At 69.4% G+C, this 46205-nt stretch carries 40 protein-coding genes and 1 pseudogene; 14 read left to right on the forward strand and 27 right to left on the reverse strand.

Features of this window, described 5'->3' with window-relative positions; all coding sequences use genetic code 11:
• Positions 1-180: 180 nt before the first annotated feature.
• From A5696_RS24190 to A5696_RS24205, 4 genes are all read left to right on the forward strand, one after another.
• A complete protein-coding gene (locus A5696_RS24190; protein ID WP_082956521.1) occupies positions 181-654 on the forward strand; it encodes an STAS domain-containing protein in 474 nt (157 codons plus the stop codon).
• A gap of 276 nt (positions 655-930) precedes the next feature.
• On the forward strand, positions 931-1329 hold the full coding sequence (locus A5696_RS24195; protein WP_067883507.1) for a heme-binding protein: 399 nt from the start codon (positions 931-933) through the stop codon (positions 1327-1329).
• Positions 1330-1427: 98 nt separating this feature from the next.
• Positions 1428-2483, forward strand: coding sequence for a DNA topoisomerase IB (locus tag A5696_RS24200; protein ID WP_067883560.1), 1056 nt, complete (start codon positions 1428-1430; stop codon positions 2481-2483).
• Between the two features lie 267 nt (positions 2484-2750).
• Positions 2751-4544 carry a thiamine pyrophosphate-requiring protein gene (locus A5696_RS24205; protein WP_067883508.1) on the forward strand — a complete coding sequence of 598 codons (1794 nt, stop codon included), beginning with the start codon at positions 2751-2753 and terminating at the stop codon, positions 4542-4544.
• Positions 4545-4563: 19 nt separating this feature from the next.
• On the opposite strand, the gene A5696_RS24210 is transcribed toward A5696_RS24205, so the two are convergent.
• Both A5696_RS24210 and A5696_RS24215 read right to left on the reverse strand, forming a co-directional pair.
• Positions 4564-5226, reverse strand: coding sequence for a UdgX family uracil-DNA binding protein (locus tag A5696_RS24210; RefSeq protein WP_067883509.1), 663 nt, complete (start codon positions 5224-5226; stop codon positions 4564-4566).
• A gap of 31 nt (positions 5227-5257) precedes the next feature.
• The gene (locus A5696_RS24215) at positions 5258-5818 is read right to left on the reverse strand and encodes a hemerythrin domain-containing protein (protein WP_067883510.1); all 561 of its coding nucleotides are present in this window, start codon (positions 5816-5818) and stop codon (positions 5258-5260) included.
• A gap of 134 nt (positions 5819-5952) precedes the next feature.
• On the opposite strand from A5696_RS24215, the gene A5696_RS24220 reads away from it, so the two are divergent.
• Together A5696_RS24220 and A5696_RS24225 are read left to right on the forward strand one after the other, a co-directional pair.
• Positions 5953-6990: a hypothetical protein gene (locus tag A5696_RS24220; RefSeq protein ID WP_067883511.1), complete on the forward strand. Its 1038-nt coding sequence runs from the start codon at positions 5953-5955 to the stop codon at positions 6988-6990.
• 26 nt (positions 6991-7016) lie between these two features.
• Entirely contained in the window at positions 7017-7376 is a 360-nt protein-coding gene (locus tag A5696_RS24225) for a hypothetical protein (RefSeq protein WP_067883512.1), read from the forward strand.
• Here A5696_RS24225 and A5696_RS24230 read toward each other — a convergent pair.
• From A5696_RS24230 to A5696_RS24240, 3 genes are read right to left on the reverse strand one after another with little or no spacing between them, the layout of a single operon-like run.
• The gene (locus A5696_RS24230) at positions 7327-7638 is read right to left on the reverse strand and encodes a hypothetical protein (protein ID WP_067883513.1); all 312 of its coding nucleotides are present in this window, start codon (positions 7636-7638) and stop codon (positions 7327-7329) included. The genes A5696_RS24225 and A5696_RS24230 overlap by 50 nt on opposite strands.
• 1 nt (position 7639) lies before the next feature.
• On the reverse strand, positions 7640-9136 hold the full coding sequence (locus tag A5696_RS24235) for a molybdopterin-dependent oxidoreductase (RefSeq protein ID WP_067883514.1): 1497 nt from the start codon (positions 9134-9136) through the stop codon (positions 7640-7642).
• A 13-nt stretch (positions 9137-9149) separates the two neighbouring features.
• A complete protein-coding gene (locus A5696_RS24240) occupies positions 9150-9656 on the reverse strand; it encodes an oxidoreductase (RefSeq protein ID WP_067883515.1) in 507 nt (168 codons plus the stop codon).
• Between the two features lie 131 nt (positions 9657-9787).
• Here A5696_RS24240 and A5696_RS24245 point away from each other — a divergent pair, with 131 nt between their 5' ends.
• Together A5696_RS24245 and A5696_RS24250 are read left to right on the forward strand one after the other, a co-directional pair.
• Positions 9788-10732: a sensor domain-containing protein gene (locus tag A5696_RS24245; protein ID WP_067883516.1), complete on the forward strand. Its 945-nt coding sequence runs from the start codon at positions 9788-9790 to the stop codon at positions 10730-10732.
• A gap of 23 nt (positions 10733-10755) precedes the next feature.
• A complete protein-coding gene (locus A5696_RS24250; protein ID WP_067883517.1) occupies positions 10756-11724 on the forward strand; it encodes an aldo/keto reductase in 969 nt (322 codons plus the stop codon).
• Between the two features lie 6 nt (positions 11725-11730).
• On the opposite strand, the gene A5696_RS24255 is transcribed toward A5696_RS24250, so the two are convergent.
• From A5696_RS24255 to A5696_RS24275, 5 genes are all read right to left on the reverse strand, one after another.
• A complete protein-coding gene (locus tag A5696_RS24255) occupies positions 11731-12498 on the reverse strand; it encodes an SDR family oxidoreductase (RefSeq protein WP_082956643.1) in 768 nt (255 codons plus the stop codon).
• A gap of 91 nt (positions 12499-12589) precedes the next feature.
• Complete coding sequence (locus A5696_RS24260; RefSeq protein ID WP_067883519.1) at positions 12590-14344, reverse strand: sensor domain-containing diguanylate cyclase; 1755 nt, start codon at positions 14342-14344, stop codon at positions 12590-12592.
• A gap of 129 nt (positions 14345-14473) precedes the next feature.
• Entirely contained in the window at positions 14474-16624 is a 2151-nt protein-coding gene (gene glgX, locus A5696_RS24265; RefSeq protein WP_067883520.1) for a glycogen debranching protein GlgX, read from the reverse strand.
• A gap of 69 nt (positions 16625-16693) precedes the next feature.
• Positions 16694-17875 (reverse strand): zinc-dependent alcohol dehydrogenase, encoded by a 1182-nt coding sequence (locus A5696_RS24270; RefSeq protein WP_067883521.1) that lies wholly within the window; start codon positions 17873-17875, stop codon positions 16694-16696.
• Positions 17876-17935: 60 nt separating this feature from the next.
• A complete protein-coding gene (locus tag A5696_RS24275) occupies positions 17936-18658 on the reverse strand; it encodes a GAF and ANTAR domain-containing protein (protein WP_067883522.1) in 723 nt (240 codons plus the stop codon).
• 338 nt (positions 18659-18996) lie between these two features.
• Here A5696_RS24275 and A5696_RS24280 point away from each other — a divergent pair, with 338 nt between their 5' ends.
• Positions 18997-20313, forward strand: coding sequence for an NAD(P)/FAD-dependent oxidoreductase (locus A5696_RS24280; RefSeq protein WP_067883523.1), 1317 nt, complete (start codon positions 18997-18999; stop codon positions 20311-20313).
• Here A5696_RS24280 and A5696_RS24285 read toward each other — a convergent pair.
• Positions 20310-20675: a helix-turn-helix transcriptional regulator gene (locus A5696_RS24285; RefSeq protein WP_067883524.1), complete on the reverse strand. Its 366-nt coding sequence runs from the start codon at positions 20673-20675 to the stop codon at positions 20310-20312. The two genes, A5696_RS24280 and A5696_RS24285, sit on opposite strands and share 4 nt — an antisense overlap.
• Before the next feature lie 143 nt (positions 20676-20818).
• Between A5696_RS24285 and A5696_RS24290 the strand changes: the two genes are divergently transcribed.
• Positions 20819-21277 (forward strand): Hsp20/alpha crystallin family protein, encoded by a 459-nt coding sequence (locus A5696_RS24290; RefSeq protein WP_067883561.1) that lies wholly within the window; start codon positions 20819-20821, stop codon positions 21275-21277.
• A gap of 80 nt (positions 21278-21357) precedes the next feature.
• Positions 21358-22050 (forward strand): PAS and ANTAR domain-containing protein, encoded by a 693-nt coding sequence (locus A5696_RS24295; protein ID WP_067883525.1) that lies wholly within the window; start codon positions 21358-21360, stop codon positions 22048-22050.
• On the opposite strand, the gene A5696_RS24300 is transcribed toward A5696_RS24295, so the two are convergent.
• Positions 22040-23425 (reverse strand): wax ester/triacylglycerol synthase family O-acyltransferase, encoded by a 1386-nt coding sequence (locus tag A5696_RS24300; protein WP_067883526.1) that lies wholly within the window; start codon positions 23423-23425, stop codon positions 22040-22042. The genes A5696_RS24295 and A5696_RS24300 overlap by 11 nt on opposite strands.
• A gap of 110 nt (positions 23426-23535) precedes the next feature.
• Between A5696_RS24300 and ppsA the strand changes: the two genes are divergently transcribed.
• Positions 23536-25932, forward strand: coding sequence for a phosphoenolpyruvate synthase (gene ppsA, locus A5696_RS24305; protein ID WP_067883527.1), 2397 nt, complete (start codon positions 23536-23538; stop codon positions 25930-25932).
• Between the two features lie 257 nt (positions 25933-26189).
• Here the strand turns inward: ppsA and A5696_RS24310 are convergent, their stop codons facing one another.
• The 5 genes from A5696_RS24310 to A5696_RS24330 all read right to left on the reverse strand — a co-directional run bounded on the left by A5696_RS24310 (position 26190) and on the right by A5696_RS24330 (position 31664).
• The gene (locus tag A5696_RS24310; RefSeq protein ID WP_067883528.1) at positions 26190-27068 is read right to left on the reverse strand and encodes a 3-oxoacyl-[acyl-carrier-protein] synthase III C-terminal domain-containing protein; all 879 of its coding nucleotides are present in this window, start codon (positions 27066-27068) and stop codon (positions 26190-26192) included.
• Entirely contained in the window at positions 27052-28155 is a 1104-nt protein-coding gene (locus tag A5696_RS24315; protein ID WP_067883529.1) for a 3-oxoacyl-ACP synthase III family protein, read from the reverse strand. The genes A5696_RS24310 and A5696_RS24315 overlap by 17 nt, the downstream gene beginning before the upstream one ends.
• 34 nt (positions 28156-28189) lie before the next feature.
• Entirely contained in the window at positions 28190-29179 is a 990-nt protein-coding gene (locus tag A5696_RS24320) for an NAD(P)H nitroreductase (RefSeq protein WP_067883530.1), read from the reverse strand.
• 67 nt (positions 29180-29246) lie between these two features.
• The gene (locus A5696_RS24325; RefSeq protein ID WP_067883562.1) at positions 29247-30686 is read right to left on the reverse strand and encodes a bifunctional aminoglycoside phosphotransferase/ATP-binding protein; all 1440 of its coding nucleotides are present in this window, start codon (positions 30684-30686) and stop codon (positions 29247-29249) included.
• A 90-nt stretch (positions 30687-30776) separates the two neighbouring features.
• A complete protein-coding gene (locus tag A5696_RS24330; protein WP_067883531.1) occupies positions 30777-31664 on the reverse strand; it encodes a universal stress protein in 888 nt (295 codons plus the stop codon).
• 126 nt (positions 31665-31790) lie between these two features.
• Between A5696_RS24330 and otsB the strand changes: the two genes are divergently transcribed.
• Together otsB and A5696_RS24340 are read left to right on the forward strand one after the other, a co-directional pair.
• On the forward strand, positions 31791-35459 hold the full coding sequence (otsB, locus tag A5696_RS24335; RefSeq protein WP_067883532.1) for a trehalose-phosphatase: 3669 nt from the start codon (positions 31791-31793) through the stop codon (positions 35457-35459).
• A 139-nt stretch (positions 35460-35598) separates the two neighbouring features.
• Positions 35599-36408, forward strand: coding sequence for a universal stress protein (locus A5696_RS24340; protein WP_067883533.1), 810 nt, complete (start codon positions 35599-35601; stop codon positions 36406-36408).
• Between the two features lie 128 nt (positions 36409-36536).
• Here A5696_RS24340 and A5696_RS24345 read toward each other — a convergent pair whose 3' ends face one another.
• The 10 genes and pseudogenes from A5696_RS24345 to A5696_RS27840 form a co-directional block, all read right to left on the reverse strand.
• Complete coding sequence (locus A5696_RS24345) at positions 36537-36905, reverse strand: STAS/SEC14 domain-containing protein (RefSeq protein ID WP_067883534.1); 369 nt, start codon at positions 36903-36905, stop codon at positions 36537-36539.
• 8 nt (positions 36906-36913) lie between these two features.
• Positions 36914-37792, reverse strand: coding sequence for a universal stress protein (locus A5696_RS24350; protein ID WP_067883535.1), 879 nt, complete (start codon positions 37790-37792; stop codon positions 36914-36916).
• Positions 37780-38328, reverse strand: coding sequence for a GNAT family N-acetyltransferase (locus A5696_RS24355; protein ID WP_067883563.1), 549 nt, complete (start codon positions 38326-38328; stop codon positions 37780-37782). The genes A5696_RS24350 and A5696_RS24355 overlap by 13 nt, the downstream gene beginning before the upstream one ends.
• Positions 38329-38416: 88 nt before the next feature.
• Positions 38417-40069 carry a GAF domain-containing protein gene (locus A5696_RS24360; RefSeq protein ID WP_197517068.1) on the reverse strand — a complete coding sequence of 551 codons (1653 nt, stop codon included), beginning with the start codon at positions 40067-40069 and terminating at the stop codon, positions 38417-38419.
• A gap of 272 nt (positions 40070-40341) precedes the next feature.
• On the reverse strand, positions 40342-41004 hold the full coding sequence (locus A5696_RS24365; protein WP_067883564.1) for a response regulator transcription factor: 663 nt from the start codon (positions 41002-41004) through the stop codon (positions 40342-40344).
• Between the two features lie 100 nt (positions 41005-41104).
• A complete protein-coding gene (locus tag A5696_RS24370; protein ID WP_067883537.1) occupies positions 41105-41914 on the reverse strand; it encodes a universal stress protein in 810 nt (269 codons plus the stop codon).
• A 16-nt stretch (positions 41915-41930) separates the two neighbouring features.
• Positions 41931-42701: a universal stress protein gene (locus A5696_RS24375; protein ID WP_067883538.1), complete on the reverse strand. Its 771-nt coding sequence runs from the start codon at positions 42699-42701 to the stop codon at positions 41931-41933.
• 74 nt (positions 42702-42775) lie between these two features.
• Entirely contained in the window at positions 42776-43759 is a 984-nt protein-coding gene (locus tag A5696_RS24380) for a 1-phosphofructokinase family hexose kinase (RefSeq protein ID WP_255382913.1), read from the reverse strand.
• Positions 43760-43782: 23 nt separating this feature from the next.
• Positions 43783-45822 carry an erythromycin esterase family protein gene (locus tag A5696_RS24385; protein ID WP_067883539.1) on the reverse strand — a complete coding sequence of 680 codons (2040 nt, stop codon included), beginning with the start codon at positions 45820-45822 and terminating at the stop codon, positions 43783-43785.
• Positions 45819-45926, reverse strand: a pseudogene (locus tag A5696_RS27840) (Hsp20/alpha crystallin family protein); the annotation flags it as partial. The gene A5696_RS24385 and the pseudogene A5696_RS27840, both read right to left, overlap by 4 nt.
• Between the last annotated feature and the right edge of the window lie 279 nt (positions 45927-46205).

A 46205-nucleotide genomic window follows, 5' to 3' on the forward strand; every position in this document is an offset into this window, starting at 1 on the left:
GCGGCCAGACCGGGAAGATTTGGCGGTGGCGACGCCTGCCGTATTCGTGTTCGCCATGCCGGCGGCTGCCGGGGCGGCTAGGCTCGTGCTCAGTTGAATCCACAGCTGCCGCAATCACGAGCGGCGTGTAGGACAGCGCAGTCGCTCGCCCTGCTCACCAAATTTGAGGGGCGCTATCAGATGACTTCTTCACCGGAACCCAAACCCCACTGCTGCGGGGAACCGCGCAATCGCTACGTGATCGATTGCGCGGGGGCGCGGGTGCACGTGCACGCGCGCAGCGTGGCCACCGTCCTGCGCATCGACGGCGAGATCGACGCCGCCAACGCCGACCTCGTCGCCGAGGTGGTGCGCCGCTTCGCGCGGCTCAACGCGCCGCTGGTCCTCGATCTCAGTGGGCTGGATTTCCTGGGCAGCGCCGGCCTGCGGGCGCTGCTCCTCCTCAACGAGGAGCACCGGGCAGCCCAACTGCACAACAACGTCGTCCGCGGTGCGGCCCTGGGCCGGCTGACCCGCGTGGTCACCGACCACGGCTTGCCGGTGGTCGATTCGGTTCCCGAGGCCCTGCAGAACACCCACGACTTCATCCGCGCGCGCCGTCGGTTCCTCGCCGGCCTGGCCCGCCAGGGGGAACCACAGCGCAAGGCGCCGTAGCCGCCCGCTTCGACCGCAATCAAGGTCACGGTTTCGTCACGATCCGGATCACGATTGCTTAAGAGCCGGTGCCGTTCTTTAAGAATTCTCAGCATTGGCGCCCGAATGTGGTTGTCCGCTTAGCAAAAACCCCGCCCGGTGGCCGCATTCGGCGGTGCGGGGCGCGGGCTTGCCGTTTGGGCCGACAAAGCCACTGTTCGCCTCCGCTACTTTGGATTTCGAGGATCGGGAGCCTCTCTGGAATCAATTGATCAATTTCGAAGGACAACACTGATCATGAAAATCAGCAGTATCGTCGCGCGCCGGCGCAGCGCCGGCGTCAGCGCGGGCTTCCTGCTCGGGGGACTGACCATGGGCATCGTCGGCGCACCGTCGGCCGCCGCAGCACCCGACTGCAGCCCGGGCGGTGTGAACTCCACCGTCTCCTCGGCGCAGGGCGCGGCGCAGCAATACCTGGCCGCCCATCCGGACGCCAACCAGGCGGTCACGGCCGCGCTGGGCCAGCCCCGGCCCGAGGCCGCGTCCAGCCTGCGCGGCTACTTCACCGCGCACCCGCAGCAGTACTACGACCTGCGCGGCATCCTGGCGCCGATCGGCGACACCGAACGGCAGTGCAACGTCACGGCCCTGCCGCCGACGCTGGAGTCGGCCTACCAGGAGTTCATGGCCGGCTGATCGCGCCGGGAACGGCCCGCCACACCGCCGTGGCGGGCCGTTTCGCGCTGGCCGGCCGCGGGTAATTGTCCAGTCAGCCAATGGGTATGGAGGCAACCATGCGGCTGCGTCGCAGCGATCTCGGCAAGCCGGGGATCACCCGCAAACGCCGGGGCAAGGGCTTCGCCTACTACGACCCCGCGGGCAACCGGGTGTCCGACCCCGACACCCTGGCGCGCATCAAGGATCTCGTCATTCCGCCCGCGTGGAAAAGGGTGTGGATCTCGCCGCAGCCCAACGGCCACATCCAGGCGGTCGGCACCGACGCGGCGGGACGCCGCCAGTATCTCTACCACAGCGCATGGCAGCAGGAGCGCGCCGAGGAGAAATTCGACCGCGTCCTTCAGTTGTCGGTGCAGTTGCCGCTGTGGCGGGCGCGCATCGCAAAAGACCTGTCGCGGCGCGGCTTGACCCGCGAACGCGTGCTCGCGGTCGCGCTGCGCCTGCTCGACCGCGGCTACTTTCGCGCCGGCGGCGAGCAGTACGCCGAGGAAAACGAGTCTTACGGGCTGGCCACGTTGCTGTGCAGCCACGTGACGGTGCGCCGCCGCGCGGTCGCGTTCGACTTCCCGGCCAAGAGCGGGGTTCGGCGCACCGTGGAGATCGAGGACGCCGAAATCGTCCGGGCGGTGCGGGCGTTGATGCGGCGCCCGCAGCGCACCGACCGCCTGCTGGTGTGCCGCAATGACTCCGGCTGGGTCGACATCCGCTCCGACGACCTCAACGCCCGGTTCAAGGAGATGGTCGGCGCCGAGTACACGGTGAAGGATTTGCGGACCTGGCACGGCACCGTGCTGGCCGCCGCGGCGTTCGCCGACGCGGACCCGCCCGTCTCGCAGCGGGTGATCAAGCGGGTCGAGTCCGCCGTCATGAAGGAGGTCGCCGAGGAACTCGGCAACACGCCGGCGGTGGCCCGGGGCTCGTACGTGGACCCGCGCGTCGTCGCCGGTTACGAGCAGGGCCTGACCATCGAAGCGGCGGCGCGTCGGGCCGAACGCGCCCGTCGACCCGACGCCGCGCAGGAAATCCTGGAGAAGGCGACCCGCATGCTGATTCGCCGAGTGGCCAAGGGCCACAACGCATCCAGCTTGTCCGCGCTGCCCAGGAGCGCGTGAGTCAAGTGGTGTGATGGGCCGAGCCCGACGATCGGCTCGGCGTTGTCGTGGCGGGACGACCAAACTTGGCGCGCGTCGCAGGAATAACGATCACGAATGCGGGTATGCGGGAACTTGTGCGCCGAGGCACGCGCCACAGCGCTGCTCGGATGCTGCCCGGAAAGTCGAACCCATGGCGATCCGGGGTCTGGTTGGGCGCGGCGAATACGCCAATGCCGTCGAGATCCTGCGCGCCCGGCGACACCCCAATGACTAGGAGGGCAATCAATGTCGAAACAAGAGGTCTCGGACTACCTGCTCGAGCGGTTGCGGGCGTGGGGAGTCGAGCACGTGTTCGCGTTCCCCGGCGACGGCATCAACGGGATCCTCGCCGCCTTCGGGCGCGCCGACAACAAGCCCATGTTCATCCAGTCGCGGCACGAGGAGATGAGCGCCTTCGAGGCGGTGGGCTACGCCAAGTTCACCAACCGCGTCGGGGTCTGCATGGCCACGTCCGGCCCCGGCGCCATCCACCTGCTCAACGGGCTCTACGATGCCAAGCTCGACCACGTCCCGGTGGTGGCGATCGTCGGGCAGACCAACCGCAGCGCCATGGGCGGCTCGTACCAGCAAGAGGTCGACCTGCTGAGCCTGTTCAAGGACGTCGCCAGCGACTACGTCCAAATGGTCACTGTCCCAGAGCAATTGCCCAACGTGCTGGACCGCGCGATTCGGGTGGCCCTGGCCCAGCGCGCACCCACGGCGATCATCATCCCCTCCGACGTGCAGGAGCTGGAGTACTCGCCGCCCACGCACGCGTTCAAGATGGTGCCGTCGAGCCTGGGCATCGAGTGGCCGGCCGTCTCCCCCGACGACGCGGCGATCCGGCGCGCGGCCGACGTGCTCAACGCGGGCAAGAAGGTCGCGATGCTGGTCGGCAACGGCGCGGCCGGAGCTTCCGAGGAGCTGAGCGAGGTCGCCGACCTGCTCGGCGCCGGGGCGGCCAAGGCGCTGCTGGGCAAGGACGTGCTGAGCGACGAATTGCCCTGGGTCACCGGCTCGATCGGGCTGCTGGGCACCCGGCCCAGCTACGAGCTGATGCGCGACTGCGACACCCTGCTCACGGTCGGGTCCAGCTTCCCCTACACCCAGTTCCTGCCGGGCTTCGATCAGTGCCGCTCCGTGCAGATCGACATCGACGGCCGCTTCATCGGCATGCGGTACCCGTACGAGGTGAACCTGGTCGCCGACGCGAAGGCCGCGCTGCGGGCCCTGATCCCGCACCTGCGCCGCAAGGAGGACCGCGGTTGGCGCGACACCGTCGAGGCCAATGTGGCGCGCTGGTGGGAAACCATGGACATGGAGGCGAAGGTCAGCGCCGACCCGATCAACCCCATGCGGCCGTTCTCCGAACTGTCCCCGCTGCTGCCCGACGACGCCATCGTCACCGCCGATTCGGGGTCGTCGGCCAACTGGTACGCGCGCCAACTGAAGTTCCGCGGCAACATGCGGGGCTCGCTGTCGGGCACGCTGGCGACCATGGGGCCCGGCGTCCCCTACGCGATCGGCGCCAAGTTCGGCCACCCGCGCCGGCCGGTCATCGCGTTCGTCGGCGACGGCGCGATGCAGATGAACGGCATGGCCGAGCTGATCACGATCAAGCACTACTGGCGCGAGTGGGGTGACCCCCGGCTGATCGTGGCGATCCTGCACAACAACGACCTGAACCAGGTCACCTGGGAGATGCGCGCGATGGCCGGCTCGCCGAAATTCGCGGAGTCGCAGAACCTTCCCGACGTCGACTTCGCCGGGTTCGCGGCCAGCCTCGGCCTGGGCGCGATGGCCATCAAGGACCCCGAGGAACTCGGCGACGCGTGGCGCAACGCGCTGTCGGCGGACCGCCCGACCGTGCTCGACATCTACACCGACCCGAACATGCCCCCGATTCCCCCGCACGCCACCTGGGACCAGTTCAAGGCGGCCACCACCGCGGTGCTGTCCGGCGACGAGGACCGGGTCGGCTTCGTCAAGGTCGGCCTGAAAACCAAGGCGCAGGAGTTCTTGCCGCACAAGAAGAGCTGAGGGCAAAGGGCCGCGCGGCTCAATGCGCGTAGGCGTTGCGGGCGCCGCGCAGGTCGTCGACGAATAGCCGGTAGGCCTCGTCGCGGGAATCGCTGCGGTCGCGCAGCACGGCCGAGGGATGCACGGTCGCCATCACGATCGGCTCCGGGTCCAGCCGGACGTCGACGGTGGTGGGGAACGGGATGACGTGGCCACGCTCGGCGGACACCCGAAACGCCGCTCCGAGAAGCGATTGCGCGGCTGTCGCGCCGAGGCAGACGATCACCTGCGGCCGCACCGCCTCGATCTCGGCGATCAGCCACGGCCGGCACGCAACGACCTCGGTGCGGCTGGGTTTCTGGTGTATCCGCCGCTTGCCGCCCTTGCGGGTGAACTTGAAATGCTTGACGGCATTGGTCTGGTACGTCAGCGTCGGGTCGATCCCGGCATCGTCGAGCCCCCGCGCCAGCAACCGTCCCGCGGGGCCGACGAAGGGCAGGCCGGCGCGGTCCTCCTGATCCCCCGGCTGCTCGCCCACCAGCATGATCGGCGCCCCGGGGTGGCCGTGGCCGAAAACCGTTTGCGTCGCATCGGCATACAGCGGGCAGCCGTGGCACCGGCCGGCCGCGGCTTTCAGCGCCACGAGGCCGCGATCCTCGGGCAGGTACCGCGCGGCGCTGATCTTGGTGGCGGCTATGGACATACTCCTACGCAGCGGGCGGGAAACGGCCTCCTCAGCCCTTCCCGACGATGGCGTCGCGGGCCCGGTCCAGCATCGCGGCGAACGGCCCGGCGGCCAGGTTGGCCGCCTGGGACTCCACGCCCGCGTGCGGCCGGGTGGGCGCGATCGCCTCGGCAAGCTTGGCGGCGCGCCCCATCCTCGCCAGCTCCTCGTCGCTCAATTCCTCGCCCAGCTTGGCGAACTCGTCGGACTCCTCGTGCTCGGCATGGTCGATGACCGCGTCGCGGAGCTCGGTCAGCTGGCGGGTGAACTCCTCGCTGTCGACGTCGAGCTTCTCCAGCTTCTGCAGGACCGTCTTGGCCTCGTGCTCCTCTTCCAACCGCTTGCCGACCACCGCGGCACCGTTGCCGAGCTTCCGCTTGGCCCGCGGGTGAACGATTTCCTCTTCGGCGGTCTCGTGCACGGCAAGCATCCGCCGAAGTTCGACGAACGCCTTCTCCCGCTCCTTCCCGCCGGCCGACAGCGTGTCGGCGAACAGGGACTTGATCTGCTCGTGCTGACTGACAAGAAAGTCGACCACATCGGTGGGCGACTTGATGGCGTGCTGCGCCATGATGTCCCTCCCATTCAAATCTTTTGGCTTCCGGTGGCGCGCCGGCTGTTGCGCGCTCCTGTTGCGGCTACCCGACCCGCCCGGCCACCAAACCGGCACGTGTGGCGGCGCGTCGAGCGGGTATTTCTTCGATCATGGGTTGGCGTTCGGGGCTCGTGGGCGCCGTCAGCGCCGTGACGGTCGCGGCGGGCTGTGCGACGTCCGGATCGACCCTGGAGAGCGCGCCCGGGGTGCTGGTGTGGTCCGTCCGCGCGCCGCTGCGCCAGCCGGTCTGGTCGTACCGGACGCACGCGCTGGTCGCCATCACCGACGACCACCGGCTGGCCGAGGTGTCCGGGGGTGCCCGCCCCGACGACGCCACGACGCGGCTGTCGGCGCCCCTGGCGGTGGGACGCAACCTGCAGATCAGCCAGAAGGACGACGGGGTAGTGTTCGTGCCGCAACCCGACCGCGGCAAGGTCGCCTCCGTCGACCTGGGCAGCCTGCGCCAGGTCAACGATTTCGACGCCGGGCCGCATCCTGCCTACCTCGCCGAGGACGGCGGAATGCGGATATTGCTCGCCCTGTCTGCCGACGGAACCGCGGTGACGCCGGTGGACCAATACGGCTTCCGCAAGCTGCCCACCGCGCCGGTCACCGACGACCCGGCGGACAGCATCGACGGCGCCAACCGCGGGCGAAAGATCGACTACCACCTCTACGGCGCCTCGGGAATCCGCTATTACGAGGGTTTTTCGTCGCCGCCGCGGCAACGGGGCGCGCTCGGCCTGGACGTCGCGGTGTCGGCGGGCGACGGCGCAGCGGACGCCCGCAACTATGTGGCCGGGCACGACAGCAACACGCTGTACGCCGTCGATTCGCGCCGTGGCGGCAGAGGGATGGAGCTGCTGGCCAGCGCCCAGTTGCCCTCGCCGATACGCGAATTGGGCACCGACGACACCCGCATCTACGCGGCCACCGACCGCGAGGTGGTGGTCCTCGAGACCGACAGCTTCACCGGCTTCCCGGACCGCAAGATCCCGGTGATCCGCGTCATCGACTACCGCTCCCACCTGCCCGCCGGCGCCGCCCGATCGGCCGGCCTCTCGGGCATGGCCATCGGACCCCACCGTGTCTATCTGACGCTGGCCGACAACCCGTATGTGGTCAGCGTCGCCAAGCCACATCTGTGAGCGTCCGCGAGGGCTAGGAGAAACCGATGAGCGCAACACATGATCGCACCCGCGAGGCGATCGACATCGACAACGACGTCGAGTTGATCACCGAACAGATCAAGGCGCTCAGGGAACTTGCCAAACAGGACGACGCCGAGGCGATCAGCGAGGGCCAGCGCTACGACTTCAGCATCCGGTGGGGCACCGTGCTGGCCGGCCGGCTGCGGCGGCTGGTGCACTACAGCTCACTGGGCCGGCTCGACGAGGCGGACGAGCGCCGATTTCGCGCCTTGCGCGACGAACTGCGCACGCTGTCGCACCTGATCGACCGGTTCCGGCTCGCAGCGCCCGACTTCACCGACCGGCCGCCCCCCTCGGCGAAACGCTTCCGTCCCCGTCGGTGAGAAAATCCTTCTCCGACAACACGATTCCGGTCCGCGGCTTCGCGCAATCCGGGTTGCGACAGGTCAGTGCGACCAGGTAGGCGTCGGAATCCTCATCGAGGAACAGGAAGCCGAGATACAGGGCGTCACCAACGTCGAAGTCCTTCGCCCCGCAGCACTCGCAGTACCCACCCTTGGCCGCGATGTGCGCCCACACCCGTTCGCGGGCCGCCGGATACAGCGCGATCAGCTCAGGGCGCACCAGGGTGTCGTCGTCACGCATGTCAGATCTCCACGTCCTTGTCGTAGTGGACGTTGTCCTCTCGCCAGCCGCCCAGGCCGTGGCCGATGCCGCGGTGGTCGTCGATGAATTCGATCTGGTTGATCCATTTGGCCATCTTGAAGCCGACCTGGGTCTCCACCCGCAGCCGCAGCGGCGCACCGTGCTTGATGGGCAACGGTTCTCCGTTCATCTCGTACGCCAGGATGGTTTGCGGTTTGTAGGCCAGTTCGAGGTCCATCACCTCGTAGAACTGCCCCTCCCCCTCGGCGCTCGGTTCGTCGCGGCCGGTGTCCTGCATGGTCAGGAAGCACACGAACCGGGCCTGGGGCAGCGGGCGCACCAGTTCCACCAGCGCCGCCAGCGGGAGGCCCTTCCACTCGCCGATGCTCGACCAGCCCTGCACGCAGTTGTGCAGGACGCGTTGGCTTTTCGGCTCGGCCAGCGCGCGCAGGGCGGCCAGGTCCAACGTCACCGGCTCCTCGACCAGCCCCCCGACCCGCAGCCGCCAGTCGACGAAGTTGTGCACCGCCATCACCTTGTACTCCGCCGAACACGGCGGCTTGCCGTTGACGCGGTGTTCTTCCGACAGCATCCGTTCGGGGTAGTCCTGTCGCGAGTCCAGCGGGCGCAGCAGGATCAGCCGGGCGCGCGTGATGACGGCGCCGAGGATGCGGCGGACCTGGACCGGCCGGCGCAGGCTCCACACCGTGGCCGCGACGTGGACGGCGACGATCGCGCCGAGGATCACGAAGGACAACACGGTCGCCAGCGTGACGTTGCGGACCGAGCCGAAGATCATCGAGGCGTTGAGCTGACCCCAGCCCCAGAAGAAGACCATCGACACGTGTATCGCGATGAAAACCACGAACGCGACCAGCCCGAGGAAGTGCAGGCTGCGCGCCGATTGCCGCCCGCCCCACAGCCTTACGAACCAGGGGAAGCGGGCCTCGATCGCCGGGGACTGCGCGGCGCCGGTGAGGATCTGAAACGGTGCCAGCACGAAGATGACGCCCGCGTAGGTCAGTTTCTGGATGGCGTCGAGCGGTTCGTCGGGCAGCAGCGGGGGCAGGTTGAACGTCATGTAGGTCACGATGTCGTTGCCGGCTTCGACGAAGGTCGCCCACGACCGGGGCCAGTACCGGTGCCATTGGCCCGTGGCGAACAGCAGGACGTAGTACGAGAGCCCGACCAGCACCCAACCGATCACCGAGATGAAGTGCCAGTGGCGGCCCATGCCGAGCTTCTTGTGACCGGGCAGCGCCACGAGCGAGCTGTAGTCCTCTTCCTCGTCGAGGGTGTCGTACAGCTTGTCGGTCGGCATCGTCTTGGTGGTGAAGCGCGCCCACTCGGTGCCGGGCTTGCTGTCCTCACGCCAGTACAGCTTGGGGTGGGTGGACAGGATCTCGATGCCGCTGCGCAGCAACAACGTCAGGAAAAGGACGTTGAGCCAGTGGTCGATGCGCAGCCATGCGGGGTAGTCGAGCACGATTTCTGTCATCTGCGCCGCCCGGTCAGTCCTCCCATTGCTGCCGGCGCGGATGGGCCACATTGATGCCCAGCAGCACCGACGCGTGCACGCCGATGTAGGCGCCGGCGAAGGCGAGCGCAAAGGTCGCCGGGGCGACGTCCCACCGCCCGGTGACGGCGGTCAGGCCGGGCAGGCTGGTGATCCGCGTGGCGACGTCCACGCCGAGAACGACGACCGACAGCAGGCTGCCGAAATACCAACTCGCTTGTGCCACAGCGGGATTGCGACCCACTCCCATGCCGGCGGCGACCAGCAGGCAAGCGGCGATGACCGCGACGGCGTAGCCCACGAAGGCCGCCGGCAGCGCGTCCTGGGTCGCCATCGAATACATCAGGTAGCCGTGCGTCGCGGCGATGCCGGCGAGCAGGGCGGCACCCAAACCCGTTACCACCCTGGGCAAGTCGAAGGCGACGTAGCCGCCGAGGGACAGCACCCGAAACAGCCGGCTGCGGTGCCAATTTTCCGGCCACGACCCGACGACAAAACCCACAACGCGCGCGTACCCGGTGCCGAATTCCTCAAACTTCGACTTGTAGGAACTGCCCGTTTTCGGTTCCGTTTGCAGTTGGGACCCGAGCGACTACATTCGCGGCAGGGTCGCACGCTAAGGAGGCCGCCGCGTTGCATCCTCAGGATCCGCTCGGGTACGGCCCGTTCAGCTACGATCCGCTCGGCCGCGTGCCGCCGGCGCCCCCGCCGGTCGCCGCGCTGGCGACGCAATCGCTGGTGTTCGCGTTCCTGTCCCCGCCCGTCGGCGCGATCCTCGGGCACCTGGCGCTCGCTCGGATCCGGCGCACCGGCGAGCCGGGCCGCAACCGCGCGGTGGCCGGGGTGGCGCTGTCGTATGCGTTGGTCGCGCTGTTGGTCATCGCCCTGGCCGGGTGGGCCGGCCTGGCCGCGTTGCGATCCACCCCGAGCCGTACGCCGGGGCCGGCCGCCACCGCCGCGGCGCCGGCGGGTCCGACGGTCGAACCGGCAGGTGTGGCCGCCCTGTTGCCCGGCGCGGGCGACCTGAAGACCCTCACCGACGACCAGAACGTCGAGGCCGGCCAGTCCTGGGACCACCCGTCCAGGTCGGACCGGGAGGGGACCATCGACCGCCCGGAGTGCTGGGGCGCCATCGCGCCGGGAACCCCGGACGCCTACAACGTCGACGCCCTGTTCGGCTACCACGCCGCGGAATTCTCCGACACGCGCAGCCTGCTCAAATCGGTCCAGGTGATCGAGGCCGCCGCGGCGTTTCGCGACGCGGCGGCGGCCCAGTCGCAGCTGCACAAGCTGCAGGACGGGTGGCAGCAGTGCGGCGGGACGACCGTGAGCGTGACGATTCCCGAGGCGGGCGCGATCCCGTTCGCCGTGGGCCCGCCCGCCGACGCCGGCAACGGCATCACCACGTTGGGCCTGACGCCCAAGGGGCTGCAGGTGCGTTCGGCCCGCGCGATCGCGGCCAAGGCCAACGTCGTCGTCGACCTCTACGTGTCCTACAGCGGCACCACCGACGCCGACCGCCCCCGGGCCACGGCCGTGAGCATCGCGAACTTCGTGCTCAACAAGATCCCCGGCTGAGGCGCCCCAGTAGGGTGGGGCCCATGAAATACCTGGACGTCGACGGCGTCGGATCCGTCAGCCGAATCGGCCTGGGCACCTGGCAGTTCGGGTCGCGGGAGTGGGGCTACGGGGAGGGCTACGCCTCGGGTGCCGCCCGCGACATCGTGCACCGGGCCCGCGCCCTGGGGGTCACGCTGTTCGACACCGCCGAGGTGTACGGGCTGGGCAAGAGCGAGCGGATCCTGGGCGAGGCGCTCGGCGACGAGCGCGCCGAGGTCGCGATCGCCAGCAAGATCATGCCGGTGGCGCCGTTCCCCGCGGTGGTCAAGCAGCGGGAGCGCGCCAGCGCGCGCCGGCTGGGCGTCGACCGCATCCCGCTCTACCAGGTTCACCAGCCCAACCCGGTGTTCCCCGACTCGGTGATCATGCCGGGGATGCGCGACCTGCTCGACGAGGGCAAGATCGGCGCGGCCGGCGTCTCCAACTACTCGCTGGAGCGCTGGAAGAAGGCCGACGCGGCGCTGGGGCGGCCGGTGATCAGCAACCAGGTGCACTTCTCGCTCGCCCATGCCGGCGCCCTGGAGGACCTGGTGCCCTTCGCCGAGCGCGAGAACCGCATCGTGATCGCCTACAGCCCGCTGGCGCAGGGGCTGCTGGGCGGCAAGTACGGCGCGGACAACCGTCCCGGCGGCGTGCGCGCGGTGAACCCGCTGTTCGGCACGGAGAACCTGCGCCGCATCGAGCCGCTGCTGCAGACACTGCGCGACGTCGCGGCCACGGTCGGGGCCAAGCCGGCCCAGGTGGCGCTGGCCTGGCTGATCAGCCTCCCGGGTGTCGTGGCGATTCCCGGCGCGTCCAGCGTCGAGCAGCTCGAATTCAACGTCGCGGCCGCCGAGGTCGAGCTGCCGCCGGATTCCCGCGAGGCGCTCACCGACGCGGCCCGCGCCTTCCGGCCCGCCTCGGCCGGGCGCTTCCTGACCGATTTGGTCCGGGAGAAGTTGGGGCGTTAGGACTGCTCAGGACTGCTTCGAGTCCGCGAACGCTGCCGGGCTGGCGGGCGCGCCCCGCGCCACCACCACCGGCATCGAGGTGGCCGCGTCGGTCCGCAGGACGGTGTGCACCACGTCGATGAGGTCCTCGACGGGCATCAGCTTGCCGGGCATGCAGCCGCGCGACGCCCAGAGCGGGACGGCCTTCATGGCCAGGTCCATGTCCCAGCCGATGTTCATGCCGGTCTGGCTGTCGCCCTCGCCGCCGGCGCACTCGCCCACGATGAGGGTGGTGAAGCCGATGTCCGGATGCTCGGCCCGCCACGCCTCGACGAGCCGCTCCAGGGCCGCCTTGCTGACGCCGTACGCGCCGAGTCCCGGCCACGGCGGGCCGAACGTGCCCGCGTCGGAGGACAGGTAGACCGCCTTGCCCGCGGCGCCCGTCAGGTGCGGGACCGCCGCCGCCGTCACCAGCGCCGCGCCGATGACGTTGGTGTCGAAGATCCGCCGCCACGTCTCGGCGTCGGTGTCGACCATCCGTACCAGCGGACCGACGGCCGGCGTGTAGACGAGGTTGTCGATGCCGCCGAGCGCCTCGGCGGCGGCGGCGATCGCCGACCGGCACGACGCCTCGTCGGTCACGTCGCACGCGATGGCGACCGCACCCGCCCCGGCCTCCTGCGCCGCGGCCTCGATGCGCTCGCGGCGCCGGGCCAGCAGGGCGACCCGATCGCCGCGCTGCGCCAGACCGACACCGATGCACCGCCCGAGTCCGCTCGAGGCGCCCACCACCACTGTCCTTGACATATTCGCCCTCTCCTGTAACGAGCTGCCGTCGGCAAAAACCTACCGGATTGCGCCCGTCACGTGGCGATGGTCAGGCTGATCAGTTGCTGATGACGGTGTTCCGGTCCCCCAGCTTGGCCTGGTACATGGCCGCATCGGCCCGGGCCGTGATCGTGTCGACGGAATCGCCGGGCTGCGCAAGCGTTGCGCCGATGCTCAGGGTCGCGGAGTACGTCTTGCCGGCTACGTGGATGGGATCGGCGGCGCGGCAGCGAATCTTCTCCGCGATGTGGCCGAGTTCCTCGGCGCTGCGCACGCCGGGCAGCAGGACCAGAATCTCGTCGCCTCCCGTCCGGCCGACGGTGTCCCCCCGGCGAACGCTCCCCCGGATCCGGGCCGCCAGGGTCGCCAGCACGAAGTCGCCGATCCCGTGCCCCCAGGTGTCGTTGATGTCCTTGAAATGGTCGACGTCGCAGAACAACACGCCGACATGCGTTCCTACGTGTTGCGGTTCCTTCAGCGCGGAGGCGAGCCGGTCCAGGGCCTCGGCCCGGTTCACCAGACCGGTCAGGGTGTCGAAGCGCGCCAACCGCTCGAGTCGCTGCTCCGCCTCGACCTGGTCGTCGACGATGCGCAACGCCGCGATCACGCCGTCGGTGTCGCCGTCGGCGTCGACGTACGGTTTTCCGTGGCCCTCGACCCAGTGGTCGGTGCCGTCGGCGGAACGAATCCGGAACCGTTGCAGGACCGCGTCACCGGCGGCGACCCTGCGCAGCGCGTCGATGACCGTCTCCAGGTCGCGCGGATGGATATGGCGGCTGAGATCGGAGCCGGTCCAGCTTTGCGGTGGCCGGCCGAACGCGGCCTCCACGGAAGGTGAGATCCACGCGACGTCGGCGCCGCGAAGGTGCACGATGATGTCCACCGCGTTCTCGGCGAGGATGCGATAGCGCCGCTCGGCGTCGGCGCGTTCCTTGCTGACCAATTCCTTCTCGATCAGCAGTTTCTGCTCGCGCTGGCTGAGATAGAACGTGACCGCCCCGACGATGAGGGCGCCCAGCAGCACCGAGAAGGTCCACTCCGCGTGCTCACCCAGCCCGAGCCCCAGGAAGACCGGCCGCGACAGCGCAACGACGACCGGAAATCCGGCGAGGATGGCCACCAACCGGAGCAACGACGTCCGATCGGGCCGGGCGAGCAGCCAGGCGACCGGGAACCGGTCGGGGCGCGTCAGCGACGTCGCGGCGGCGAGCAGCAGCAGCGCAAGGCCCGTCATGAGCGCCTGACCGGTCGACGGCGAGTAACCCACCAGCGCCAGTGCGTTGAACAGGTACGCACCGACCGTGACCGCCGGGATGGCGGCGCCGGCCGCCATGCATGCCGGCCACACCAGGCGGGTCCACCGATCCACCCGGATCAGCGCCGCGGCGGCCGCCAGGAGCAGGACCGACAACGCCGTCTGCGGGCTTGGGCGCCCCGGCCAGGTCTGTTGCGACGCGCGCACCGCGTCGCCGAACCACACCTGGTCCATGGCCGACGACGACCCCCCGGCCGCGTACTCGATCAGGGTCATGCCGGCGAGGGCGCCGACCGCCAGCGCGAGCCCGCGCCCTGCCGGGACGCGGCCACGCGGTGGATTGCCCGACTGCGCCGCGATCGCCGCCGCCAGCGCCGCCAGCCACAACGCGGTCCACGGCATCATCTGCGGCCAGGCCGGATAGACCCTGGTCAACTCGTCGGTACCGGTCGCCCAGCCCGCCCAGGCCGCGCCGGCGAGCGCGAACCCGGCGGCCAGCGCGATCCGTCGGCACCAGGCCACGTCGTTCAGGCGTCCGTCCGGGCTCGACCTCTCCATCGGGTGCCCCTTCCTCGCCCGGCGGCGGCGCAACCGACATTGTGCGCGGAGCGGAAGCCGATGTCTCGGGGCAGAAGGTCATCAATCCCGGTGCGGAAGGTCACCAATGTGACCCGGCGATCGTCCCGCTCAGCCGCCGTCCGGGGCCTGCAGCACCACGGCGCTGTGCGCGTCCACGGTGAACGTGCCCCCGCCGGGCACCTCCTCCGCCGGGGTCTCCTCCTCCGGTCCGGTGAAGATGACCAGCTGCCAGGAGGCGCCGAATTCCTTTGCCGGCAAGGTGAATTCGATCGGCTCGTGATGGGCGTTGAAGCACAACAGGAACGAGTCGTCGAGGACGCGCTGGCCCCGGGCGTCGCGGTCGGGGATGCCGTGGCCGTTGAGGAACACCGCGACCGACTTCGCGAACCCCGCGCCCCAGTCCTCCTCGGTCATCTCCGCCCCCTCGGGGGTGAACCAGGCGATGTCGGGCAGCCCGTCCTGCCCGCGGCGACCCAGGGGCTTGCCGGAAAAGAACCGGCGGCGCCGGAACACCGGGTGGTTGGCGCGCAGCGCCGACACCGTGCGGGTGAATTCCAGCAGGCCGTTATCGGCCTTCGCCCAGTCGATCCAGGTGAGCTCGTTGTCCTGGCAGTAACCGTTGTTGTTGCCGTTCTGGGTGCGGCCGAGCTCGTCGCCGTGGCAGATCATCGGCACGCCCTGGGAGAGCAGCAGCGTGGTGAGGAAGTTGCGCTGCTGGCGGGCGCGCAGCGCGTTGACGTCCGGGTCGTCGGTCGGCCCCTCCGCGCCGCAGTTCCAGGACCGGTTGTGGCTCTCGCCGTCGTTGTTGTCCTCGCCGTTGGCCTCGTTGTGTTTCTCGTTGTAGGACACCAGGTCCCGCAGCGTGAACCCGTCGTGCGCAATGACGAAGTTGATCGACGCCACCGGCCGGCGCGCCGTGTGCTCATAGAGGTCGGCCGATCCCGACAGGCGGTAGGCGAACTCGTCGAGCGTGGCCGGCTCGCCGCGCCAGAAGTCGCGAACCGTGTCGCGGTACTTGCCGTTCCATTCGGTCCACTGCGGCGGGAAGTTGCCCACCTGGTAGCCGCCGGGGCCGACGTCCCACGGCTCGGCGATGAGCTTGACCTGGCTGATCGTCGGATCCTGTTGCACCAGTTCGAAAAACGTCGCCAGCCGGTCGACGTCATAGAATTCGCGGGCCAGCGTGGCGGCCAGGTCGAAACGGAAGCCGTCGACGTGCATCTCGAGCACCCAGTAGCGCAGCGAGTCCATGATCAGCTGCAGCGCGTGCGGATGCCCGACGTTGAGGCTGTTACCCGTGCCGGTGTAGTCCATGTAGTAGCGCTTGTCGTCGTCGACCAGCCGGTAGTAGGCGGCATTGTCGATTCCCCGCATCGATAGCGTCGGGCCCAGGTGGTTGCCCTCGGCCGTGTGGTTGTAGACGACGTCGAGGATCACCTCGATGCCGGCCTCGTGCAGCGCCCGCACCATCGCCTTGAACTCCTGCACCTGCCCGCCCGGGGAGGTCGCGCTCGAGTACTTGAAGTCGGGTGCGAAGAACCCGATCGTGTTGTAGCCCCAGTAATTCGACAAGCCCTTGTCCACCAGGGTCGAGTCGTTGGCGAAGTGGTGCACCGGCATCAGCTCGATGGCGGTGACGCCAAGGCTCTTGAGGTGCTCGATGATCACCGGGTGTGCCACGGCCGAGTAGGTGCCGCGCAGCTGTTCTGGGATGTCGGGGTGGGTCTGCGTGAGGCCCTTGACGTGCGCCTCGTAGATGACGGTGTCGGCGTACTGGTGGTCCGGGGGCCGGTCGTTGCCCCAGTCGAAGTAGGGGCTGATCACCACCGACTTGGGCATGCTGGGGGCGGAGTCGTCGTCGTTGCGGCTGTCGGGGTCGCCGAAGTTGTAGCTGAACAGCGACTGGTTCCACTCGAAGGTGCCGTCGATGGCCTTCGAGTACGGGTCCACCAGCAGCTTGTTCGGGTTGCAGCGCAGGCCGTCCGCCGGCTCGTAGGGGCCGTGCACGCGGTAGCCGTAGCGCTGGCCGGGCTCGATGCCGGGGATGTAGGCGTGCCAGACGAATCCGTCGACCTCGGGCAGCGGGATCCGGCTCTCCACCCCGTCGGCGTCGAACAGGCACAGCTCCACCCGTTCGGCCACCTCGCTGAACACAGCGAAGTTGGTGCCGGCGCCGTCATACGTCGCGCCCAGCGGATAGGCCCTGCCGGGCCACACTTCACCGGTGGGCGTGGGCGCGAGGGGTTCTGCGGAAGTCATGGCGCTTTCAATACCCTGCGGCGGCCGCTTCCAAACGGCGGTGCGGAAGGGCTTGCGGCGGAGCGGTTTTCAGGGTTTTAACATGACTTTTACCGCGCCGTCCTGCTTCTTCTGGAAGATCTCGTAGCCGTGCGGGGCCGCATCGAGGGGCAGCACGTGGGTGGCGAAGGTGTCGACGCCGAGCGGGTCGCCGTCGCCCAGCAGCGGCATGATGTCGTCGACCCACCTCTTGACGTTGGCCTGCCCCATCCGCAGGGTCACCTGCTTGTCGAAGAGGGTGAGCATCGGCAGCGGGTCGGCCATCCCGCCGTAGACGCCGATCAGCGAGATGGTGCCGCCCCGTCGCACGATGTCGATGGCGGAATACAGGGCGCTGAGCCGGTCCACGCCGGCGGTCTGCATGACCCGCTTGCCCAGGAAGTCCGGCAGCATCCCGCTGGCCTGCTGCGCCAGCCGTGCCGCGGGCGAACCGTGCGACTCCATCCCCACCGCGTCGATCACCGAGTCGGTGCCCCGGCCGTCGGTCAGGTCGCGGATCGCGTCCCCCAGGGGCGCGTCGAGCCGGCCCAGATCGATGGTGTGGATGCCGCGCTCGGCGGCGCGGGCCAGGCGCTCGGGCACCAGGTCGACGGCGATGACCCGGTAGCCGAGATGATCGGCGATGCGCGCGGCCATGTCCCCGATGGGGCCCAGGCCCAGCACGGTCACCGACCCGCCGTCGGGGATGTCGGCGTAGGCCACCGCCTGCCAGGCGGTGGGCAGCACGTCGGACAGGTAGACGAAGCGCGAATCCGGCGGTCCCTCAGGGACTTTGATGTGCGTGAACTGCGCCTGCGGGACGCGCAGCAGCTCGGCCTGGCCGCCGGGGACTTCGCCGTAGAGCTCCGAGTAGCCGAACAGGGCCGCGCCCATGCCCTGGTCGCGCACCTGGGTGGTTTCGCATTGGGTGTAGAGCCGGTTGCCGCACATGTAACAACGGCCGCAGGAGATCTGGAACGGGATGACGACCCGGTCGCCGACGCGCAGGTCGCCGGTTTCCGGGCCGACCTCGCGCACGATCCCCATCGGTTCGTGGCCCAGGATGTCCCCGGGTTTCATGAAGGCGCCCAGGATCTCGTAGAGGTGCAGGTCGGACCCGCAGATGTTGGTCGAGGTGACCTCGATGACGGCGTCGGTGGGCCGTTCGATCTTGGGGTCGGGCACCGACTCCACCCGGACGTCGCGCTTGCCTTGCCACGTGACAGCTTTCATGGGCCTGGCGCATACCCGCGCCGCGCCGGCCGAAACGGCTCGGGTGGCCGTGCGCCCCGTTTAGGCGCCGCGCGCGGTCTGGTGGCGGCGCTTGAGCGGATGCTCGGCGTCGATCAGCGACCTGGCGATCTCGATGAGCTTGGTGTTGGATTGCTGCGAGAGCCGGGCGAGGAGTTCGAACGCCTCGACCGCGTCCAGGTTGAAGCGTTCCATGACCACACCCTTGGCCTGGCCGATGACGTCGCGTGACGCGAGCGCGCTGCGGAATTGGTCTTGGCGGCGCATCATCGACCACGCCAGGGCGACGTGGGTGGCGAAAACCCCGCCGACTTCCAGTGATTCGTCGGTGAACGCGTGGGGATGGTCGGCATAGAAGTTGAGCGCGGCCATGGTGCCACTGTCGGCGAACAACTCGTAGGACAGGATGGAGCGGATGGGGGTCTGCTCGAGCGCGTGCATCTGGTAGTTCGGCCACCGCTGATCGAGGTTCAGGTCCTCGACGTGCATCACGTGGTGCTGCCACACGGCCGACAGGCACGGCCCTTCGCCGTACCGGTTCTGGATCGCGTCCAGAACCATCGGGTAGCGATGCGTGGCGGCGACGTTGCTGACGGCCTTGGTCTTGTCGGCCAGGGTGATCCCCGCGTACTGGCAGCCCGCCACGTGCCGGACGCCGCTGTCGATGAGTTCGTGCAGCCCGACACCCGTGTCGGTGCCCTGGCGCTCGAGTTCGGCGATCAGCCCCGCCAGCTGTGCCACCACCGTGGTGTTGTCCACCGGCACGACGTCACCCCCTCGAGAGCTTCTTCATTCTGGTCCGTGTACGCCCACTGCATCCGCCGCCCGGCCGAGCCCCGCTCACCCGTGTCATGGTGGCGACGACCGATCGACGGTGTCGACGCACGAAACGAAGTCTATGGGCCAGTCAACGAAGTGCAAAGCAGGTTACGAACGCTGCGCGGCCCGCGGGACGAAGCCGGCCGGCGGCAAGCGAAGGGGATTCGCGGCGCGCCGAGCGCCGTGCGAACCCGGAATTGTTGTGGCGCAATAAATAACGGCCGCGTCCAGGGACGCCCCGGCGGCGTCGGGCTAACCCGGCGGCACGGGTTAGACTCGCCTTGATGACCTCGATCGTGATCGTCGGCAGCGGCTTCACCGGATTCACCTGCGCCCGCCACCTGACCCGCATCCTGGGCCGACGGCGGGCGCCCGTCCACATCACGATGATTTCCCCGGTCGACTACATGCTGTACACGCCCCTGCTGCCCGACGTCGCGGGCGGGGTCGTCGACGCCCGGTTCGTCGCGGTTCCCCTGGCCAACACGCTCAAAGGGGTCCGCGCCATGCGCGGCCGCGTCGACGGCGTGGACTTCCGGCAACGCACCCTGACCTATTGCGACCCCGAGGAACGCAGCCACACCATGTCGTGGGACCGGCTGGTGCTCACCCCGGGCTCGGTGACGCGGCTGTTCGACGTGCCGGGGCTCGCCGCCCACGCGAGGGGGCTGAAGACCACCGCCGAGGCGCTCTACCTGCGCGACCACTTCGTCGAGCAGCTCGAGCTGGCCAACATCGAGGACGACCCGGCCGGCCGGCAGGCGCAGGCGCGGCGCACCGTCGTGGTGGTCGGCGCCTCGTATTCGGGCACCGAACTGGTGGCCCAGCTGCGGGCCCTGGCCGACGCGGCGGCCAAACAGATGGGCTTTTCGGCCGCCGACGCCAGGTTTTTGTTGCTGGACACGGCCGAGCAGGTCATGCCCGAGGTGGGACCAAAGCTGGGCGAGGCCGCGCTCAAGGTGCTGCGCCGCCGGGGCATCGACGTCCGGCTGGGCACGACGCTCAAAGAGGCGCACGCGGATCACGTTGTGCTCAGCGATGATTCGCGGGTCGACACCCACACCGTCGCCTGGGTGACGGGGGTGACCGGCGCGCCGCTGATCCAGCGGCTCGGCCTGCCGACGGAGCGGGGCCGGCTCACGGTCCAACCCGACCTGCAGGTGCCCGACCACCCCGGCGTGTTCGCGGCCGGTGACGCGGCGGCGGTCCCCGACCTGACGCAACCGGGAAAGATCACGCCGCCGACGGCGCAGCACGCGACGCGTCAGGGCAAGGTGCTCGCCCGCAACGTGGCCGCCAGCCTCGGGCACGGCACGGTCAAGCAGTACAAGCACCGCAACCTGGGTCTCGTGGTGGACCTGGGGCCCCGCTACGCCGTCGCCAACCCGCTGGGCGTGCACCTGTCGGGGCTGCCGGCGAAGGCCGTCACACGGGCCTACCACCTCTACGCGGTTCCGCGCGCGGTCAACCGGTGGGCGGTGGCGCTGGCCTGGCTGACCGACGCCCTGTTCGCCCGGTCGGTGGTGTCGATCGGCCTGTCCTCCGAGGAGGACGCGCAATTCGCCGCCAGCGAGGGCATCCCGATGCCGAAGACCGGTTAGGCGCCGGTCCGCTTCTTGGCTCCCGCGGTTTTTGCCGCGCTGCGCAGACTGTGGTTGGTGGAGCGCAGGTCGGAGTTGGCCGCCGACAGCGCGGCGTTGTCGTCCTCGAGACTCAGGATGCGCGCGACGCCGGCCAGGTTGACCCCGGCGTCAACCAGCGCGCTGATGCGCTGGAGCCGGGCCAGGTCGTCGGCGCTGTAACGCCGCGTTCCGCCGTCGCTGCGGGCCGGCGCCAACAGCCCGTAGCGCTCGTAGAGGCGCAGCGACTGCACCGGGATGCCGGAAAGCTCGGCGGCAACGGAGATTCCGTACACCCCGCGGTCAGGCGCCGGCGCCGCGGTGTCACCGGCGTTGTCGGTCATCGGGCGTCCCCCAAACGAACTTGCACAGAAAATCTCTTTATCACACTTGCGGTGAGCTGTCGATGATGTTATATGAAATCTATGTCATTGGACATAGGTAATAGCCACTTCACAACAGCAGATTGGAGTGAGAGGTGACCGCCATGCTGATGCGTACCGACCCCTTCCGTGACCTGGACCGCTTCGCCCAGCAGGTGCTGGGCACGGCCGCCCGGCCCGCCGTGATGCCGATGGACGCCTGGCGCGAGGGCGAACAATTCGTCGTCGAGTTCGACCTGCCGGGCATCGACGCCGACTCGCTGGACATCGACATCGAGCGCAACGTGGTAACTGTGCGCGCCGAGCGGCCGGCCGTCGACCCCGACCGCGAGATGCTGGCCACCGAGCGGCCGCGCGGCGTGTTCAGCCGCCAGCTCGTGCTCGGCGAAAATCTCGACACCGACAAGATCGAGGCCTCCTACGCTGAAGGCGTGCTGAGACTGCGCATCCCGGTCGCCGAGCGCGCCAAGCCGCGCAAGATCACGGTCGGCCGCGGCAACGGATCTGCAGGCCACACTGCAATCAACGAAAACGCCGCGAAGAGGGAGGTGATAGACGCCTGATCGATCCGCGGGCGGGGCGGCGTTTCCGGCGCCGCCCTCCCCCGCGCCGGAATCATCGACGCGAGGAGGCGAGGTCCGCCATGAAATGGGAGCTGAACGGCCAAACGCCCGCTGTCGAAGGGGCGTTGGCGGGCGGCGTGCCGCAGCGCGCGGGGTGGTTCCGGTTCTATTTCGCGGACCAGCGGTGGGAATGGTCCGAGGAGGTGCAACGGATCCACGGCTACCAACCGGGCAGCGTCACCCCGACGACCGAGTTGGTGCTCGCGCATAAACACCCCGACGACCGCGGGCAGGTCGCGGCGACGATCGATCAGATCCTCAACAACCACCAGGCGTTCAGCACCCGCCACCGGATCATCGACACCGGTGGCAACGTGCGCCACATCGTGGTCGTCGGTGACCAGCTCCTCGACGAGGAGGGCGAGGTGGTCGGAACGCACGGGTTCTACATCGACGTCTCCCCGCTGGCCGAGGGCACGCAGGAGGAGCTCGTCACCGCGCGCCTGGCGGAGATCAACGAGCACCGCGCCGGCATCGAGCAGGCCAAGGGCATGCTGATGCTGGTCTACAACATCGACGACGGCGCCGCTTTCAACCTGCTGAAATGGTTGTCGCAGGAGGCGAACGTCAAGCTGCGGCTGCTGGCCGAGCAGATCGTCGAGGACTTCCGGGACGCCCGCCCGACCCCCTACTCACAGTCGGAGTTCGACCACCTGCTGCTGACCGCGCCCCGGCGCATCCGCCGCTCCGCCAATCAACCGGTCAACGGCTAGCGGATTTGCGCGCGGCCTTCACCAACTGGGCGACGCCGCGCTCGATGCCCGCGGCGAGCGCCTCGATGTCCGGTGCGGTGTCGTAGTCGGCGGTGATGCCGAAGACGAACGTGTCGGCGTAGCTGAGCATCGCGACGCCCGTGCGCACCTGCAACGCGATCGGCGGGACCGGCAGGATTTCCAGCACCCGCCGGCCCATCAGCGTCTGCTTCTTGCGCGGTCCGGGAACGTTGGTCGCCAGCGCGACCACCGCCCGCTGGGGCAGCCGCGCCAGCAGGCGAATCCCCCACGCGGTCAAGGCGAACGGGATGTTGCGGGCCGCCGAGACCAGCGCGCTGCCCCCCTCGCGCTGCCCGCTGGCCTTGGCCCTGGTGAGCCGGCTGTGCACCAACCGCAACTGCTCGACGGGATCGGCCTCGTCGACCGGCAGCAACGGCAGCATCGCCGAGACCTGGTTGTCGGTCATGCCGAAGTGGTTGGTCGGGCGGACCGAGACCGGGACGAGGGTGCGCAGCGAGTTGTGCGTCGGCCGTTCCCCGCGCTCGAGCAGCATCCTGCGGTAGCTGTCCGTGATGGCCGCCAGCGCCACGTCGTTGAGGGTCACGTCGAATGCCCGGGCGACCCGCTTCAGGTCGGCCAGCCGCACTCGCGCCGCGCTGAACCGTCGCATCGTCGTGACGGGACCGTTCAGTGAGGATTCCGGCGCCGCGCGGAACACGCTCGCCGTGAGTTCGGCCGCGCCGAACGCGACGTGTTCGGCGGTCGCCGCCGCCGTGAGCGCGCCGCGCCCGATCTGGCCGATCCAGCTGAACGGGTTGAGGCCGAGCCTGGGCAGGCCCGGGCCGGAGCCGTCCGGCCGCTTGGCGGCGCGGATGTCGGTGGCGAAGGTGTTGGCGCCGCGGTCTTCCGCGTCGTCACTGAACCTCGCCAGCAGCTGGGCGGTCGCGATGCCGTCGGCGACACAGTGGTGAATCTTGGTCAAGACGGCCCACCTGTCGCCGCTGAGGCCCTCGATGACGTAGCACTCCCACAGCGGGCGCTCGCGGTCGAGCCGTCGCTCCATGACGGTCGCGATCGTCTCGAACAGCTCGGCGTCGCCACCGGGATGCGGCAGCGCCAGGCGGTGCAGGTGGCGGGCGATGTCGAAATGCGGGTCGTCCACCCATTCGGGGGCGCCGAGATCCAGCGGCCGGGTCCGCAACACCTGCCGGCACCGCGGAATGGTCGGCGCGCGATCGGCGAAGGCGGCGACGAACTCGTCGTAGGCCGGAGCGGGCCCCTCCATGATCGACACGCCGCCGACCGCCAGGCTCACGTGCGGATCGGAGTCTTCGACTTCGAGGAACGTCGCGTCGAGCGCGGTCAATTGCTCCATCTCGCTACTTTCCGCCCCCGCGCGGCCCCGTGGTCAGAGCCAGAAGTCCTCACCTTTCGGGGCCTAATGACGGCAGCGCGGCGGCGCCGGCGGGTCATATCGTGAGGCCCATGAGCGGGTTCAACTACATTCGGTTCTTCGAAGAAATAGGCATCGACGACGTGCCGGTGGTCGGCGGCAAGAACGCCTCGCTCGGCGAGATGTACCAGAAACTGTCCGGGCAGGGCATCCGCGTCCCGCACGGCTTCGCCACCACGGCGCAGGCGTACCGGCACATGCTGGACCGGGCCGGCGCCTGGGACGCCCTGCACGCCGAGCTCGACGGCCTCGACCCCGACGACGTCGCCGGGCTGGCGCGCCGGGGCAAGCGGGCCCGCGAAATCGTCTACGGCGCAGGGCTTCCCGACGACCTGGCCGCCGAGATCGTGGCCGCCTACCGGATGCTGCAAGCCGAGTACGGCGAGGAGGTCAGCCTCGCGGTGCGCAGCTCGGCGACCGCCGAGGACCTGCCGACGGCCAGTTTCGCCGGCCAGCAGGAGACCTTCCTCAACGTCCGGGGGCCCGAGAGCCTGCTGGACGCGTGCCGCCGGTGTTTTGCCAGCCTGTTCACCGACCGGGCCATCCACTACCGCATCGACCAGGGCTTCGACCATTTCAAGGTGTCGCTGTCGATCGGGATCATGAAGATGGTGCGCTCCGACCTCGCGTCGTCGGGCGTGATGTTCACCCTCGACACCGAATCGGGCTTCAACGACGTCGTTTTCATCACCGGCGCCTACGGCCTCGGCGAGAACGTGGTGCAGGGCGCCGTCGACCCCGACGAGTTCTACGTCCACAAGCCGACCTACCTGGCCGGCCACCGCGCCGTGCTGCGCCGCCTGGTCGGCGACAAGGCGGTGAAGATGGTGTTCGTCGAGGGCGGCACGAAGCACACGACACGCAACATCCCCACGCCCAAGGCCGACCGGGCCCGGTTCTGCGTCACCGACGCGGACGTCCTGGAGCTGGCCGGGTATGCGTGCACCATCGAGAAGCACTACGGCCGGCCGATGGACATCGAGTGGGCCAAAGACGGACTGGACGGGCGGCTCTACATCGTCCAGGCCCGCCCCGAGACGGCGGCATCACAGCGCAGCCTGACCACGGTGGAGTCCTATGTGTTGGAAGGCAAAGGAGAGGTGCTCACCGAGGGGCGCTCGGTCGGCGAGAAGGTCGCGTCGGGAGTGGCCAAACGAATAGACCACCTCGAGCACCTGTCGAACTTCCAGCCCGGGCAGGTGCTGGTCGCCGACACCACCACGCCCGACTGGGAACCCGTCATGAAGATCGCCGCCGCGATCGTGACCAACCGCGGCGGTCGCACCTGCCACGCCGCGATCATCGCGCGCGAACTGGGCATCCCGGCCGTGGTCGGCGCCGGCGACGCCACTACGAGCGTCCCCGACGGCGACGTCGTCACCGTCTCGTGCGTCGAGGGCGACACCGGGCGGGTCTACCGCGGCGAGGTGGGCTTCCACGTCGACCGCACCGAGGTGGCCGGGCTGCCGCGGCCCCGGACCCAGATCATGGTCAACCTCGGCAACCCGGATCTGGCGTTCAAGACGTCGTTCTTGCCGAATGACGGTGTGGGACTTGCCCGGATGGAGTTCATCGTCAGCGAATACATCAAGGTGCACCCGATGGCGCTGCTGCACCCCGAGAAGGTCGGCGACGCCGAGGCGCTGCGCACCATCGAACGGCTCACCCGCGGCTACCCCGACGGGGCCGCGTTCTTCGTGGAGCGCCTCTCCGAGGGCATCGGCACCATCGCGGCGGCCTTTTGGCCCAAGCCCGTGGTGGTCCGGATGTCCGACTTCAAGACCAACGAATACGCGAGCCTGTTGGGGGGCAACGCCTTCGAGCCCACCGAAAGCAACCCGATGATCGGCTTCCGCGGCGCCTCGCGCTACGCGCACCCGGCCTACGCCGAGGGCTTCGCGCTGGAGTGCCGGGCGATGAAGCGGGTCCGCGAGGAGATGGGCCTGACCAACGTCGTCATCATGCTTCCGTTCGTGCGCCGGGTGGCCGAGGCGGACCTGGTGCTTTCGACGATGGCCGACCTGGGCCTGCGGCGCGGCCAGAACGGGCTCGAGGTCTACGCGATGTGCGAGATCCCCAACAACGTGATCCTGCTGGATCAGTTCGCCAAGCGCTTCGACGGCTTCTCCATCGGCTCCAACGACCTGACGCAGCTGACCCTCGGCGTCGACCGCGACAGCGAGATCGTCGCCTTCGACTACGACGAACGCGACGACGGCGTCAAGGAGATGATCCGGTTGGCCGTGGAAGGCTGCCGCCGCAACGGGATTCACTCGGGGCTGTGCGGGCAGGCGCCGTCGGATTACCCGGACATGGCCGAGTTCCTCGTCCGCGCCGGCATCGACTCGATCAGCCTGAACCCCGACGTGGTGGTGAAGACCACCCGCCAGATCCTCGAGCTGGAGCGCCAGGCGGTGCCGCTGCAGTGAAATGCTCTCCGGGCGTCATCCTGGCGTTGCGCGTGACTGCTGGGCGTTGCGTGTGAATGCTCGGCGTTGCGTGTGAATGCTGGGCGTTGCGTGTGACTGCTGGGCGTTGCGTGTGACTGCTCGGCGTTGCGTGTGAATGCTGGGCGTTGCGTGTGCGCTCACGGCGGCGACACGCCGATGGGAACCACCCTGTGCGCACACGCAAAGCCCTGTGCGCACACGCAAAGCCCTGAACGCACACGCAAAGCCGCAAGACCTCAGACCCGCTCCGGCTGGCGATACAGCGCCGCACCGGCGGTGACGCCCGCGCCCGCGGCGACCAGCAGCACCCGCGCGCCCGCAGGCAGCCGTTCGGCCTCCGGCTCGAACGCCGCCGCCAGCGCGGCCGTGTGCACGCGCGAATCCTCTGCGACGCGGACCTTTTCGACCGGCACCCCGAGCGCCTCGCTCAGCGCGGCGCGATACCCGGGCCGGGCCGGTGCGGCGACGATCACGTCGATGTCCGCCAGGCTCGCCGACTGGGCATCCAGGCAGGCGCGTGCCGCCGCCGCGGCCGCCGCGGCGAATCGCTCATCGACGTCCTGCGACTGGTTGAACCGCAAGACGTTCCGCGCATCGGCGAACCCCACTGTGGCGGAGAAGGTCTCGGGTTCGTCGGTGTTGACCCACGACACCCGGCTCAGGCCGTGGTCGTCGTCGGTCCACCGGCACAGCACCGCGGCGCCGGCCGCCGAGAACGGGAAGTGCTCGCTCATCCCGTGACCCGGGTCGGCGTCGCTGGCCACGATCAGCGCACGGTGGACGCTGTGTGTCCGCAGGAACCCGTCGACGATGTGCAGAGCGGTCAACACCCCGCAGGAGCCGTTGGCGACGTCGAAGGAGAAGGTGCCGTGCGCGCCCGCGTGCGGATCCTCGGGATTGGCCCCGATGTCGTCCTGGATCAGCGCGGCCAGCGCCGGCTCCCCCAGGTTGCGGTCGCGGTAGATCCCGGCGTTGACAACCAGATCCAGTTCGTCCGGGTCACATCCGGCCCGCTGCAGGCAGTCCTTCGCGGCGGTTACCGCCAACCGCAGCGCGCTGTGCCGGCCGCGCAGCCGCGGGTGCGCGAGGTCGACTCGATCAATGACTGTGCCCATAGCGGTTCACCAGATCCTCGTCCAGGGTCAGCAAGACCACGCCGATCTCCAATCCCGAGGCCAGCGCGAGCAGCGCGACCGTCTCCCCCGGCTCGATGCGCCCGGCCTCGAGTTCTTCGACCAGCGCCACGGTATGGGTGGTCGACGCCGTGTTGCCGTAGCGGTCGACGGTGATCACGGCGTCGTGCCGCGGGCTGTCGCCGAACGCCTCCGACATGCGGGCCATGCCCTTGCGGATGGCACGCGCCGAGGTCTGATGGGTGATCACGTGGTCGATGTCGTGGATCGAAAGACCCACGGTATCAAGCACTTCGCTCAACAGCAGCGGGGTGTTGGCGATCGCGGCCTTCTGGATGGCGCGGGAGTTGGTGAACATGCGCGCGCCTGGATCGTGGCCCTCCGGGTATGCCAGGCAGAGCCGGCTGTAGTCCGCCACCGTGGTGAAGCCGGCGAGGCTGATCCCCGCCGAGCCCACGGGAGCCCGCTCGAGCAGCAACGCCGCGCCGGCGTCACCGAGGGTGAGGCAAGCGAGCTCCTTGCTCATGATGTTGCGAATGTGGCGGGCCGCGTTGTGGCCCAGCTGCGAGATGTACTCACCGCTGACGACCAGCCCCCGCTCGACGATCCCCTGTCGGATCCAGTTGTTCAGAATCGTTACACCCGTGAGCATTCCGGCGCAGGCGTTCGACACGTCGAACGTCATCGCCTGCGGCGCCCCGATCGCGTGGGCCACCGCGGAGCTCATCGTCGGCTCCAGCCATTGGGTGAGCCCGCCGCGGAATTTCGTGATGCTGCAGCTGATCACCACCTCGAGCGCCGCCGGGTCCTGCTGCGCGGTGGCCAGGCAGTTCAGCGCCGCCGAGGTGGCCAGGCTGTAGGAGTCCTCGTCGCCCACGGAGACGCGGCGCTCGCGGATCCCGGTCAACCGCTCCAGGTCGATGTGGGTGCGGTGGCGGGTGCTAGCCATCAATTCGTCTGTGGTGAGCCGGGTCTCGGGCAGCTGCCGGCCGGCGCCGGCCACCCGGGCGACGAACGGGGCGGGGGCACCCTCCGCGGCGGTCTCCATCACCAGCCAATGCCGAGTCATCGGCGACACCTCCTTGTTCGGTGCGGGCCGCCCGTCACCTGCGAAACTCCAGGACCTCGGTCACCAGCCGCCGGGCGGTGGATTCGACGGGGGGGCCGTTCAGCGTCGATTCGCCGACCCGGATCAGCAGCTGCGGCGTTCCTTCGGTCCCGGTGAGCTGCCTGATGGTGTCTCGGCTCATGGCCATCTCGGTCATGTGGGTCAAGGTGCAGGTGGCCATCCCGGCCACGGTGCACTCGAGCAACACCGCCGACAGCGCCTCCCCGCAGCGCAGCACGTCCAGCCGAGAGTCGTCGTGCAGCGTGGAGAGCACCACGATCTTGGAGCGGTCGTGGTCGACTCCCGAGCGGTGCGGGTCCACGCCGGCCGGGGGGAAGGTGCGCGCGATGTCCACCGTCGCGGCTTCCGCGCCGGACACCAGCGCGCCGTCCGGGACGTGGGTGGCGTCCGACTCGAACGGGGATGTCCACCAGCGCAACTCGGATATGTAGGACGTGTCGAAGCGGCGCAGCTGCTCGATCAGGTGTGATGCCTCGGCCAGGGTTGGCCGCGCATCGTCGGCCACCACGTCCAGCAACACCTGATAGGGCAGAACCGCGCGGCGCAGCGCCGTCTCCACCGACGCCCACCTCCGCGGGACGGCGAACGGCAACCGATCCGTGCGCCGCCGCCCGATCGCGGCGGCCCGTTGCCGCTGCGCGTCCGTCACGACATCGACCGGCCGGAACTCGACGGCGGCCAGCAGGTCCGGTTCCGAGGCAACCGGAAGGCGGGTGGTCACGGAGTCCCAGCCGGCGGCCGCCATGGCGACCCTGAGGTGGTCGAGCACCGCTCCGCAGCTCAAGATCAATTCCCGTCCCGTGCGGTCGGTCGCGTGCATCAGGCGCCGGGGATCGGCCCACAGCTGCAGGCGCGCGCCCTCGACCACCCACCGCCAGGGCTGACTGTTGTGCAGCGAGGGGGCCCGGCTCGCCAACATCACTGCGTCCCGGATGGCCTCGGAGTCCGGCGCCTTCACCAGCATGTCAACCACCTCAACTAGCCTCTGCAAGTCGACACTAAGAATTCGGCTCGCCGGGCTGACAGGGCCGTTAGTCCCGAACGACCGGGGCGTTGGGCTCCAAGGAGGAGCGCCAGACGCCGAGGGCCTGTCGCGCCGAGTCCTCGGCGGACCCGGAGGTGTCGATCCGGTGCGCGGTCTCCCAGCCGCCTTGCTGGGCGGCCAACACCGCCGCGATCTCCCGGGTTACTTCGGAGTTGCCGGGCGGCCTGGTGGTGATGCGGCCGGCGGCCGTGTCGGTCGCCGCCTCGCACCGCAGTTCGACCGTCGCCGAATGTGTTTCGGACGCGAGGCGACGGGCCTCGGCGCGCATCCGCGGATCCCGCCAGGTGCCGTCGAGGATCACCGAGTGCCCCTCGGCGAGCAGCGGGCGCGCCCGCCGCAGGGCGGCCTCGTAGACGGCTTCGACGTTGCCCGGGCTGTACAGTCCCTCGTTCAGCAGGCCGGCGTCCCCGGTGATCGCGCGCGCATCCCGCAGCTCCCGCCGCACGTCGTCGGTGGAGATCACCTGCGCCCCAGTCCGTTCAGCGAGGGCCCGGGCGACGGTGGACTTGCCGGTACCGGGGTTGCCGCCGACCAGCGCCAGGCGCACCCGCGCGGCTTCCAGCTGCTCGACGGCGATGGCGAGGTGCCGGCCGGCGTCGCCGGCCGCCTCGGGCTTGCCCTGTGACAGCCGCACGCAGTCGACCTTCGCCCGGACACCGGCGCGGTAGGCGATGTAGAAATGCGCGAGCGCCGGCGGCACGGCGCGCGCCGAGTGCGCGGCGTAGCGCTGCAGGAAGTGCTCGCCAAGGTCCTTGCGGCCCAGGAACTGAAGATCCATCGCGAGGAAGGCGGCGTCGTCGACGCAGTCGACGTAGCGGAGTTTGTCGTCGAACTCCAGGCAGTCCAGCAGCGCGGGTCCGCCCGGGACGCAGAAGATGTCGTCGGCGAGCAGGTCGCCATGGCCGTCGACGATGAGCCCCTCCTCGATGCGCCGCCCGAACAGCGGCCCGCGGCCCGCGAGGAATTCGGCGGCGAGGTGCCGCACCCGCGACAGGGACTCGGGCGGCAGCGTGCCCGCGTAGCGGTCGAGTTCGGCGAGGTTGTCCCGCCAGCGGCGGTCGATCGCGCCGGGCTTGCCCTCGGCGTCGATCGCCGGGCCCCGCTCGGCGCCCTGGTGAAACCGCGCCAGCACGGCGGCGATGGCGTCCAGCAGGCCCGCAACGGGCTCGCCGGCGCCGCGCCGCACGATCGACGCCAGCCGATCCTCGTCGCGGTAGCGACGCATGACGACGATCGGTTCGGCCGGTCCGCCGGCCGGGTCGCTGAGGTGGGCGACCCCGAGGTAGCTGTCGGGCGACAGCCGGCTGTTCAGCTCGACCTCACGCCGGCACGCGCGCTCGCGCTGCTCCGGCGCGCGAAAGTCGAGAAAGTCGGTCAGCACCGGCTTTTTCGCCTTGAAAGCCCGGTCACCGGCCAGCACGACCATGCCCGTGTGGGTTTCGTGTACCTCGATGTATGGCACCGCAGTGTCGGTCACCGACCCAGCGTCCGTCGCCGGGGGTATTTGTGCCAACCCCTACGACGGCCGGGCCACGATCACCGGCATCCGGACCGAGTGCACGACGGCGTTGCTGACGGAACCCAGCAGCGTCCGGGCGATGCCGCCGCGGCCGTGACTGCCGACGACGACCAATTGCGCGGACTCCGATTTCTCGATCAGCTGGCGGGCCGGCCGATCGCAGACGAGGAGCCGGTGCACCGTGACGTCGGGGTAGCGTTCCTGCCAGCCGGCCAGGCGTTCGGCCAGGCTGCGCTCGGCTTCGGCTTTCACGACGGCCCAGTCGAATCCGGGCATTTCGAGCACCTGAACGTCGCTCCACGCGTGCAGCGCCTGCAGGTCGACCCCGCGGCGGGACGCCTCGTCGAAGGCGATCGCCGTCGCAAGCTCGGACGCGGGCGAGCCGTCTATGCCCACCAGCACGGGGGCCTGCTGCGGGCGCGGCATCAACGGATCCTCGTCCCGGATGACCGCCACCGGGCACTTCGCGTGCTGAACCACGCCGGTGCTGACCGACCCCAGCAGCAGCCGGCCCACCGCCCCGCGCCCGTTGCTGCCGACGACCACCATCTCGGCCTCTTCGGACAGCTCCACCAGCGTCGCCACCGGCGGTGAACACTTCAGTTCGCTGCTGATGGAAATCTTCTGGTCCCCCTTGACCGCGTCCTCGGCGATCTTGATCGCCTGCTCGAGGGCCTGTTGGCCGTCCTGTTCCTGCCATACCGTGACCCCCGCCGGAAGCGGTATCTGGGGAAAGGTCGGCACGTAGGTGCTGTACATGTGGACCAGTGTCAGCGGGACGTTCCGCATCGCCGCGTCGCGGGCGGCCCAGCAGACGGCGGCGCCGGAGGCCGGCGATCCGTCGACTCCGACGACGATGCCGTGCCGGTTGATGGGTGTGGACATAGTTTTCCTCCCTATACGGGTGAAAACGCTATTGGCCGAACGGTCGTCGATCATGAGGCTTTAGTCCCCAAACCCGTGGACATCAGGCCCCGTTGACCGGGGCCGCGAGGTGGCATCGTCACAGATGTGACCGAATGGCCCGCCACCATCGACAGGCGCTACCACGACGCGGTGCTCCTCGGCCTGGACAGCGTCGTCTCCGAGACCGCGGACGATGGGGTCGAGGCGCGCGATTCGACCGTCCCGCTGCTGCGCCGGTTGCGGGATGCAGGCGTCGCGACGGCCGTACACTCGCCTGTCCGGGACTGCGCGCAGCTCCTGCGCGCCGCCGGAATTGACGACCTGGTGGGCGTTGTGGACGGCGACGCGGCGCACACGGCCAACCGCCTGGGGGTGCGCCCGGTGCGTTGCGTCCTCATCGACCACGACCCGGCCGGCATCAAGGCCGGCGCGGACCTGGGCATGGGCCTCGTCATCGGGATTACGCGCAACGGCGACGCCGACGAGTTGCTGTCGTGCGGCGCCGACACCGTGATCGCCGACCTGGCCGGGATCTCGGTGCGCAGCGGTGGGGCGGCCATGTCGAAGATCACCGACGCAATGCAGGCCTACGGGCAGGTGAAGGAACTGGTCGCCAACCGGCGACCGGTAGTCTTCCTCGACTTCGACGGCACGCTGTCCGAGATCGTCGATCACCCGGACTCGGCGTCGCTCGTCGCGGGTGCCGACGACGCGCTGCGCGCGCTCGCCGCGCGCTGCCCGGTGGCGGTGGTCAGCGGCCGCGATGTCAGCGATGTCCGCGGCCGGGTCGGGGTCGACGGGGTGTGGTACGCGGGCAGCCACGGCCTCGAATTGACGGCGCCGGACGGCACCACTCAGGAGAACGCGGCGGCCGCCGCCGCCACCCGCGCCCTGGCACGCGCCGCCGAGCGCTTGGCGGAGACGCTGAGCGATATCTCGGGAATAGTGGTGGAGCGCAAGCGCTTTAGTATCGCGGTTCACTATCGCCACGCCAATCCCTTCAACGTCGACCGGGTGATCAGGACCGCCCGCGAGCTCGGCCGCTCCGAGGGGCTCCGGGTCACCCCCGGCCGCAAAGTCATCCAGCTTCGCCCCAACATGGACGGGGACGCCGGCACCACGCTCAACTGGCTCCTGCAGCGCATCTTGGGCAGCGACGCCGACTCGGGCACCGTGTTGCCGCTTTATGTCGGCGACGACATCACCGACGAGGACGCGTTCGACGCGGTCCAATTCGACGGCGTCGGAATCGTGGTGCGCCATGACGACGACGGTGATCGCGAGTCCGCCGCGCTGTTCAGCCTCGAAAGCCCGTCGGCCGTAGCCGAATTCGTCGGCCGACTGGCCAAAGACCTGGAATCCGTCTCATCGAAAGCCGACGACGCCTGGGAGCTCGTGTACGAGGGCTATGACCCGCAGTACGAGCGGCTGCGCGAGGCGCTGTGCACCGTCGGCAACGGCTACATCGCGACCCGGGGCTGCGCACCCGAGGCGGCCGCGTCCGACGCCCATTACCCGGGCACCTACGCCGCCGGCATATACAACACCCTGGCGGATCGGGTCGCGGGCCGCACCATCGAGAACGAAAGCCTGGTCAACCTGCCCAACTGGCTGTCGCTGACGTTCCGGATCAACGGCGGGCCGTGGTTTCACGTCGACGAAGCCTTCTCGAAAGCCGAAATATTGTCCTACCGGCAGACGTTCGATCTGCGTCATGCGACGCTGACCCGCACGCTGCGATTCCGGGACGGATCGGGTCAGATCACGACGCTCGCCCAGCAGCGCTTCGCATCCATGCACCAGCCCCACCTCCTGGCCATGCGGACCACCGTCAGCGCCGAGAACTGGTCGGGCACAATCGAGTTCAGCTCCCTGCTGGACGGCAGCGTGGAAAACACCATGGTCGAGCGCTACCGGTCGTTGTCCAGCGCACACCTGACCGGGACCGTGATAGACGAAATAGCGCCCGACTCCGTGCTGTTGCGCACGGAAACATCGCAGTCGAACATCTCGATCGCGGTCGCGGCCCGCACCACCCTGTGGCGCGAGGACGCCAGGGCGGACGCCCAGTACGCCGTCGTGGTCGACGGCGACCGCGGCGGTCACAACATCGCGGTCACTCTGTCGGCGGGCCAGTCGGTCACGTGCGAGAAGGTCGCGACCTTCTTCACCGGCCGCGACACCGCCATCTCCGAACCGGCAAGCGCCGCACAGCAATACCTCGACGCCGCCGGCCGCTACGCCGACCTGCACCGGCAGCACGCCCGGGCGTGGGACCGGCTCTGGGAGCAGTGCAACATCGGCATTGCCGACAACACGCTGATGCTGCGCGTCCTGCGGCTGCATTTATTGCATGTGCTGCAGACGATTTCGCCGCACACCGCCGAACTCGACGCCGGGGTGCCGGCGCGGGGGCTGCACGGCGAAGCCTATCGCGGCCACGTCTTCTGGGACGCCTTGTTCGTCTCCCCTGTGCTGAGCCTGCGCCTGCCGAACGTCGCCCGTTCGCTGCTGCTCTACCGGTACCGGCGGCTGCCCGAGGCGCGCCGCGCCGCGCGGCGGGCCGGGTATCTCGGCGCGATGTACCCGTGGCAATCGGGCAGCGACGGGCGCGAGGTGAGCCAGGAGGTGCACCTCAATCCGCAGTCCGGCCGGTGGAACCCGGACGCCAGTGCGCGCGCACACCACGTCGGCCTCGCCATCGCGTACAACGCGTGGCAGCACTACCAGGTGACCGGTGACCGCCAATGGCTCGGCGACTACGGCGCCGAGATGCTGGTCGAGATCGCCCGATTCTGGGTGGGTTTGGCCACCTTCGATGACACCCGCGGGCGCTACACGATCCGGGGGATCATCGGCCCCGACGAGTTCCATTCCGGTTATCCCGGCAAGGAGTACGACGGGATCGACAACAACGCATACACCAACGTGCTGGCGGTCTGGGTGATCATGCGGGCGATGGACGCCCTGGACCTGCTGCCGCTGCGCGACCGGCTCGACCTGGTCGGCAAGGTGGGCCTCACGACCGACGAGCTCGCTCGGTGGGATCACGTGACGCGGCGGATGTTCGTCCCATTCCACGACGGCGTGATCAGCCAGTTCGAGGGCTATTCCGAACTGGACGAACTGGATTGGGACGCCTACCGGCAGCGCTACGGCAACATCCAGCGACTCGATCGCATCCTGGAAGCCGAGAACGACAGCGTCAACAACTACAAGGCGTCCAAACAAGCCGACGCGCTGATGCTGTTCTACCTGCTGTCGTCGGAGGAATTGCTGGGCCTGTTCGGCCGGCTCGGCTACCGCTTCGCGCCGGAGCAGATTCCCAAGACCATCGACTACTACCTGTCGCGGACCTCGGACGGATCGACGCTGTCCGCGATCGTGCATTCGTGGGTGCTCACTCGCGCGCACCGGCACCACGCCATGCGGTACTTTGTGCAGGTGCTCAGCTCCGACGTCGTCGACATCCAGGGCGGCACCACGTCGGAAGGGATACACCTGGCGGCCATGGCGGGCAGCGTCGACCTGCTGCAACGGTGCTTCACCGGCCTGGAAACTCGCGACGACCGGTTGGTGCTCGCCCCGCACTGGCCCGAGGCGCTCGGCCCCATCGAGTTCCCCTTCGTCTATCGCAGCCAGCGGGTTCATCTGAGGATCACCGGACTGACCGGCGTTCTGACGTCCGAGTCCGGCAACGCCCGAGCCATCACGGTCGAGTGCCGCGGCCGCGTGCAGCAGCTGTTGCCCGGGCACAGTATCGAGGTCGCATGACGCCCGGCCGGCCGAGCCCGCAAGGACCAATTTCCCGAAATGGGGGTCCAACGGCCCTCCTGACACGCCGTCGCCCGCCGATAACGTCGTTGGATAACGGCCCTGGGGATCGCACCGGCCGTTCGGATCGGGAGGAATCATGAATCAGCCGCAGCCACCCGCGCGGATCGTCGTAGGTATCGATGGCTCACAGGCGGCGATCAACGCGGCCAAGTGGGCGATCGCGGAGGCGATCAGCCGGAATGTCCCGCTGCGGTTGGTTCATGCCATCCCTGACCGACCCGTCGATGGAACCGACGACGACAGCATGGAGTTCGGGTACGCCCAGGCGTCCCTGCGCGACGCCGACGCCGCGCTGCAGGCCGCGGGCCAGCCGGTCAAGGTCGAATGCGACATCGTGCGCGGGTCGCCGGAGGGCATCCTGGTCGACGAATCACGGCGCGCGGCGCTGGTGTGCGTGGGCTCGGTGGGCATCGGCCGCATCGCCCGAAAGATACTCGGCTCGACCGCCGATGCCGTTGCCCGCAAAGGGCAATGCCCGGTGGCCATCGTTCGTAGCAGCGGCCGGAAATCGGACCCCGGATGGGTCGCCGTCGTCGTCGACGATTCGCCGGCCAACGACGCGGTGCTCGAGCACGGCTTCCGCGAGGCGCGGCTGCGCCGGGCCCCGATCCTGGCGCTGGGCGTGTGGCGGTGGGGGTTGGGCGAGATCCCGTACCGCCAGCTGGAGCAGCGGCTGGGACCCTGGGTGTCGCGGTATCCCGAGGTTCACGTCATGCCCGCCGCCGCGCGGCGCGGTCCCGCCGAGTTCCTCGCCCACACAGAGGAATCCGTGCAACTCACGGTGGTGGGCAGCGAGGACGCGGACAAGGTGGCCCGGATGGTGGGCTCAACCGGCCCGAACCTCTCCGGTTACGCCGGATGCTCGGTGCTCGTCGTGCGCAGCTGACGGAGGCGTCCGGCCTATTGGCGGCGACCCGACTTCGCCCGGCTTCGCCGCGCTCGCGATCGCCGCCCGGCCTATTGGCGGCGACCCGACTTCGCCCGGCTTCGCCGCGCTCGCGATCGCCGCCCGGCCTAGCCGGCGGCCCACTCCTTGGCCCGGTCGAGCTCGTCCAGCCCGAACACGGCGACCTCGCCGGGGATCATCCAAGCCAGCGCATGCAGGACATGACCGACCCAGTCCTTGTCGGACACGATCGCGATCCGCTTGAACGCCGAATGATGCGAGAAGACCATGCCGAACCCCAGCTTGATGTCCTCGGCGAATCCTCCGACCCCGAAGCCCTCGTAGTCCGACGCGATCACCTCCACGATCCTGACCTCGCCGGCGTTCAGCATCTCTTCGATCGCGGGCCTGAAGTGGCGAAGCTCGTCCCCCCGCAACCGGCCCGACACGCGGATGCCGGTCACCCCCGGCGGCATGTCCTCCAACAGTTCGATCATTTGTTCTCCTAACGGACCACGATCACCGGAACGCGTGCCGATTGCGCCACCGCGGAACTCACCGATCCCAGCAGCATCCCGGGAAATCCCCCGCGCCCGCGACTACCGACCACGACGAGTTGGGCGCGTTCGGACTCCTGCAGCAGCCACCGGGACGGCTTGTCGCAGAACAGCAATCGCTCGACGTGCACATCGGGATACTGTTCCTGCCAGCCGGCGAGGCGTTCGGCGAGGATCTCCTGCCCCTCGCGCTCCCGGTCGCGCCAGTCCATCCCGAGGATGGGGAACACCCCGACGTCGCTCCACACGTGCAGCGCGCGCAACCCCACCCCGCGGCGCGAGGCCTCGTCGAAGGCCAGTGCGGTCGCGGCTTCCGACGCGGGCGATCCGTCGACGCCCAGCAGGACGGGTGCGGCGGCGTCGGGGGCCGGACCCTCGCTGGAGTGGATGACCGCGACCGGGCAGTGCGCGTAGTGAATGAGTCCGGTCGTGACCGAGCCCAGCAGCAGGCGACCCAACGCACCCAGGCCCTGGCTGCCGGCAACGATCACCCAGGCGTCCTTAGAGGCTTCGGCGAGGGCCCGCACCACGCCGGAATAGACCACCTCCGTGCGTATTTCGGGCGGCGCGGCCCCTGCCACGCACGCGCTCAGCGCCTTGCGGGCCTGATCGATGACGCGCTGGGCGTCGTCGCGCTGCCAGTCGGGCATCTCGGCATACAGTCGACCCTCCGGCCAGCCGACGACCACCGGCTCTACGGCGTGCATCAACGTGATGGGCAGCTTGCGCATGATGGCCTCGCGCGCTCCCCAGGCCACGGCGGTGTCGGATGCCGTCGACCCGTCGACGCACACCAGCACTCCGAATTTCGTTGTCACGTCTGACATTTCGCATCCTCGTCGCTCATGTCGGGCAGCTCGATCTCCAGGTGACGCACCGATCCGTAGCCCGCCGGCTCACAACGCCAGCCCAGGTCGTACACCACCATCAGCATGAGGTGATTCTCGCCCAGGACGTCGGCGACGAACCGCCCGATCCCGTGCAGCCGGGCCACCCGGCCCAGCTGCTTGAGCAGTGCCGTCCCCACGCCCAGCGAATGGTCTTCATGCGCGACGACGACGGCGAACTCGGCGGCCTTCGGCTCCTCTTCGACGAGGACATAGTGGGCCACGCCGATCAGCCGGTCGCCGTCGAACGCGCCGAGCGCACATATCCCGTCGGGCGGCTCGGTCAGCTTGTCGACGAGGTCGGCCAGCTCGACCGGCTGCAGCGTGAAGAACCGGAAGTACCGGTCGTGGTCGGAGAGATGCTGGTGCAGCGCCAGCACGGCCGCTGCGTCATCGGCGCCCAGCCGGCGCAACGACACCACCCGCCCGTCGAGCAGCGACGCCGCAGCCGCGAATTCCACCCCTTGGTCGCCCATGATCACCGACGTTATTCGTCGCGGGGGCGGTTGGGCAGGGGCCGTTGGACCCCTAAGCGGCGGATTTGGTCCCGGCCGCGCGGCCCGGTTACTGGTCGGTCAGCGGGGCGACCCAGTGCACCCGGGTGCCGCCCTCCAGCGGATTGCTGATCTCGCAGCTGCCGCCGAGCTGCTCGGCCCGGTGTTTCATGTTGGCCAGGCCGCTGTGGCGCGAGTTACCGGCGGGGATGCCGCAACCGTTGTCGGTCACGTCGAGGATGAACATGTCGGCGACCTCCACCTCGACGGTCAGTCGCGACGCACCGGAGTGCCGTAGCGCGTTGCTGACGGCCTCCGCGGCGACCGCTTCGGCGTGCTCGGCAAGCCCACCTCCCACGGCGGTCATCGGTCCGTGCAGGCGCATCGTCGTGACGATCTCGCGATTTTCGGTCAGGTCGGCGACCACCTGCTGGATCCGCTGCCGGAAGTCGCCGTTCTTCCCCAACGGGGATTTCAGCTGGAAGATGGTCGTGCGGATCTCCTCGATGATGGTCTGCAGGTCGTCGAGGGTGCGGTTGAGCCGCTCGGCCACCTCCGGCGAACGCGTCCGGGCCAGCGTGCCCTGCAGGTCCATTCCCGCGGCGAACAACCGCTGGATGACGTGGTCGTGCAGATCGTGCGCGATGCGCTCGCGCTCGGCGATGATGGTCAGCTGGCGCGAGTCGTCGCGGGCCGACGCCAGGACCAGCGCCATCGCGGCGTGGGTGGCGAAATCGCTGACCAGGTCGAGGTAGCTCTCGTCGAACGGCGGCTGGTCGGCGGCGCGGGCGATCGCGATCACGCCCGCTACCCGTTCGTCGGCGCGCAGCGGCATCAGGATCGCGGGGCGCTGGCCGACGTCGGTGAAGGCCTGGATCGGGTAGCGCAACGACTCGGTGATCAGCGGTTTGCCGGTGCGGAAGACCTCGCCGCTGCTGGACTTGTCCACCGGAACCCGCCGGCCCATCACCTCCTCGGCGTGCAACCCCACCGCTGCGGAGACCACCAGCGTGTCGGTTTCGTCGTCGGGCGCGTCCGAGTCGGCGGGCACCAGCACGATCGCCTGTTCGGCGCCGGTCAGGATCCGCGCGCTTTCGGCGATCAGCTGCATCGGGCGCCGGTGCGGCTGGGCGCTGGACAGCAGGGCGGTGGTGATCTCGCGGCTGGCCTCCATCCACTTCACCGACAACCGCTCGCGCTCGAACAGCCGCGCGTTGTCGATGGTGGCCGCGGCTGCGAACGCCAGCGCGCGGGCGGCGACCTCGTCGGACTCGGAGAACACCCGCCCCGGGTCCACGTGGGTCAGGTAGATGTTGCCGAAGACCATGCCGCGGATCGTGATCGGCACAGCGAGAAATCCCCGCATGGGCGGGTGGTGCTCGGGAAACCCCACGGCCGCCGGGTGGGCGGTCAGATCGTCCACGCGCAGCGCCGGCGTGTCGAGCAGCGACAGGCTCAACAGCCCCTTGCCGACGGGCAGGTGCCCGATCCGTTTGACGGTGTCGGGGTCCATCCCCTCGTGGATGAACCTGAGCAGGTTGCCGTCGGGGTCGCGGATGGCCAGCGCGCCGTACGGGGCGGACGTCAGCTCCCTGGCGGCGGCGATGATCCGGTGCAACGTCGCGTCGAGGTCACCGACGTCACCACTGATGTCCACGAAGACGCGGAGCAGGTGCTCCATCTGGTCGCGGGCAGCCAGCAACTCGTCGAGCTGGGCGTGCATCCTGCTGACCAGCTCGCGTTGGCCCAGCCCGGCAAACGCCGAGCCGCGTTCGTCGCTGGCCACCCGACCTGTACCTCCACGACGCCTTCAGCGATGGGGCAGCTTACGTCGGGCAAGCCGATGCGTTCGAAGTGAGCGACGCGAGATGCCTGCGGTCAGCTTAGCCCTTCGTGGGTCTGGCACCCAACATCAACGGCTCGGCGCCGAGTGGCCGCCGGCGCACAAGAGCGCGGCCCGCAGCAAACCCTATGGGCGCCTCGGCCGCGCCAGCATCAGCCGGGCGGCGCCTCCGTGGAGCGGCCCGACCCCTGGTCCAGCTTGGAGGCAAACACCGCGGCCTGCGTCCGCCGCTCCATGCCCAATTTGGCCAGCAAACGTGAGACGTAGTTCTTCACCGTCTTCTCGGCGAGGAACATCCGGGCGGCGATCTGCCGGTTGGTCAACCCTTCGCTGAGCAGCCCGAGCAGGGTGCGCTCCTGCTCGGTGAGCCCGGACAGCGGGTCTTCGCGTTCCGCCGTGCCACGCAGCTTCGCCATCAACGCCGCGGCAGCCCGGTTGTCCAGCAGGGACTTACCGGCGCCGACCTCTTTGATCGCGTGGGCCAGCTCCATCCCTTTGATGTCTTTGACGACGTAACCGCTGGCGCCGGCCAGGATCGCCTCGAGCATCGCCTCGTCGGAGGTGAACGACGTCAGCATCAGGCACCGCAGGTCCGGAATGTCGGACACCAGGTCGCGGCACAGTTCGATGCCGTTTCCGTCGGGAAGGCGCACGTCGAGGACGGCGACGTCGGGCCGCAGCGCCGGGATTCTCGCTTTGGCCTCCGATACGGAACCGGCTTCGCCGACGATTTCCAGCTCCGGATCCGATGCAAGCAGGTCGGCGAGGCCGCGCCGAACGACTTCGTGGTCGTCGACGAGGAAGACCTTGACCATGACGAATTCTTTCTGCTGGACGGATGAGGCGACAGTCATGAAGCCATCGACTCAAATATCCCACAATTCCGTCCTCGCCTGGGTCCGTCCCCGCCCGGGCTCACAGGTGTTGCTGATTGACGACCAGCACCGAGCAGTCGGCGCCGTGCAACACGGCGCTGCCGGAAGGCCCGACGAGTTCGTCCACCCGCTGACGGTTGCGCGCGCCGACCACCACCAGCCCGACGGACCGGCGCAACGCGAGGTATCCGAGCAGGCCGCCGTGCACCGCCAGCGACTCGACCCGCAGCTCCGGGTAGCGGCGCTTCCACCGCGCGAGCCGGCGGTCCAGGTCGGCCAGCGCCCGGCGCTCGCCCTCGGGCAGCCCCCTGTCGTCCGGCGCGGGCGGACGGCAGATGATCGCCCGGAGGGCGGCGTTGCGCAGCCGGGCCTCCTCGATGGCGGCGCCCAGCAGGACACCATTGTCGGGCGAGCCGTCCAGCTCGACGACGATCGAATCCCCGGGGGGGCGGCCGTCGCGGGCCCGAACGATCGCGACGGGGCACCGCGCGGAGATCGCCAGCGCGGCGGCGACCGAACCGACCCGGCCGGGCTGGAAGTGCCGCAACCCGACCGCGCCGACGCACACCATGGCGGCCGACGCCGACGCGCCGATCAAAGACCCGATCGCCGGGCCCGACACGACTTCGGTTTCGGTCTTGACGGCCTTGCCCGCGGCCTCGATCGCCTTGCCCGCGCGGCGAAGCGACGTTTGCGCGGCGTCGGCGTTACCCCGCTCGGCCGCGCAGAGCAGGCGCAGGGGCGCGTCACGGCTCACGGCCTCGTCAACCGCCCAGAGCGCCGCCCCGACCGCCGCCTTCGAGCCGTCGATGCCCACCACGATCGACCTCGGCATGGCCAGCCCTGTCATGGACGTTGCCCGGGCTCTAGTGGCGGACGACCAGCACGGAACAGTCGGGGTAACCCACGATCGGATGGCAGTTCGGGGTGGCCAGCCCGGCGATCTCGGCGGCGTCGGCGCTGCCCACCACCGCCAATCCGATTGCGCCACCGTGCTTTTCGCCGGTGTGCACCCCGGTGCCCGCCGCGACGGTCTGGACGTGCACGTCCGGGTAGCGCCGGACCCAACTGTTCAGCCGCCGATCGATCTGGCGCACGGTGGCGTGGCGGCGCCGGCCCTGTTCCATGGCCTCGTGCACCACCTCGTCGTTGTCCGGCTCGTCGTTGAGCACCACGGCGATCACCCCGAGCTCGGTCGGCGTGCCGTCCGGGTTGGTGCGGATGATCGCGACCGGGCATTGCGCATCGGCCACCAACGCGGTGGCCGTGGGCCCGAGCAATCCGTCGGACGCCCAACCCCGCCGGGAGGTGCCGACGCAGATCAGCGCGGCGTGCTGGGATTCGTCGATCAGAACCTGCCCGGGATCGCCCGACAGGATTGCCGTTTCGACCTCGACCGGCTTTTTCGCGCGCTGCACGGCGCACTCCGCTTGGGCGAGCGCCGTTTCGGCGCGCTCGAGTTCCCACTCGGAGATGGGCGCCGAACCGGTTTCCGCCCCGCGGCGAGCGACGACGTAGACGAGGCGCAGCGGCAGCTGCCGGCTCAGCGCCTCCTCGATCGTCCACTTGGCAGCGTTCACCGCGGCGGGTGAGCCGTTGATGCCCACGACCACCGACTTGGCGTCCAGCTGGTTCATGTCGGCTCCTGACTGGTTCGACTCCTGATGTCAGGCTATTGCGCCGCCACTCGCCGGACAGGGGTCGTTTGGCCTTATCTGGGAAGCCGTTCGTCAATCGCGACGTCGCACGGTTCGGCCGTGCGCGCGAACAGCTTCTCCACTTCCGCCCGGCCGCAGGCGGCCGTTCCGGGCGTCGTCAGCATCGCCGCTCCGGCGGCGATCCCCAACCGAACGGCCTTGACCAGCGGCCAGCCGCGGCACAGTCCGACGGTGATCGCGGCGACCATCGCGTCGCCGGCCCCCACACCGCTACCGCCCGGCATCGGAATCGCCGAGAAGCGCTGGGCGCCATGGCCCGTCACGAGCAGCGCGCCGTGATGTCCCAGCGACACCAGCACAGCTTCCGCGCGACCGCTGTCGACGAGCTCGCGTGCGGCCTCGAGCTGCTCGGCTTCGGTGACCAGCGGGCGGCCCACGCATTCCCGCAGTTCCCGCACGCTCGCCTTGAGCAAGAACACCCCGGAGGAGACGTGCTGCAGGCCGCCGCCGGAGGTGTCCAGGACGAGGCGGACGCCCAGTTGCCGGCACATGTCGGCGACCCGCTGATAGAAGTCGGCGGTCACGCCCGGCGGCAGGCTGCCACTGGCCACCACGAATTCGGCCGACTTCGCCACCGTCCGCAGTTGCTCGAGGCAGCGCGCCTGTTCGCGCAACGTCAGCTGCGGCCCCGGCAGCACGAACCGGTACTGCTCGCCGCTGCTGCTCTCGTTGACGGTGAAGCTTTCCCGCGTCGCCGCGGCGATCGGGACCTGCCAGAACGGCACGCCTTCGTCGCTGAGCAGCTTCGCGATCAGCCCACCGGTCGACCCGCCCGCCGGAAAGACCGCCAACACCGACCCGCCGAGCACGGAGGCGACGTGTGCGACGTTGATGCCGCCGCCCCCCGGGTCGTAACGGGTTGCGGCGCAGCGCAATTTATCGGTCGGGCGCACGACGTCGACGCTCGTGGTGATGTCGAGCGCCGGGTTCATGGTCAACGTGACGATCTGCGGACGGCTGGTGGGCGTCTGCACGATCGCTCCCGTCGTCGCTGCCGCGGTCACAGGCCGGTGGGATACGTCTCGGGCGTCTCGCCGGCGATCCACAGGCTCGTCACCTCCAGCGGCTCGAGCGCTCGGGTCTGGTCGATGTGGATCATCGCGTCGAACTGGTCGGCCGGCCGGACGTGGAAGTAGTGGCTCTGCCGTTCCGTTTCGGGCCGGTAGATGACCCCGATGGCACGGCCCAACCGCACCGCGCTGAGCGGGTCGGCGGCCTCGGGGCTGATGAGCGCCGACACGAAGAACGCGCTCCTGCCGGTCTCGTGCAACAGTTCCTCGATGCTGCCGCCCAGCGCCGGACGCACCACCTTGCGCTCGGCGACCCCGCCCCAGTCGCTGGCGGCGGTGACGGTGCCGGAGTACGTGCTGAACCCGATGAGGCGCGAGTCGTCACCGTACCGCTGGCGGGCGAGCTGTCCCAGGGTGAGCTGGCCGTCCTGCCAGACCTCGGTCGCCCGCGCGTCCCCGACGTGGGAGTTGTGCGCCCACACCACTATTCGGGCCGACGGCGTATCGCTATGGCGATCCAGATGGTTCAACAGCGCCTCGAGCGTCTGCGCCATGTGCTTGTCGCGCAGGTTCCACGACGTGACCCGCCCGCTGAACATCGCGCGGTAGTACACCTCCGCGTTGCGCACGGTCTGGGCGTTCTGCTCGGCGTAGAACAGTTCGTCCTCGGCCAGCAGCCCGTCCCGGCGCGCGTAGGCCAGCGCGTTGCGCTGGATCTCGACCAGCTGCTCGATCGCCTCCGTCTCGCACGACGGGCCGGCGCCGAATGCAGCCGAAAAGCCGTACGCCTGACCATCGTCGGCCGAGGTGTGGTCGAAACAGCCGTAGCGCTCCCGCGCCCGCACGGCCGCCTTCGGGTCGATCTTGTCCAGGTAGGCGATCACCTCGCCGATCGACCGGTGCAGGCTGTACAGGTCCAGCCCGTAGAAGCCGGCCTGCCGGCCGTCCGACTCGTGCAACCGGTTGTGGGCGCGCAGCCAGTCGACGAAATCGCCGACGACCGTGTTGCGCCACATCCAGGCCGGGAAGCGCTCGAATCCGCTCAGGGCCTCATCGGCGCTCTTGTCGTCGCCGAGGCCGCGCACGTAGCGATTGACGCGGTAGGCGTCGGGCCAGTCGGCCTCGGCCGCCACGGCGCCGAAGCCCTTCTCCTCGATCAGCCATTTGGTGATGGCGGCCCGCGCCTCGTAGAACTCGTGCGTGCCGTGCGAGCTTTCGCCGATCAGCACCACTCGCGCGTCGCCGATGAGCTCCTCCAGCGTTTCCCGCGGCGGCAGGCCCTGCGGCGCGTCGATGGCCACGGCGCGGACCACCTCGGCCGGTGTCGACGCCGCGGGCCGGCTCACGGAGGCCTCGGTGGTCGGGGTGGACAGCAGTTGTCGAACCTCGTCGTCGGTGACCTGGCGGAAATCCCAGAACGACTCCCCCACCGCGAGGAACGGGGTCGGCATCGACGCGCACACCACATCGTCGACGAGGGCGGCGAATTCGCGGCAGGTCGACTCGGGCGCCGCGGGCACGGCGATCACGATGTGAGCCGGCTCGGCCTCCCGCAGGGCCTGCACCGCCGCGAACATGCTTGCGCCGGTGGCCAATCCGTCGTCGACCAGGATCACCGTCTTACCGGCCACCTCGATGGGCGGGCGCCCGTCGCGGTAGGCGGCCTCGCGGCGGATGAGCTCGCGGCCTTCGCGTTCGGCGATCGCGCGCAGTTCCTGCGGCGTGATCCGCAGGCCGCGCACCACGTCGTCGTTGACGACGACGCGGCCCCCGCTCGCCAGCGCGCCGACCGCGAACTCCTCGTGGCCGGGGGCGCCGAGCTTGCGCACGATGAACGCGTCGAGGGGGGCGTGCAGGGCGGCCGCCACCTCCCACGCGACGGGGACCCCGCCCCGCGCCAGGCCCAGCACGATCACGTCCCCCCGGTCGCGGTAGGCGCCGAGAAGGGATGCCAGCACACGACCGGCCTCGCGGCGGTCGCGGAATACGCGCCGCGGCGAGCGACGGGTGGCGTCAGCTGCCCTGGTCATGGTGCGGTCGATTCGGCCGAGCGGACCTGGACGCGCCGTTCGGCCGGCTTCGCCGCCGAAACGCCCACGGAGACAGTGAGGATGCCCTTGTCGTAGGTGGCCTCGGGGAAGAGCGACCTCGGCCGGCGCCGAACAGAAAGGGTGCTCATGGGCGTCTCCTGGAACTCGGGATGACTGGCTGTGACAGCGTTTGACAGCTCCATCCGACCAGCCGGCCGTGACGGGCGGTAGGGACGGAAGTCCCGGCGTTGCGGGCCGTTCGTCGGCTCCCCGCATCGAGATCGACGCCGGCGCGAAAAACGTCGACGCGGATTCATACGGTCAACGCAACATCCACTGATTTTGGAGGTTGCTATGCCGCGTGGTCATCCGATTGCGAGGTC

This window comes from Mycobacterium sp. E2699, from assembly GCF_001666745.1.
Classification (GTDB): domain Bacteria; phylum Actinomycetota; class Actinomycetes; order Mycobacteriales; family Mycobacteriaceae; genus Mycobacterium.

Excerpts from the sequence above, each read along its gene's own strand:
- A5696_RS24190 (WP_082956521.1), top strand. The coding sequence starts at position 181 with ATGACTTCTTCACCGGAACCCAAACCCCACTGCTGCGGGGAACCGCGC.
- A5696_RS24195 (WP_067883507.1), top strand. The coding sequence starts at position 931 with ATGAAAATCAGCAGTATCGTCGCGCGCCGGCGCAGCGCCGGCGTCAGC.
- A5696_RS24200 (WP_067883560.1), top strand. The coding sequence starts at position 1,428 with ATGCGGCTGCGTCGCAGCGATCTCGGCAAGCCGGGGATCACCCGCAAA.
- A5696_RS24205 (WP_067883508.1), top strand. The coding sequence starts at position 2,751 with ATGTCGAAACAAGAGGTCTCGGACTACCTGCTCGAGCGGTTGCGGGCG.
- A5696_RS24210 (WP_067883509.1), bottom strand. The coding sequence starts at position 5,226 with ATGTCCATAGCCGCCACCAAGATCAGCGCCGCGCGGTACCTGCCCGAG.
- A5696_RS24215 (WP_067883510.1), bottom strand. The coding sequence starts at position 5,818 with ATGGCGCAGCACGCCATCAAGTCGCCCACCGATGTGGTCGACTTTCTT.
- A5696_RS24220 (WP_067883511.1), top strand. The coding sequence starts at position 5,953 with ATGGGTTGGCGTTCGGGGCTCGTGGGCGCCGTCAGCGCCGTGACGGTC.
- A5696_RS24225 (WP_067883512.1), top strand. The coding sequence starts at position 7,017 with ATGAGCGCAACACATGATCGCACCCGCGAGGCGATCGACATCGACAAC.
- A5696_RS24230 (WP_067883513.1), bottom strand. The coding sequence starts at position 7,638 with ATGCGTGACGACGACACCCTGGTGCGCCCTGAGCTGATCGCGCTGTAT.
- A5696_RS24235 (WP_067883514.1), bottom strand. The coding sequence starts at position 9,136 with ATGACAGAAATCGTGCTCGACTACCCCGCATGGCTGCGCATCGACCAC.
- A5696_RS24250 (WP_067883517.1), top strand. The coding sequence starts at position 10,756 with ATGAAATACCTGGACGTCGACGGCGTCGGATCCGTCAGCCGAATCGGC.
- A5696_RS24260 (WP_067883519.1), bottom strand. The coding sequence starts at position 14,344 with ATGGAGAGGTCGAGCCCGGACGGACGCCTGAACGACGTGGCCTGGTGC.
- glgX (WP_067883520.1), bottom strand. The coding sequence starts at position 16,624 with ATGACTTCCGCAGAACCCCTCGCGCCCACGCCCACCGGTGAAGTGTGG.
- A5696_RS24270 (WP_067883521.1), bottom strand. The coding sequence starts at position 17,875 with ATGAAAGCTGTCACGTGGCAAGGCAAGCGCGACGTCCGGGTGGAGTCG.
- A5696_RS24280 (WP_067883523.1), top strand. The coding sequence starts at position 18,997 with ATGACCTCGATCGTGATCGTCGGCAGCGGCTTCACCGGATTCACCTGC.
- A5696_RS24285 (WP_067883524.1), bottom strand. The coding sequence starts at position 20,675 with ATGACCGACAACGCCGGTGACACCGCGGCGCCGGCGCCTGACCGCGGG.
- A5696_RS24290 (WP_067883561.1), top strand. The coding sequence starts at position 20,819 with ATGCTGATGCGTACCGACCCCTTCCGTGACCTGGACCGCTTCGCCCAG.
- A5696_RS24295 (WP_067883525.1), top strand. The coding sequence starts at position 21,358 with ATGAAATGGGAGCTGAACGGCCAAACGCCCGCTGTCGAAGGGGCGTTG.
- A5696_RS24300 (WP_067883526.1), bottom strand. The coding sequence starts at position 23,425 with ATGGAGCAATTGACCGCGCTCGACGCGACGTTCCTCGAAGTCGAAGAC.
- ppsA (WP_067883527.1), top strand. The coding sequence starts at position 23,536 with ATGAGCGGGTTCAACTACATTCGGTTCTTCGAAGAAATAGGCATCGAC.
- A5696_RS24310 (WP_067883528.1), bottom strand. The coding sequence starts at position 27,068 with ATGGGCACAGTCATTGATCGAGTCGACCTCGCGCACCCGCGGCTGCGC.
- A5696_RS24315 (WP_067883529.1), bottom strand. The coding sequence starts at position 28,155 with ATGACTCGGCATTGGCTGGTGATGGAGACCGCCGCGGAGGGTGCCCCC.
- A5696_RS24320 (WP_067883530.1), bottom strand. The coding sequence starts at position 29,179 with ATGCTGGTGAAGGCGCCGGACTCCGAGGCCATCCGGGACGCAGTGATG.
- A5696_RS24325 (WP_067883562.1), bottom strand. The coding sequence starts at position 30,686 with ATGGTCGTGCTGGCCGGTGACCGGGCTTTCAAGGCGAAAAAGCCGGTG.
- A5696_RS24330 (WP_067883531.1), bottom strand. The coding sequence starts at position 31,664 with ATGTCCACACCCATCAACCGGCACGGCATCGTCGTCGGAGTCGACGGA.
- A5696_RS24340 (WP_067883533.1), top strand. The coding sequence starts at position 35,599 with ATGAATCAGCCGCAGCCACCCGCGCGGATCGTCGTAGGTATCGATGGC.
- A5696_RS24345 (WP_067883534.1), bottom strand. The coding sequence starts at position 36,905 with ATGATCGAACTGTTGGAGGACATGCCGCCGGGGGTGACCGGCATCCGC.
- A5696_RS24350 (WP_067883535.1), bottom strand. The coding sequence starts at position 37,792 with ATGTCAGACGTGACAACGAAATTCGGAGTGCTGGTGTGCGTCGACGGG.
- A5696_RS24355 (WP_067883563.1), bottom strand. The coding sequence starts at position 38,328 with ATGGGCGACCAAGGGGTGGAATTCGCGGCTGCGGCGTCGCTGCTCGAC.
- A5696_RS24360 (WP_197517068.1), bottom strand. The coding sequence starts at position 40,069 with ATGCACGCCCAGCTCGACGAGTTGCTGGCTGCCCGCGACCAGATGGAG.
- A5696_RS24365 (WP_067883564.1), bottom strand. The coding sequence starts at position 41,004 with ATGGTCAAGGTCTTCCTCGTCGACGACCACGAAGTCGTTCGGCGCGGC.
- A5696_RS24370 (WP_067883537.1), bottom strand. The coding sequence starts at position 41,914 with ATGACAGGGCTGGCCATGCCGAGGTCGATCGTGGTGGGCATCGACGGC.
- A5696_RS24375 (WP_067883538.1), bottom strand. The coding sequence starts at position 42,701 with ATGAACCAGCTGGACGCCAAGTCGGTGGTCGTGGGCATCAACGGCTCA.
- A5696_RS24385 (WP_067883539.1), bottom strand. The coding sequence starts at position 45,822 with ATGACCAGGGCAGCTGACGCCACCCGTCGCTCGCCGCGGCGCGTATTC.